Below are 56,448 nucleotides of genomic sequence, written 5' to 3'. Positions count from 1 at the left end.
GGTAGGTATAGATTGAAGCTCTTTGTCAGGTGCTTCGTATCTTCGATAGTTGCTGGGGATTTCCCTTCATTAGTGGATTATATTACACGCCAGAATTTATATGTTCTGGGGCTCCCCGCAAAGTATCTGAATCAACTTCGAAGCAAGACCCCACTTTGTGGGGATATTTTAGGTATTCCCAGCGATGCAGAGATGAGATAGTTTCCAACGCGTGCTAAGTGCTGGGCGGGTTCCTGGTGGATTACGGCTTTGCATGGCAGGCTGGCGAACTTCACCACAATTATCAGGAAAAAGTCATGCTAATTTCCCCCAAAATAGCGTTCCAAGCCTTATAGCTGGAATTTCTCATGCTAATTCTACGTAATTTGGCTGATATCATCCCTATCACCTCTATTAGCAGGAGTTTTTCCAGTTAGATTGATTTCAAACGATATTCAGGCTGGATTAACGGGAGGATTTCCATCTATTGCCCTTCTTTCATATGGCAGCCGCCCCAAAATCCTAGTCTCTTCTGGATGAAAGCAACCCTGCCTCGTAGCCTGCTTCTGCAAGGGAGGCCGGAATAAGTGACAGTATCCTCGAACGGTTCAAAAAGCGTTGTACCACTGACCAGACCAAACCAAACGAATATGCACTTTACCAGTGTTTCGTTTCTCTGGCAAGCGCATCTCCGGATTGACTTAAAGCAATTAATCGTCGGACATCAGTTCTTGCAGGTAGAGGAAAACAATGCCTTTTATTAAGTTCTCTTTTGGAGAGTAAAGGGGTTGCCCCTAGTAACTGAAGCTATTTTTGGAGCCAACCCTTTGTTATCCCCCGAATGAATCACGGAATGCTTTGGCGAGCAGCAGCGGGTCTACAGACCACAATTCTGCGATCTCGGGGCACACGTTCTCATCCCACCAGTCTGCTAGCAGCTTGCGGTTGCTGCCATTTTCCACAATCCAGAGCAAATTAAGCGCAACCTTCTTGAAATAAAGCTCATCGGCTTTCTCGACTAACTCCGGGGAGATCCATTTATTGATTTTTTTGCGAGCCCGGTACAGCTCACGACTGCAGGAACGCCTGATTTTGCGTGCGGTAGGTAATTCCTGCTTATGCTTCATACTATTGCCCGTAGGATTCATGGTATAGTTCGACTCCTTCCATACCTTTATGGTATGCGGGAGAGGCGCCCGATGAAACTGTCTTCGCCTGCAAAAGAATAACCCCGGGCGCAGTTGCTAGCGGCGGGGTTTAATGGATTTTGGAAGCAAGCAGGGCGCTTATGACTTTAAACATGGCTCGTATGTATTAAGCATCTACAACAATATAGCCAACCATGGGACCGTTATGTGCAATATCCGGGTGGGTCAGACAAATGATGCGATACGTGCCTGGCTTGTCAGCTTTGAAGGAAACTACAGTTTCTTTCCCTTTCTTTACCTCGCCTTTAATGCTCAGACCATCGATGATAAAAGGGTGGTTCGTACCGTTCACACCAAAGATACTGAGGTTGATAAGCTCGCCTTGCTTGACATGAATGGTGCCGGGATCCCAGCGATAAGCTTCAATAGGTTTACCGTCTGCTCCTGTTGTTTTGAATTCACCTGTAACAATATTTATGGTCCGGCCTTGTCCACTTTCATTTACGGATAAACCAGCTTGCTTGACAGTCCCGTTCATGCCGCTCACGGCTTTAGTTGTCTCATTTACTTTTGCCTCATTCACTTTGCTGGTAGGCTTGGAAGTTTCACTGTAATTGCTTCCTCCTCCGCTGTGACCCCAATACCATGCGGCTCCAATCGCGCCCACTGCCATGAATGTAATAATAGCCCAGTTGCGAATTTGCTTTTTGCTGATTATCACTACCTTGGTCACCCGCCATCCCCACCTTTACCTGTTTGTACTAATGTATGCTCCGGCTTGTCTCTTAATGCTTGTACGCTGGTTGGAATGAATGAATATATGATAGAATAAGAATGGTTAAAGAGCAGGGTCTTTGTCCCCGAAAAGAGAGGAAGATAGTAGCTAAATATGTTACATGATTTGGTTCGCAGCGCACTTTTATTTATTGAGGGCTTAGGTGTTTGGGGGATTCTACTTGGTCTCATGCTGGAAGTGATTCCAAGTGAGCTGGTGCTGTCCTATGGTGGTTATCTGGTCTCACAAGGCAATATTACTTTTATTGGAGCCATTATTTTCGGAACTGTTGGTTGTGTCCTGCAGCAAATTATTTTGTACTGGATCGGTAGGTATGGCGGAAGACCTTTCGTGGAAAAATACGGGAAATATTTGGGAGTGAAAAAGAAGTTCCTGGATATAGCCGAAGGCTGGTTTAACAAATACGGACCTATCATGGTGTTCGCGGCGAGATTCGTTCCTGTAGTGAGACAAGCTATTTCCATTCCAGCAGGTATGGCCAAAATGCCTATGCTTCAATTCCTTTTCTACACTACACTCGGAACGATTCCTTGGGCCATTTTATTTGTGTATATGGGGGAAAAGCTTGGTTCGAACTGGGAGCAGATCGATGAAATGGCAGCTCCTTTAATGAAGTACTTTGTCATTGGGGCTATAGTCATCATTGTACTTTATGTAGTGATCAAGCTGCTTCAGCGTAATAAACGCAAAGCGTAAGTAATTGCGTAAGTAATGTGGAGGCAGGGAGCACGCAAATGAAGCGAATCTTGAACCCTTATAATGACCTATATATGCGGAGGGTGCTGGAGTCTGCTTATCAAGGAGACAGGAAGGCCAAGAAACTGCTGAATACTTTGAATGAACCGTTTGCGGTTGCTCCTGATTACTCTGCATTGATTGTTGTGGTTGAGGATCGTCCTGTTCTATACCCGGATGGAAAAAGCCAACCTGATGAGGAGGGTAGCGGAGACAAGCAAAGAGCGGAAATATATGAGTGCAGAGAGGGCTACACGGGTAGTGAAAGCTGTGTATCTTCTTGGACCTACATTCCTATTCCAATCCGTTTCACTGTGCGGGAAGTCAAGTATGAGGCTGGGACTTTTTGTTTTGTTTCCGTAGACGGCAATACTGTGGCAGGCACACTGGAGCAAATTCGCAGAACGATGAAGCAGGTAGTGTCTTACTCCAATACGGCGACTGAAGAGGAGATAGAGATTAGCTTCCGGTCCATCCATTCCACTGGTGTATAAGGTAAAACCAAAGCTGAACCGGTTCCCCCACAGGATACACTGATGCAACAGGATACTGATGCAGCTTAAGTTTTCATCTAATACCTATTTTAGGCAACAATCGTCGCTCTGGGGGAGGAACGTTTCCGTAATGCGGGGCAGGTCGGTAGCGAGTGGATGAACTGGAATTTCTCAGACTTTCTAAACAGTCTGAGGTTTTACCGCTAAACAAGTAAGAGTCCAAGGCTGTTGGCTTTCGGCAAATAATCCCACAATAAACACAGGAATGAGCGTGGGGTTCGACCGACCACCATGCAACGCCACAACGCGCTCGGGACCCGCGCGCGTTGGAAATAAATTTTCACGGGCTTGCTTTCGTCGGACAGACTCCTTGCATTGCTTAGAGTCTGTTTTTTCTATACAATACAAGATATACCCAATTATAAGGAGGCCATTATTCAATGAGTACAAACTTGTCCGCTAAGCTTCGCACTGGCTTAAAGCCGCAGCAGTTTATTGACGGTATGACCAAGAACCAGGAGAAATTCGTGGAATGGTATGACGCTTTTGCATGGGAGAACGAGGATGACAAGGAATTTTTTGATTCCTTGAACAACCGTGATGATTTGCGCTGCTTGATTCTGATGGCCGACTGGTGCGGAGATGTAGTACGCAATGTGCCTGCAGTATTTCGTGCGCTTGAGAATTCCGGCATTCCGGTTGAAGTTTTGATTAAGGAAGAGCATCCGGACGTTATGGCTCAATTCCTGACTGGTGGCGGAGAAGCGATTCCAATTGTTATTTTCACTGATTTCAGCGGTCATGTTCTGGGACATTGGGGACCTCGTCCAGCGAATGTTCAGGCGGTAATGAATCAGTTCAAAAAGGAAAACCCGGACCGTCAGGCTCCGGACTATAATGAGAAGATTCAGGTGGCGCGCCAGGAGATGGGACGCCAATACGGAGAAGGTACTGGCTACCAAACCGTCATCGTGAAAGAGCTTCGCGACCTGTTGTCCTCTTTCTAAAAGGCGGATGAAGCATGAGCTTGGAAGGAATTAAGATAGAATCATTCTCATTAGGACCCTTGCAGACCAATGCCTATTTGCTGTCGAGACCCGATGAGAACAAAGGAATCATCATTGATCCGGGTATGAACCCGAAGCCGCTGCTGAAGCGAATTGACGACATGGAGATTGAAGCGATTCTGCTGACACATGCCCACTTCGACCACATCGGAGGCGTTGGTGAAATCCGTAAGCTGAAGAGCTGTCCGGTTTATCTGCATGACGCGGAAGCAGATTGGCTGACCAACCCGAATCGTAACGGCTCAACGAAGTGGCCGGAGCTTGGTGGCCCTATCGTTACTGATCCAGCGGAGTATGCTTTGGATCAGGGACAGGTGCTCAAGCTGCTGGGTCTTGAGATCAAGGTGTTCCATACGCCGGGTCACTCTCCTGGCAGCGTCAGCTTCCTGGTTGGCCCGCATTTGTTCGGCGGCGACGTGCTGTTCCGGCTCTCCGTCGGGCGTACGGATCTGCCGGGCGGCAGAAATGAGGAGCTGATGGACTCCATTCATGGCACGTTGTTCAAGCTGCCGAATGAGACCATTGTTTACCCCGGTCACGGGGGAAAGACGACAATTGGCTACGAACGGGAGAATAACCCGTACGTATAGAGGTAAAGCCAAAGACTCCTATGTTATTGCCATCCGGCAGTAACGTAGGAGTCTTTGTATTTTACCTTATGAGGCTGGTGAGCATGGGTAAGGCAGAGGGGGCACTTATTTCTTGATGCAATAAAGCCGGCTCGTTGCCTCCCAAATTTCTCCTGATTCGAGGCCGATTAAGCCGATCTCCTCTGCAGGAAGCGGCACGCTTGGTGCATTAACGAGATTGACCTGCGGCTCCGGGCAAAAGAACCCTTCCGTTGCATTGTTGTTCCAAATCATCCACTGCTTGTAGGCAGTGCCGGCGTCATACACCAGTGTTACCTGGTTGCGGGTATCGGTCAATTCCATACGGTTGCGCCCGTTTTGCGGCGCTGCTGTATAATGATTGTCCATCGGCTCGAAAAACGGCGAAAGGCCGCCTGCTTTCATTTTCTCCTCGTTTGCTGTGAGAGGCTGAAATTTGCCTGTCGGCAGCATTCTATCGTTAAGCTCCCAGCGCTGTCCTGTCGTTAATTTAAATTCATAATCAGATGCGATGCTGTTAGGAGCAAAAGGTGCGTTAATGGCCGTGTGAAAAGCTAACAGGCAAGGCATTGTATCCACTCCGTCGTTTTGCACAATGACATGCTGCAGCAGTCCCGATGCGCTTAAAGTATACTTAAGCTTAATGGTGAAGGAATGGGGGATATAGGTGTAGACGGAATGGCCCTCGCGAACCTTTAATGACAAGGTTACGCGGCTCTCCGTTTCATCTGCTCCATAATGCTCAACCTCCCAAGGGATATTATGTACGAATCCATGGAGATGGTTGCCGGTAGCCGCTTCATTTACAGGGAATTGGTAGGACTTGCCGTCCCACGGGAACTTACCATCCTCATAACGGTTGGGTGGGAATAATACGGGAATTCCATGAGCATAAGGTCTTTTCTTGAAGTCTTCCATTTCTTCTGCAGAAGGCTCATGCAAAAACCGATACTCGTTCAATGTATCGCGAAATGCAATGAGATTAGCGCCAACGGCAGGCAGAACAGCTGCCTCGTAGGGGCCAGCTTTAAGCCAAATCGCTTGCTCCTGATGATATAACCCTTCATAGCTTTTGTTAGTAGTAACCATGATTCCTCCTTAATGATAGCGGAAAGATAGAGTTTAACTGTAATTAGAATACCACAAGAAGAACGGATATAGGGGCCAGATTTATTTGTAATTTACCAATATATCGATCGGATAACGTCCGGCGTTACGGCCGTACAGACATAGCCCGCCCGATTCCTCAGGCAATCCTGCCGGCACCTCCAGCTTTAATCGGAAGGAGCCTCTCTCTATGATGCCCGGCATCATCCTGCTAGGGATGCGGATGCGCTGCAGATAGCCGTAGGATCCGGCTTCATCCAGTTTGCGGTCATCCTGCTGATAGTGCCAGGACAGCACTCCGCGGCTGTCCGCAGGATCATCCGGCAGCTGCAGCAGCTCCACGGGTTGGCCGTCAATGTACACTTGCACGGTGCTGAAGTGCTTCTTGGCATCGGTCATGTAATAGGAGTTCAAGTTCATTCCTGGATCGGCCTTTCTCCCATGCATGTACGAGATATCGACGGTTGGATCGTCGATCAGCTGCTGGTCTTTGGCAAGCAGCACCTTGGCCGCGGCTTCCAAATAAATATCGATATCACCAAAGCTAAAGCTATTGAAGCGTGTTAAAGATGAAATATCGATATCGTATTCGAAAAATCCCCCATTACGATTGTCGTTCCTATTGCTGCCATTCACCTTATGGTCATTCAAAGCCTGCCATGTGTAATCCCACTGTTTGTTTAGCGAGTCAGTCGGCGCAATCTGAAGCCACTGGCCCTCCAGGGCGTACAGTCCTGCAGCAGCACCGCTTCGCACATCGAAGGTGATGAAGTTGCGGGCGACAGCTGAACGGACAGCTGGATCCACGGGGTCCTTCAATTCGATTGCCAGTATGGCTACTGCATCCGTACGCGGCATTTGCACTTGCAGCTGCGGCAGCTGGGTTACTCCGTAAGTGTTCCAGCTTATGTCTTCAATACCGTGATCGGCAATGGTTTTGCAACCCAAGCTGTCATACCACAGCTCCCATGACAGCTGCATAGGTTTTCCGTGATGGGTATCAGCAAAGCTGGAAACCGCAAGCGATACGCTGACCGTTTGACCACTGTTAACCGTAGTGCAGGGAGGAGCATCTATGACTACAAAATCGGGCCGATGCAAATCGTACAAGCTCATACCCTCTATAAAACCCTCGTAGCCGAAGTCTTTATCTGAATCGTCAATCCGGTAATAGCCGTTGAACTCATTGGTTACATCCTTAAATTCGGTGAAAACGAAGCCGCATATTTTATCATGGCGCCGGAATTCGTTCAACATATACCTGTACTGCCACGCTAGATCACTATCTCCCGCACTGCCTTCAATACCCCATACTGCCCCACATTCGCTGTTCATCAGCGGCGCATCGGATTGCTGATGCCCATCTATATAGTTCCAATTGGAGCCGGGACGGGTGCTTTGAACTGCATGTTCGATATGGTCCCGGACAAGCTGGTAGCCATTCAGGTAAAAATGCCATGTGTTCAAGTCGCTCTCCACATGATCGTAGCGGCAGGGGGAATTATCCTCAACGAGACGGGTAGAGTCTATTGATTTAGCCCATTCGTATATTTCTTTAACCCACTGCTGGGTTTCTGGCATATAGGTTTTCACGGTCCCGGATTCGTCTTCCGATTCATGCAGAAGGCCCCAAGTTTCGTTAAACATTACCCATGAATAAATGGAGGGATGATTCCAATCGCGGTAAATCGTTTCCAATGCTTCCGGTTCATAAGCGGATTTGGCTTGGTCATCAGGCGTTCCCCAGAAGCAGGGCATATCCTCCATAACGAGCATCCCTAATTTATCTGCCCAATACAGCTTGCGAGGTTCTTCCGGTTTGATGTGAATGCGTACCATATTCAATCCGATTCGCTTCAGACGATATATTTCATCCCGCATTTCTTCATCCGTCGGGTAGGTGAAGAAACCGGTTGGATGGAAGGACTGATCCAAAGTACCGTTCAGGAAAATAGGCTTATCGTTCAACGTAATCCAACGTGATTCCATACCCTCATGTTTAATCGTCCCGATCGTACGGATTCCGAAATAGGTAGCGATGTTGTCGATGAGACTTTTGCTGTTCTTTGTCGAGCTATTATCGCCAGGCTCTTCGCTGCTGCTCTCGAGTGTAATCATCCCTTCATACAAATGAGGTGTCTCAGGGCTCCATAGACGAGGTTTGGTCACTTGGAATGAGGTGTGAAAATGCTGGACTCCTGGCTCTAAGCTGAGCTCTAGAGAATGATTAATCTGCCCCTCATCAAAAGAAAACGACAGTACGGCATCTCCTCCCGCGGAGGCATGAATAATACCTTGCACTTCAATGGTTCCATCAAGCTGGGTAGTGAACTGTACCCGCTGCACATAATTGTCGGGGCGGGCTTCCAGCCATACGGTTTGCCATATGCCTCTTATCTCTCCGTAGCCTTGTTTGCCACGTGCTTGGTAAGGCTCGTCATTATCTTTCACGCGAACAACGAGGGAATTATCCCCGGTGTGCTTCCATGCTTCCGTCACATCAAATTCAAATGTGCCATAGCCGCCGCTATGCCTTCCGACATGAATTTGATTGACCCATACATCGCAATGGTAATCTACGGCACCGAAGCGGAGAAATATACGGTCTCTTTGTTGGGCTGGAGCCCATTTTATGGCTCGGCTGTACCAGCCGATTCCAAGGACATTCTCTCCAATACCCGATAGTGGGGAAACCCATGAGAACGGTACCATAATTTGTTGCGGCAATTCGTGAGCCGATCCGTTAAACCAATGTTCAGCAATACCTCTGTTGTCGGGATCAAACCCAAATGACCAGCTTCCATTTAGGTTCAACCAATCTGTTCGCTGCCAATCTGGTCTAGGGAATTCAGGACGCGGAATAGATGTTTGAGTATGTATCATAATTGCACAACCTCTCCTTGCTTATTTAATATATAAATAATACAATCTATATTATATTAACACAATAATAATATTTAAAATATGTGATTTATATTGTGATATTGCAATATTGATTGAAGGGAGCGGCAATACTTATGGCGGAACCAACTGATACAATGAGGCGAATTCCCGCGCATCAAATTCAAGAGGTAGCGAAAGCGCTGGCGGGAGATTTGCGTTTACGTATACTGGAAGCATTAGGGGAAAGGCCCAAAAGCATTACCCAGCTGGTCGAGGAGCTGGGTGTTGCCCAGCCAACGGTCTCGATCAATGTGCAGGCTTTGGAGCAGGCAGGGCTGTTAACCTCCTCACAAGGAAGCGGGCGTGAGAAAATTTGTGCGCGCACATTGGATAAGCTGCTATTTGAGCTGCCGATGCGACCGGGAGAAGGATTACATGAGGTAGAAGAGTTATCCATGCCGGTAGGACTTTATACCGATTGCGAGATCGGCCCGCCTTGCGGATTGTATGGCTTGGAAGGCAAGATCGGCTGCCCGGACGATCCGCGGGCATTTTATATGCCGGAACGGGTACAGGCTAATATGCTGTGGTTTAGTGAGGCGGGTTATGTCGAATATTCGTTTGCCAACCCCCTGCCCAAAGGAATTCCCTTGCAGCAGCTGATGTTAAGCGCAGAGCTTTGCTCGGAAGCGGAAGGCTATAATCAGGAGTGGCCATCTGATATCTCCCTCAGCATCAATGGTAAATCGATAGGGACATGGACATGCCAAGGTGATTTTGGCGACAGAAAAGGGAAGCTGTCCTCCAATATTCCATTAGGGAGCTCACAGTACGGGCTGCTGACAGAGTGGAGCATCAGTGATGAAGGAAGTTGCATTAATGGGGAGAAATCGGCGGAAACCGTACTAAGTGACTTGAACCTGCATTACAACCGTCCGATTAAGGTTAGGTTGGAGGTGCATAAAGATGCGAAGAACTGCAGGGGATTGAACCTGTTCGGATCCGGCTATGGCGACCACCCTCAGGATATCAAGCTTCGTTTTGTGCGAAAAGCAGATTAAGCAATTATAAGGAGAGACAGGCGGCTAGTCCGATTCTGTCTTTTTTTGCATAGGGGTGGAGGAGCTATGGCCTCCGTGCAGGTCGTGGCCTCCGGTCTGGTCATGACCCCCGTGCTGGCGTGGCTCCCGTGCAGGTCGTGACCTCCGATCTGGCATCACCACCGTTGATTGCTCGGCTATAAAACCTGCCTTGCTGCTCCTGTTCCTACCGCTGCAAGCCGGCTATTCGAAGGCTTAGCCCTTTCAAAAGCGGTCGGAACTCCATACCGAATCCCCCCACCATACACCTGGATGCGCCAAAGACACCGCATGGCGCTTTTCTTAGTCGAAAGTGTAAGTTTTTATAGATGGGCTTGCTCAATCTTGAAAAACAGAGAAAGGTTTATTTCACTTAAATGAATGTTGAACTTTCTGCTCGTAAGATAGGTGCTGCTACAGCACGAATACATCTTCGATGGGTGGTACCGAATGGTTAACTGGAATTTCTGGCGCTAATTCTTCCTATCAGATGCTTGGTGGGGAACTTAACTGGAAAAGCTCCTTCTAATATAGATAATTTTAGGAAAAATACTTCAAAACATGGAATTTACATGGAGGATTTCCAGTTATTTGCGAGAAAATCTCTCATTTACCGGAATTAACGGGAGGATTCTCCGCTAATTATGGGGAGATGCCCCCGATTACGGTTTTGGCGTTGCATGAGAGTCTAGTTGTTTATTTTCGCCAAGTTTTTGATTTTTAAAGTAAGATGTGTTCCTATCGTGGTAAGTATGATTATCAAAGAAACACGAAATCAACATTGGCCGAAGCTCCACACTCCATTTTCTCTTCATGCACCAGCGTCTGGTTCGCACCCAAAAGGTGGTCATGATTTTCCTGAAGGTTTTTCTTACGAGATAAGGAAGTATAAGTTTGAAACGGAGGTTCATCTTCTTCGCAAGAAATCCTACAAATGAATCGCGGCCGCTCATCTTCGAAAAGTCTCGATAAAGGTTTTATTCTTTATAAATTTTCAGCAGAGCTGAGCAAGTCTGTTATTACAAGAAAAGCTACCGCTTAGTCACGAATGTATCTTCATAGAGAAGGCTTCGAATAGAAGCTTTTCCTATTGCCCGTATAAGGTCTGGGTAAGAGTCTATTTTTTCCGCTATGGGTGAATACCGTGTTCCCCATGGGTGATTCACCATAGACTGTTGATGTGTTCATCAGGAACATATGCCTTACTATTATACGGAGGTGTCCAACATAATGGAGAAATACAAACCGATGCAAATGCCTATGCACCATGTACCAATGCCTGCGCCAAACATGCCAGCACCAAACATGCAAATGCCTGTAATGCAAATGCCAGCCCAGGCACCGATGCCAGTCCATCACTACAGCGCACCCATCAATCTTCACGCCAGCTATGAGGAAATCAATATTTACGAGCCGAAAAAAGAGCACCATCATGGTCATGGTCATTGGCATAAGCCGGCAGTAGGATGGACAACAACGGGAACGATCCTGGTACTGTACATTCTCCTTGTTATCGTTCTTCGCGGCACATGCAAATAACCGTCCAGTAGACACAATGCTGTATTAGAGCAAGTCTGCTGCCATGATGGGAAGGCTCCTTACTTTTATTCGGGTGGGGGTAGGGAGCCTTTCGCGGGTGGCTTACATAGGCAAGAATGAGTTTACAAACGGATGGCTGTTTCGACTTCTACCGCGGCGCGTGAATCCCAGGGAGTTGCGGCATTTCCTGGCAGTCGGTCGAACCCCACGCGGAACTGAATTGGTTTATAGAGAGGCTTGATTAAATTACTTCTTGATTAGTCATTTTATTGATCCGGAGATCATAAGTTACCGCATAGGCTGTATAGCTGATTGGGGTTTTTTCAAATTGAAAAAGTTATAATTGACAGCACATTGTATTAACGTTAATATATGTTTATAAGGTTTGTGTTAACGTTAATACTGGGATGAAGTTGAAGTGAATGATTTGGCCCTCTAGACCGGCCAGCCAGTGAAGATGACATCGCAAAGAAAATGGGCTTATCAAATTCATACAGTCTCATTGAGCCTTACAGGATAGTGATCGAATTAAACTAGGCGCTTGTATAAAGGTTCAAAAGGTGGCAAAGGGTTTTAACTTCATATCGATTTCATAGCTCGTTTGTTTGATTCAGAACGAATTAAATGTAATCGGTTGCATTTCTCCTGAAAATTACGAACAAAACTATTTTCACAAAGGCTGCAGCATGATGCCTGATGATGACGAATAATGATGCGCAATATAAAGCGTTTGCCATGGATAATATATGAGCTCATTAAGCGGATGGATTTTTTTCCAAAAAATTTTTGTGGGGAAAACAGCTAAAGACTAGATCAAGCCGAACGCTCATCATTGGATTGTAAGCGCTGTTATACAAACAGAGAAGATACAATAAAACGGGGTTTATTATTAGAATGCCCTGAAACTAGGAGTGGATAAAATGAAAAAAATCATCGTTGGCATTATAGGAAGTGGATTTTCCGCTTCACTGCATGCAGAGGCTTTTCAAAAGGTGTATGGAGTTGAGGTCGTTATCAAAGCGGTTGCCGGGAACAGTATGGAGAAAGCGGAAGCTTTTGCCCATAAGCATCACATCCCGATTGTTTATTCGACCTATCGCGAGCTGCTGGAGGACAAAGAAATTGATGTTGTGGACTTATGCGTTCCCAATGTGATGCATGCTCAAATAGCTATTGAAGCGGCACAGGCGGGGAAGCATATCATTTGTGAAAAACCGATTACCGGATTTTTCGGTTCTCGTGAAGGTACGGAGGAGCAGAAGAAGCAATATTCGAGAGTTGCTTTAGAAGAGGCATTGGCATCAACGGATGCTATTCTTGAGGCGGTCAAACAAAATAAAGTCAAATTCATGTACGCGGAGAATTGGATTTATGCTCCATCGGTAATAAAAGCTAAGCGGCTGCTGGAAGCGGGAAGCGGGACTATCCTTGACATTCGTGCAGAGGAAAGCCATAGCGGCTCCCATGCCAAAGCTTCGAAAAGGCTGGAAACCGCTGGAGGCGGGTCGCTGCTCATTCTGGGCTCCCATCCGATAGCTGCTGCGATCCATCTTAAGAACTTTGAAGGAAGGATCAAAGGAGGGGAACCGATCAGGGTTCAGTCAGTTGTGGCAGATACCTCTCCCATTACTGAAACCCCCTCGTTCCAGGCGGAAGACAAACATTGGGTAGTTACGGATTGGGTCAATGTTGAAACCTGGGCAAGTATTATTATGACTTTTACGGATGGAACGAAGGCGGTTATTTTTGCTTCCTTTGCAGTGCTGGGCGGAATCAGGAATGTGCTGGATATTTACACCTCCAATTCCGTTATCAAATGCAATATGACGCCTAACGACGGCTGTATGATATATGCTCCTCATCCCGATATTTTCGAACAGGAATATATAGCCGAGAAGCTTGAAACGAAAGCGGGGTGGAATTATACGACACCGGATGAGGATTGGATCAGGGGGTATCCGCAGGAAATGCAGGATTTCATGGAATCTATCGCAGAGGATAGAGAGCCTGTCTCAGATGGACAGCTCGCGAGGGACGTCATCGAGGTTATTTATTCGGCTTATGTATCTGCAGAAACAGGTACAAGGGTGGAGCTTGCTGCACAGTAGACAAGAGAGGCTATCTTGAAAAGAGGGGGTTTTTCCGGTGATAACAAGCCGACCATTAAAATCGAATGCGACAGCCGCCAATAGGGTGAAGAAGAGCTATATAGTATCGAATTTCAAGAAATATCATATGCTGTACCTCATGTCCATACCCGGGATGCTGTACTTCATTGTTCTCAAGTATGTGCCCCTTATAGGTTCAATCATAGCGTTTAAGCAATACAACATTTTCAAAGGGATATTCGGCAGTCCGTGGGTCGGACTCAAGCATTTTCAAGATATGTTCAGCAATCAGGACGCTTTCAAAATTATTGCCAACACCTTCATCATCAGCATGTACGATCTGCTTATCGCCTTTCCGGCACCATTAATTGTCGCCTTATTGCTGAATGAGCTGCGGCTGGTCATTTATAAGCGCATCCTGCAAACCGTCATTTATATGCCTCACTTTTTATCATGGGTAATCATCAGCGGTATTTTCATCGGCATTTTATCGCCGACCACGGGAATAGTGAACGCTTTTATCAAATGGCTGGGTTATGAACCGATTTATTTCATGGGACTGGAATCCTTTATTCGACCGATTCTTATATCAACCGGTTTGTGGCAGGGGGTCGGCTGGGGAACGATTATTTATTTGGCAGTGCTGGCCGGGATTAACCCGGAGCTGTACGAAGCGGCCAAGGTGGATGGCGCCAATCGTTGGCAGCAGACGCTTTCCATTACATTGCCGAGCTTGCTTCCAACGTTTACTATCTTGTTCCTGCTTCATATCGGACATTTCCTGGATTTCGGCTTTGAAAGGGTTTATGTGTTTTTGAATCCTCTCAATCACGTGCCTGGAGATATTATTGATACTTACATTTATGAAGTCGGTTTGCAAAAATCGCAGTACAGCTTCACTACAGCCATAGGACTTTTCAAATCGATTGTAGGGCTTGTTCTGTTGTTAATAGCTAATCTGCTCAGCAAAAAGGCTACGGGAAATAGCCTATATTAAGGTGGTGTGCATATGGAAATCCGAAACAGCTTCAGCAGGAATGTTTTTAATGTTTGCAATGTGACCTTATTAACCGTTTTATCGCTCAGCATGTTGCTTCCCTTTTTACATGTAATAGCCAAATCCTTCAGCAGCTCCAACGCCATTATAAAAGGGGATGTCATCTTCTGGCCTGTAGATGTTACCTTCAATAACTATCAATATGTTTTCAGTGATGTATCCATATGGAAGGCCTTCGGAGTATCGGTTTTTATTACTACGGTAGGAACGCTTATCAACCTGATTGCCACGGCGACCTTCGCGTATCCGTTGTCCAGACCTGAATATATGGGACGTAAATATATGCTGATGATGGTGCTGTTCACGATGATTTTTTCCGCACCGTTGATTCCTACTTACCTGGTTATTAAGTCGCTGCATTTGGTCGATACGATCTGGGTTATGATTATTCCAGGTTTGATCAGTGCCTTCAATTTCTTCGTCATGAGGTCGTTTTTCGCTGACATTCCTGGTGCCTTGATCGATTCCGCCAGAATCGACGGCTGCTCTGAAGGCGGCATACTCGTGAAGATAGTGCTTCCCTTATCCAAACCGGCGATTGCGACTATGGCGATATTTTACGGGGTAAGCCATTGGAATAGCTATCAAACCGCCTTGTATTATTTGAACGATCGTACCCTTTATCCGCTTCAGCTCAAGCTTCGACAAATGATCGTCAATCAGGAGTTGTCCAATGCTGCGAATTCGTCCTTTTCCGATATGATCGTCCAGTCACCGGAAGGCATACAGATGGCAACCGTCATCGTGGCTACTGTGCCGATTTTACTTATCTACCCCTTGCTGCAGCGTCATTTTACAAAGGGCATGATGATCGGTTCGTTAAAGGAATAGGATTCTATTAAAAAAAAGGTGGGAACGAAATGAGAGTTCAATTGGTGAAAAAAGGATTGCCGATCACGCTGAGTACGATGCTGGCCTTTACAGTAGTTGCAGGTTGCAGTGATAATGCTGCTCCGCCAGGAAAAGCGCCTGCTCAAGGAACGACCGCCCCCAAAGCTTCGAATGAAGTAGTGCCTATTTCGATGGCTTTGCGTGTGTATGCGACGTATGTCGAGAAGATTCCGAGCCTTAAGGACGACCCTTATTTCAAGAAATTAGAAGAGCTGACGCATACCAAGCTGGATATCAAATATTTGGCGAAAGAAACAGGAGCATATGGCACAAAGCTGGACTTGATGTTTGCTGCCGGGGATATACCTGACGTCGTGCAAACCTCGGGCGGAGGCTATACGAACGAGAACGGACAGACGCTTGTACAAGCTATTGAGGCAGGCACGTTTTTACCTTTGAATGATCTGATCGATAAATATGGACCTAATCTCAAAAAGAAAATTCCGGAAGCAGCATGGGAAGAACAGAAATTCAGCGATGGCAAAGTGTATTCTCTGCCTGAGTTTCTCTCCAATCCAAGCAGAAAGGCTGCGATCATCCGTAAGGATTTGTTGGATAAAGCGAAGCTGCCTGTCCCTAAAACAGTCGAGGAATATTTAAACGTCCTAAGGGAATTTAAGAAAATGGGGTTATCGCAGCCTTTTGTAGGAAGGGAGAAATTTAATTTTTCCGATATGTTCCTCGGAGCCTACGATGTCATGCCGACTCAATGGACTTTAGGTCCAAACGGCGAGCCTGTTCCCAAATTTTTCAATGTAGCTAACATGGAAAAGGCGATTAACACCTACAAAACGATGTACGATGAAGGCTTAATGACCAAGGATTTCGCTACCCAGCAGTTTGCCGATTACAAGCGGGCGATCATTACAGGCCAAGGCGGTTTATTTACAGCAAATGCGGCGGATGTTTTGAGCTATGATGTGCAATTGAAACAAAATGTGCCTGACGGCAAGCTGGAAATTGTCCCTTCACCTACAGGTACCGATGGCAAGGGCGGCAGTACGCTAAGCGGCACGGTCATTCGGGGTTATATGATCAATAAAAAGGCAAAAAACCCTGAGCGCATTATTCAATTTTTCGACTGGATGTTGTCGGACGAAGCCGATAACTTCTTCTCCTACGGAATTGAAGGAACCGATTACACCAAGGATAACGGAAAAATAAACTACAAGCTGCCTGTTACCACAGATGAAGCCGGCAGAGAAGATTGGCGTAAAAATGACTTCTGGCTGCTCCATGATGCCACTTACAATAAAAAGCTGCTTGAGCTGACTCCGGATGGTCAAGCGGTATTGGGTAAATTCGATAGCGTGATGTCCAAGGAAGGCCGTGACGGTATACGCTGGAAGGAAGAACCAAAGGCTCTATCTACGACTCCTGACCTGCAAATGAGCTCTATTCCTAAGCTGCTCAACGAGCACATGGCTAAAATGATCATCGGTCAAGAGCCGCTGGGCTGGCAGAAGGTTGTAGACGAATGGAAGAGCAAGGGCGGCGATAAAGCGCTGAAGGAAGTTGCCGAGACTTATAAACGCGGTGAATTTATAAAACCAAGACGGTAGTACGTAACTTTCATATAAATCATAACGAATACTAGGAGGCAGAGAAAATGATTACTGAATTGAACCATGTTGGTATTGTAGCTGGAGATGCCGAAGAAAATATTAAATTTTATGTGGATATTCTAGGCGGGAAGATTGTTAACGAGAGCTATATTCCAGGCAATAACACCAAATGTATATATGTACAGCTGGGCAGCGGTATGATTGAGCTCTTATGCCGGCAAAATGAAGCGGACCGTGTTAATCTGGGGCTGAATCACGTTTGCTTCCTTACGGACGATTTGGATGGCGATTACGAAAAGCTGCTTGCAGACGGCTTTGAATTTCAATTCGCACCAAAGGTAGCCGGATCAGGAGACGGCAGGCTGACCTTCTTGACGGATTCCATCGGGACTCGCGTTGAGCTTATTCAAAGAGATAATACGTATCGCGTTGCTGATGTTGGGGGCCGGGTGCTAGGATTTGACCATATTTCCTTATCGGCTCACGATCTTGAGGCAGCAGAGCAATTTTACTCCGAGAAAATGGGCATGAAAGAGCTTATCCGCATGAAGGTGGAGGCGACTGACTTAACGATGGTGTACCTGAACTATGGCTATGATGTAATTGAATTGCTAAATCGTCCTAATCAACAGCCGGTATCTCCTCCGATTGGACATATCGCTTTGAGAGTGGATAATGTTGACGAGCTGAGTGAATATTTCGTTTCACAGGGATTGGAAATACTTCCGGGCTTCCCGAAAACAGCGGGTACAGGGATTGGCAGAATTACAATGGTTAAAGACCCGAATGGTGCAAAAATTGAGTTCGTAGACCGTAAGGATCTGAGAGAACTATAAGTTGAGCTCCGAGCAGTTTTGTAGCATGGTGAAGGTTGCAAGAAATTGTGTGAGATCATAAACAATAAGTTACTGTAAAAATATACACAGTCGTGCAGCTATAACCATAAGGTTATAGCTGCATTTCAACATAAGGGGAAGGAGCCCTATACGTTATGGCTAAATATAAAGTGGTTATTACGGATTACGAATATAAAAGTCTTCAAATCGAGCAAGATGTTCTGGCACAGCTGGACGTTGAGTTTGTTACATCAGCACAGTGCCGGACGGAAGAAGAGGTTATTGAGCTTGCAAGGGATGCAGACGCGATCCTGAATCAATATGCACCTATAAGTGCAAGGGTCATTCAAAATTTGAACAATTGCAAGGTGATCTCCCGCTACGGCGTAGGTGTAAATACGATCGATCTGGATGCGGCAACTCATAAAGGAATCGTTGTTGCCAATTGTACCGACTATTGTATCGACGAGGTCGCTGATCATGCGCTTGCGCTGCTCTTGGCATCCGCTCGCAAGGTTTCTTTGCTTGACGCCTACGTTAAACAGGGTGTGTGGGAATACAAAAAGGCGATTCCGATTTACCGTTTGAGAGAAAAAGTATTAGGTTTGGTGGGCTTCGGCAAAATTCCTCAAAATTTATGTCTTAAAGCGAAGGCGCTCGGCTTACGAGTCCAAGCCTATGACCCGTTCATTACAAGTGAGATTGCTTCCCAATACGAGATTGAATTAGTTGATTTGGATACTTTATGTCAATCATCGGATTTTATCTCTGTTCACGTCCCGCTAAACCCACGAACTCAAGGGCTTATAAGTACGAAACAATTCAGCCTGATGAAGCGGGAGGCCATAATCATTAATACGTCCAGAGGGCCTTTGATCAATGAGCAAGCAATGATCACAGCGCTTCAAAACTCTCATATTGCGGGTGCTGCTCTGGATGTGCTTGAGTATGAACCGATTAGACCGGATAATCCGCTTTTACAAATGGAACAGGTAATATTGAATCCTCACGTTGCCTGGTATTCTGAAGAATCGGAACGGGAATTGAAAGGCAAAGTAGCTCAAAATATTGTAGATGTCCTTTCAGGTTTTTATCCACAGTATTTGGCTAATGCCCAAGTCAAAAATAGCGCAGCCCTGAAAGAGCGGAGCGCCAGATTATGATACAAAAGGTGAAAGAGGGCATCTACAAACAGAATGTTAGGTGATTATCTATGAACAGACGAGTGAGGCAGCAAGATATAGCAAGGAAATTAGGCGTGTCTATTAATACGGTTTCCTTAGCCTTAAAGGACAGTGGCCGCATTAATGAAGATACTAAATTAAAGGTTCAAGAAGTCGCCAAGGCGCTCAACTATATTCCTAATTCAATCGCCCGTTCCCTCGTACAAAAAAGAACCTTTGTCATTGGATTTATATTGCCTAGCATTACGAACCCTATTCAAATCGAAACAGCCCAGAATATCGAAAGAAAGCTGTTAGCTAACGGCTATAACATGATGCTGATGACCAGTGATTACGATAAAAATTACGAAACCAAAGCGCTGGATATTATGCTGTCACGCCAAGTTGATGGAATCTTCATGTTTCCAACCGATATACAGAACCAGAAGAAAAGTCAGGAAAAAATTAAGGCTATAAGAGAGGCGAATTATCCTATTATCCTGTTATCCGGCGGGAACTTTAATCTGCCAAGTGATTCCGTGTATATGAACCAATATCTTGGCGCTTATAAGGCAACCAGGCATTTGACAAGCTTGGGCCATAAAGAAATAGCGATTATATATGGAGGGGCAAGAAATACGGAAAAACACCAGGGCTATATCGCTGCTCTGAAGGATAGCGGGCTTGAATACAACCCGAATCAGGTGGCTACAGTAGAAAATTCCAGCTATGAACAGGGCTATCGTGCCGCATCCAAAATTTTGAGAAATGGGTCAGCTACGGCAATTCTTGCATCGGGCGATTATTTGGCACTCGGTGCACTCCGTTGGTGTCGTGAGCAAGGTTTAAGGGTACCTGAGGACGTAGCCATTATAGGCTTTGATGATTTGGAGGCTTCCCGATTTGCAGAAATTCCGCTAACGACTATAACTTATAAAGTTGAAGAACTAACTACCCGGGCTACAGAGCTTCTATTCTCGTTAATATCAGATCAGGAAACATCCACATGGCTAAAGCCAAAAAGAGTTGAAATCGAGCCCACTTTAGTAATCAGACAATCATGCGGATTTAAAAAAAGGAGCGGAGGACTTTTCAACGGAAAGTTAGATTAATCGGGGTCAGGGAAACCCAATTAAGGAAGCTGGAAGAGCCGTGAGAAATTCAAAATCATTGGATTTTTTTCCCTAAGGTGCTATCACTTGAGATATAATGAGAATGATGAATGCATTTCTATCCATACCAGCGGATGAGCTCGAAGTGGCCGCCGCATATTCCAAAAATATTGCATAGAGGAGATAAAAAAATGAAGTTATCGTTTACTACGTTAGGTTGTCCCGGTTGGTCGCTTGACAAGATTGTACGGAATGCTGTGGAGTACGGCTTTGATGCTATCGATTTCCGTGGTTTGCAAGGTGAAATGAATGTATGGAAGCTTCCGGAGCTATCGACGAATGTGAAAGAGTCACTGGCTCTCATTAAGGACGCCGGATTGAAGGTATCCTGTTTTTCCAGTTCCGTGCAAGCGGTGTCAGCAGAAAAAATCGAGCAAAATCTCGAAGAAGTCAAGGAATATGCACGGCTATGCGAAGCTTTCGGGACTCCCTACATACGGGTTTTCGGCGGTAAAATAGGGGATCTCGACCGTACGGAAGCTACGCGTTTAATCGTGAAGCATCTGAAGGAAATGGCCCAAATCGCCGCCGCTTCCGGAGCCAAAGTATTGGTGGAAACGCATGATGATTGGACCGATTGCCGTTATATGCAGCCGGTGATGGAGCAGGTGAATCATGAAGGAGCCGGCGTCCTCTGGGATTTGCATCATCCGTACCGCACAATCGGCGAGAAGCCAGAAGATACATGGAATGCTTTGGGCCAGTGGATTGAATATACCCATGTCAAAGATTCGGTCAAGGTGGACGGAACAGGCCGCAGACACCCTCATAGATACGTACTTACCGGTCAAGGCGATATCCCTTTGAAGGGTATGTTTCAACTGCTTAAGGACAAGGGTTATGAAGGTTATTACGTGTATGAATGGGAAAAGGCTTGGTACCTTGAGGAATTGGAAGAACCGGAAGTGGCTTTCCCTCAATATGCGCAGTATATGAGGAGTGCAGCGGAGGAGTTGCGATGAGTAGAATAAGAGTAGCTATTATCGGCCAAGGCCGCAGTGGATTAAACATTCATACGAACTCGTTAAGCAGTATGAAAGAGCAATATGAAATTGTGGCTATAGCCGATGCGGCACCGGAAAGATTGGAAAGAGCTAAGCGGGATTATGGATGCGATGTTGTAGCGGATTACAACGAATTGCTTGGTCGGACTGACATAGACTTAATCGTCAATGCCGCTCCTAGTCAGCTGCATGTTCCGGTTACCCGCTTATTTCTTGAAAATGGGTTCAATGTAGTCTGCGAGAAGCCTGTTGCCCGAACCGTTGCCGAGCTGGATATGCTGGAAGAAGCAGCCAAGAGGTCAGGCAAGCTGCTGGTTGCCTTTCATCAAAAACGATACACTCCCGGATTTGTGAAAGTGAAGGAAATTATAGATTCGGGAATAATCGGCAGGGTGGTGCATGTCAGCATTGTGGATAGCAATTTCTCCCGCAGGTGGGATTGGCAGACGCTTCAGGCGAACAACGGCGGCAATCTGCTGAACAACGGTCCGCACTCAGTTGATCAGGCTTTGCAAATTTTCGGCACGGACTTGATGCCCAATGTCACCTGTTTTATGGATAGAGCCAATACTTCCGGTGATGCGGAAGATTATGTGAAGGTAATTTTACATGGCAAAGGCCGGCCTGTTATTGATATAGAGGTTTCCTCCTGCAACAGCTATCCAAACTGTACGTACCACATTCAAGGTACCAATGGCGGGATTAAAGGGACAACGACCCATTTGGATTGGAAATATTTCAAGCCGGAGGAAGCGCAAGAGCATGAGCTGGATACGCAGCCTATTGCCAATGAGCAAGGCGAGCCTGCATACTGCCGGGAGCAGCTGAAGTGGTATGAAGAGAGCTGGGATTACGAGGGAGACCCGAGCAATAAAAAATTGATGAACGCTATGACGGAAACCTTTTATAACATGCTGTATCAAACCATAATTCATAAGGCTCCTTTGGAAGTTACCCTCGATCAAGTCCGCCAGCGTGTCGCGGTTATTGAGGAATGTCATCGGCAAAATCACATGGACTAACATTCGTATTAACGATAATATTTACGAATGCCAACATTTTAGATGAGGTGCAAACATATGATAGGGCTTAGCTGCCATTCAAGAAACTATGGGCCGGGAACCCCGGATGAAACCTTTTCATTCATTAAAAAATTAGGGTTTGATTACATCGATGTAGATGGCGTTGAGACTATAAAGCAAGCGGATGTTTTGGAGAACCCGGATCAACAAGCCCAAATTACGAAAGAGCTCTCCCAAAAATATAACATTAAATTGGCTGAATATTTTATGGGCAATATGCAGTTGAATGGACAAAGCTATAGCCCCAGTGAGCTTGAAGTTCATCAAAGAGATTCCTTGTATGGGAATTTTGATAAAATCTGCAGGTTTGCCAGCCAGTCCGGTTTTTCAAGTATTGTTGGATCGGCGGGCTTGCTTAGAAAAGATATGGGCTATGAACGTTCCTTTGAATACGCGGCAGAGGTTCTAAGAAAACTGGTTAGCATTGCCGCCGATCATGGCGTTCAGTTCCATGTGGAACCCAGCATGCATTCGCTGTTGAAGCTCCCGGCTAAAGCGCTGGAAATGGTACAGCAAGTGCAAGGCTTGAAGTTTACATTAGACTTCTTGCATTTTCAAGCAAAGGGAATCGATCAGGATGAGTCTATGCAGCTGCTTGAACATATGGGTCACATGCATGCTCGGCAGTCAGCGGTTGGTTGGGCGAAATGTCCTTATGAGTTCGGGGAGATTGATTATGACCGGATTATGAAAAGACTGCGCGGGCTCAAATGGAAAGGGATTATAGCCATGGAATTTTCTAATGGTCCTGCTGAAGAGGCTGCCGGCATGAGTCCTGTCGAACAGACAATATTGATGAGATATGAATTGAAGCGCCTTATTAAAAAATACTTCTAAGCAGAGCGTTATTAGCAATCCTGAAACAAAGCAGGAGTTAGTACTAAACGAGCTTGAGCAGGCTAGTTCTTAATGCTTTTAACAATGGGAGGAAGTATAGCATGATCGTAGGATTAGGGGAATGGGGCTTACAGTACCGTTCGATAGAAGAGCATTGCAGGATAGCAAGAAATTTCGATCTTCGTTATTTGGAGCTTGGAATAGGGGGTGATTTTCCCGGACGGATTCAAAGGGATATCGGCCAAAAGGGTATAGACGATCTTTTAACTTGTATGAAGGATTACGGTATCAAAGCTCCGTTCGTGGCATTGGACAACGATTTTACAATAGCAGGACAGGAGCAATTAAGCAAGATGAAGGAGCGGGTAGCTCATGACATACGGCTTGCTTCCCGCCTGAATGCCACCCATGTTCGATTGTTCACAGGATTCGAGCTTGCTGCTGAGATGACGGAGGAACGCCGGGCATGGATGCTGCAGGCATTTGTCGAGATGAATGATCTTTGCTCGGAATTTGGCATGGTGATCTCTATAGAGACACATGGGCGTAATACTCCAATGAACAATGGATTCATCCATGAACATACGACATCCACGGAGTGGAACTCTTTGCAGCGGCTGCTTAAAGAATTGCCGTTCAATGTCGGCTTCAACTTCGATCCCGGTAATCTAAAAGCCGTTGATCCATCGAGGCCATTGGCGGATTACGCTAAACTGCTGGGAGGAAGGATCAATTACTGTCACTTGAAGGATTGGAAACAGACTGATAATTATTGGGTAGCATGCGCGCCTGGTGACGATGATCTGAATTATGATGAGCTGCTGAAGGATGTGTCCTTTCAAGGTGTCTATCTGATCGAATATGAACAGGTGGACGATGTGGTAGAAGGAATAGGCAGAAGCCTGAATTATTTACGTTCTATTCGTCCCGATCTTAGAATAGACTGATAATATAATTTTGTTGACAATATATGGGTTAACAGGTATGATGTGATCAAGTTAATAATTGTGACGGAGATTAAGAGATTCACATAGATTGCATGTTAAATAAGACATGTTAATTTATGTTTTTTTTTATTCTCTTATTATTCACATACTTCTCTGAAAGGGGCGAAATCGGAAAAATGATGGATCGACCCAGAGATGAAGAGAAAGCGCTTTACCTTCAATAAGAATGCAACTCATAAGAAAGGGGTATGCCGAATGCCAAATAATGAAAGCGCTTTAAACTTAAGGGCGGATGTAAGGGTTCGAACGAAGAAAAAGAATGGGGGGGAGAATGTTTTAGCTTATTTATTTTTAGCTCCTTCCCTGATCTTGTTTGTTACGTTTCTTTTTTATCCAATGGCCAAATCAATCTACTTAAGTATGACGCTTACGGACCCGAGAGGAAGGGTCGTTGAATTTGTTGGTCTCGAAAATTTTATGGATTTACTTGGATCCGGACAGTTTTATTCGAATTTAAAAGTGACGTTGCTATTCATCCTGCTAACTGTACCCACTTCGATCATATGGTCTCTATTTTTGGCGGCCATCACACATAATAAATTACGGGGCATGAAAATATTTCAATTCATTTTTTCCCTGCCAATCGTCATATCGGTGGGTACAGGGTCCATCATCTGGTTCCTGCTGTTCCATCCGACTGCCGGGATGCTGAATTACTTTTTAAGTCTGGCGCATATCGATCAGATCCCCTGGTTAACGAGTCCTTCATGGGCACTGGTGTCAATCTCTCTTATGACGATATGGATGAATATGGGGTTTTTGTTTATCGTCCTGTCCAGCGGTCTACAAGGGGTTCCGGAAGAAATTTATGAAAGCGCTAAAGTGGATGGTTCCGGTCCTGTACGAACCTTTGTCCAAATCGTCCTCCCGCTTTTATCGCCTACCATTTTCTTTGCCTTGATCGTGTCTGTGATTAGTGCTTTTCAGGCTTTCGGCCAAATTCACATTTTAACAAAAGGCGGTCCAATGAATACAACGAATGTAATCGTATATTCCATCTACCAGGACGCTTTCGTCAATTTCCGTTTTGGGATTGGAAGTGCACAGGCTTTGATTCTTTTCGCGATTATTATGATCTTGACCGTAGTGCAGTTTAAAGTTCTGGAAAAGAAGGTGCATTATCAATGATAGCGAGAAGAATCGCGCCGACTCTGAATTACTTATTGCTGATGGTGCTGGCTCTAGTGGTTTTGTATCCGCTTATATTTACTGTATTCTCATCGTTCATGACAGATAAGGAAGTCTCGAACTTCCCGCCCCCCTTATTTCCTTCTCAGCTGTATATGGAAAATTTCAAGAACGCCATTGTCGGCTTTCCAATCATCCGTTTTATTCTTAACAGTGTTATTGTCTCTTCGGGGATCACTGTGAGCCAGATTATTACGTCAAGCCTGGCAGCTTATGCCTTTTCATTTCTGAATTTTAAGGGGAAAAATATTCTGTTTGTCGTCTTTCTTTCGACCATGATGATTCCTTGGGAAGTCACCATCATTCCGAATTATTTGACTATTAAGGATTGGGGATGGATGGACAGCTACCAGGGACTGATCGTTCCCTTTATGGCCGGTGCCTTCGGGGTGTTCTTACTTCGCCAGTTTTTCCTGCAGCTGCCTAATGAGCTGTTTGATGCGGCCAAAATCGACGGATGCGGTCATCTCAGAAATTTTTTCTCGATTGTGCTTCCGCTTTCGCGTCCTGCTCTGGCCACTTTGGCGGTGTATGTTTTCCTTACGCATTGGAACCACTATTTATGGCCCCTTCTGATTACGAACCGGGCTTCCATGAGAACAGTGCAAATTGGAGTTGCTATGCTGCAGCATGCCGAAGTCATGTCGTGGAATCTGATTTTGGCAGGGGTTACGTTGGTTCTGCTTCCTTCATTTCTTTTATTGGCCTTTGGAGTGAAACAACTGGTACGTGGAATTACCTCAGGCGCATTGAAAGGTTAAACTAGCGTTGATCCGTCTGTTTACCTAACAGGCTAATCATATATTTTCATTCATTTTGAGCGAGGAGATGTATAGACAATGGGGAAAAAAGGGTTTACGAGCTTAGTTTTGGCAGCCACCATGATGTTTCTTTCGGCATGTAGTGTAAATATGGGGGAAAGCACGGACAGTAAAAAACCGGAGCCAGCCAAACCAGGAGCAACTGCAGCAAGCGGACCTAAGAAAGTGGTCTTCTGGCATGCGATGGGTGGAGCGAATACTAAAGTCGTTGAGCAAATGGCGGCCGATTATAACGCTTCCCAGGATAAAATAAAAGTAGAAGCGGTTTATCAAGGAAGTTACGATGACCTGCTCAGCAAACTGAAGGCATCGATGGGTACAAGCGAAGGCCCTTCAGTCGTACAGATGTACGAGATCGGCAGTCGCTTCATGATCGATTCCAAAGCGATTACTCCGATGCAAAATTTCATTGATGCAGATAAGTGGGATGCGTCGCAGCTGGAACCGAATATTGCTGGTTACTATACCCTGAGCGGCAAACTATACTCTATGCCGTTTAATACATCTAATCCGATTCTCTACTACAACAAAGATTTGTTTAAAGCAGCCGGTCTTGATCCTGCGAAACCTCCGAAAACTTTCGAGGAATTGAAGACTGCGGCAGATGCCATCACCAAGTCCGGTAAAGCTACTGGAGCAAACTTTGCGATTTACGGCTGGTTCATAGAGCAGTTATTTGCCAACCAAGGTGCGGAATTCATAAACAACGGGAACGGTCGGACTTCGATGGCAACCGAATCACTGGTGAACTCGGATGCGGGCGTGAAAGTGTTGACCTGGTGGAAGGACTTGGTGGACACGAAGGCTGCAAACAATCTGGGCCGCAAGACAGATGATTCCAAGAAGGCATTTTCCGCTGGACAGGTAGGGATGATCCTGGAGTCCACGGCAGCACTTAAAGGGCTTGTTGATAGCGCCGGCGGCAAATTCGAAGTGGGCACAGGCTTCCTCCCGAAACCAGCAGATGCGAAAGAGGGCGGCGTCGTTGTCGGTGGAGCCAGCTTGTGGATGATGAACAATCGTCCCGATGATGAGCAAAAAGCAGCTTGGGACTTCATCAAATTTTTGACTTCACCTAAAGAGCAGGCATACTGGCACGTGAATACCGGATACTTCCCGATCACCAAAAAAGCTTATGACGAAGAGATTGTAAAGACTAACCTAAAACAGTTCCCTCAGTTCCAGACTGCGATTGACCAACTTCACCAAACGAAGCTGAACACAGCAACACAGGGCGCGGTCATGGGTGTATTCCCGGAAGCAAGACAAATTGTTGAAGGTGCGATCGAAGAAGTGCTCAACAGCAAGAAGTCTCCGAAGGAAGCTTTGGATGCAGCAGCAAAAGAAATAACTTCCAAGATTCAGCTGTACAACAAAACAGTGAAATAGTTAAAGCTTGTTCATGTGTACGTTCTTGTGCTTGGCTAGTTTCAAGCAGCAAATGTTAACATGGTATAGACTAGCCCTCGCGTTGAAAATGACGCGGGGCTTTTTTTGTTTTGTATAGTTTTAGGGAGGGAGCTTAGCGAGAGCGAAGCTTGACCCTTAGGCTAGATAGATGTAGGGACATGCTATCTTCTCCCCCAAATACCTAAGAAAATATCAACCATTTAGGTAGCATAGTTCTTTAGAGCGCCAAAGTATGAAGCAGGGTACCCTTTCTAAGTTCTTAACATAAATGAATTCTTACTATTTTTTTCGTATTCAATCATCATCGAGCGAGCTCCTTTTTATAAGCGGGGAGTAGTTATGTGTTTTAAAGGTCTTTAACGGAACTTGAAATTCCGTTATTTAGTCTGGAGCATCCAATTTAGGATGATAGCGGAAGTCAGAATTCCGCTATGTGGGGCGAATGATGAGAAATATGTACAAAACAGAGCGATAGCGGAAGCAACTGTTCCGTTATCGCTCTGTTTTTGTGTGCTTTCTAAGCCATAACGGAACAATTACTTCCGCTAATTCTTCGACTAACAAAGAAAAGCACTTGGCAGCTATAAATGCCGCATCGAAGACTGGTTAAGAGTAAGAAAGCACGCACAGTAAATAGTAGAACAAAGAGAACATCGGTGTGGGAGGGGGAGGAGTGATAATGAATGTATCTTCATCAAACGGGCTTCGAATAGAAGCCTTTCTTTCAGCAACTTAATATAATCTTAAACTGTAGTTTACAATCGGTTGACAATCCGGGGGCCAATTTATATTAGGATATTATATGAACATACATTAATTTATCTGGGGGGACTTTGTTTTGAACAAACTTACTAAAGGATTACTCGCTACCAGCTTGCTTCTATCTATAATGCCAATTCCACTATCCAGTGCTGCGGATGAAGTTAAAACTACAGATTCATCGAAACCAACAGAAGCAACAAAGCCAGCAGCACCAGCAACAGCATCCAAAAACCTTATTGTTTTAATTGGTGATGGAATGGGCCCAGCACAGGTTACAGCTGCTCGTTATTTTTCCAAAGCTGCGCTGGGTAAAGACAAATTGAATTTAGACGGCTATTATGTTGGCCAAGCTACTACATATGCAGATCCAGGTGAAGATGGCGGAGTATTCGTTTCCGGAGCGGTAACGGATTCGGCTTCAGCCGGAACAGCTTTTGCAACGGGTAACAAAACATACAACGCGGGTATCAGTATTTCGAATGAAGATGTTTCCAAACCGTTTGCATCCATTATTGAAGCTGCGGAAGTAAAAGGCAAAGCAACAGGTTTGGTTACTACAGCCAGAATTACCCATGCTACTCCGGCTGTTTATGCCTCCCATGTTCGCTCCCGTGATAATGAAAATGCTATCGCATCCCAATACTTGGATAGTGGCGTAGACGTACTCTTTGGCGGCGGTAAAGATTTCTTCGTAGGCAAAGAAGAGAAAGGTAAGCGTACAGATAAAGGAATCATTGGCGATTTTGAAGCAAAAGGCTATAAAGTCGTTGAAAATACAGACAGCTTAAAATCCTTGACTGCTAAAAACGAAAAGGCTCTAGGATTGTTCGGTAGATCCCATGTAGCTTATACGCCTGACCGTGACAATACGATCCCAAGCCTTGGTGCTATGACGGAGAAGGCGATTGAAATTTTGTCTGCTCAAAAAAATGGTTTCGTTATGATGATCGAGGGCGGACGTATTGACCATGCTTCCCATGCAAATGACTTCCCAACTGCAGTACAAGAAGCTTTGGATTTCGATGCAGCTGTGAAGGTTGCTATGGATTTTGCTAAGAAAGATGGCAACACATCCGTTGTTATTACAGCTGACCATGAAACAGGCGGACTGTCTTTGTCCCGTGACAACATCTACGAGCTGAATATTGATTTGTGGGGCAAGCAAAAGAAATCATCCGAGTTTATCAACGCCGCTCTAGCTAAAGCCAAAACGGTTGAAGAAGTTCGCGCTATTGTTGCTGAAAATACTTGGATCACTGATTTAAGCGATGAGGAAGCTGAGTTTATCATTAAAGGTGACGGTTCCTCTTATAAGCAAGAAGGTGCGTATAACGCAGTCGTGTCCAAACGATTGTTAGTTGGTTGGGCTGGCCATGGTCACTCCGCGGTTGATGTTGGCGTATGGGCTTATGGTCCGATAGCTGATATGGTAAAAGGCAACATTGATAACACACAAATCGCATTCGCAGGGGCAAAAGTTGTAGGTTTGGATCTTGCAGCCACTTCTGCTGAAATGCAAGCTAAATACTTGTACCCTAAGTTTAAAATTACCCGCGAAGGCGCTGTACTTTATCCGGTAAAAGCTTTAGCTGACAAATTGGGTGCAACAGTAGCTTGGGACGAAGCTTCCCACAGTGTAAAAGTTACTAAGGGCGCGCAAACCTTGACAGTTAACGTAGAGAACAACAGCGTAACACTGAACGGAAAAGAATCTTCACTTGCAGCTAACCTGGATAATGGAACGCTTTACTTGTCTCTTGATGCATTCAACCAACTGACTGGCATGAGCATGAAATGGGATGCTTTATCCGAGCGTCTAATTTTAAAGTAATTCGATAACGGCTTACTATACTATACCGAAGCAGGAGAACTTTTTAGAGTTCTCCTGTTTTACTCTTGAGGTGAAATAAGTGATCATTATGGACCGTGTTGTCAAAACCTTTTTGTTGAATGGCAAAAGCCTGCCAATACTTGATGTGCCGCATTGGGAAATAGAGCGGGGACAAAGAGTTGCTATTATAGGGCCAAGCGGTAGCGGTAAAAGTACGTTGCTGCATTTGTTAAGCGGTATTCTTAAACCGGATAGTGGAAGCATAAGCGTCGATCTTAAGCCGTTGCATGAATTGTCTGAAGCTGCCAGGGATCAATACAGAGCCGAGAAAATCGGTTATATATTTCAGGATTTCCATTTAATTCCATCTTTGAGCGCAGAGCAAAATATTGAGCTTGTGCTCCCATCGCATATAGCAAAAGCAGACAGAAAAAAGAAAGTTCATGAATGGTTACAGAAAGTAGCCATGCTCGATAGAAAAGATCATAGACCTGCTCAATTATCTCGCGGCCAACAGCAGCGTATAGCTATCGTAAGAGCGCTTATCAACAAGCCGTCTCTTATTTTAGCCGATGAGCCTACGGGAAGTCTTGATTTTGAAACAGCCCGCCAGATTATGTCTCTGTTAATCGATCTATGCGATGCAGAAGGAAGCACTTTAGTTGCTGTCACTCATGACTTGCATTTATCTGAGCTTTTTCAAAAAACCATTCACATCAATGAAATCAATTCGCTTGTAAAGCGTGATATATCGAAGAACATAACCAATGAAATAAAGGTAGGCTAACCATGTTGAATCTTATATGGAGAAACATTGTGTATCGCAAGACGCTGTCTCTTTTGACTATCATTTCCGTAGCGCTGACGGTTGCGCTAGTAGTTATTCTTATGCTCGCCAAAGCGGGAATTGAAGAAGGAGCAGCGAAGGGCTACGGTCCTTTTGAGCTGACTGTCGGTGCCAAGGGGAGCGAATCTCAGCTTGTTTTAAATTCACTGTATCATGTGGGCACACCAACAGGTAATATCCCTCATTCTATTTTGGAAAAGCTGCAGAGCAATAAAGAGGTGGATAAAGCTTTTGCTATGACTACGGGCGATAATTATAACGGGTACCCTATTGTCGGTATCGGGCCCGCCTATTTTCCGGTAAGATATGGTGAACGAAGTTTGGCAAAAGGAAGGCTGTACAATCAGCTCGGAGAGGTTGTTATAGGCTCGCATGTCGCGAAGATGGCAAGCTTGAAAGTGGGAGATACATTTAAAGGCGGACATGGTCTTGTTGAACATCATGAAGCGGAAGAGATGGAGCATTCGGATCACGATGCAGAGGAGGAAGAAGCGCACAGCCAATTTATTTATACGGTAGTGGGTATACTCCCCACTCTGAATAGTGCGGATGATCGGGCGCTTTTTACAACCCTCGACTATGCTTGGAAGGTTCATCACAATGAGAAGGCCGAGCAGCAGGAAATAACAGCTATTTTGGTCAAACCGAAGTCTCTGGGTGGTACTCAAGCGATTAAGCTGGAATATGACAAGCTGAATAATATCCAGGCGGTTTATACAAGTAAAGTCGTTGCGGATGTAGTCAATATGGTTGACAGAGGAACTGAATTAATTACAGTCGTAACCGTATTATGTATTTTGCTTGCCACCATTTCTATTGCGCTGTCTCTGGTCGCCGCTATTCATGAGAAGCAAAAGGATGTTGGTTTATTGAGATTGATCGGCAAATCGGCATCTTTTATATGGGTTACATTAATTGGTGAAGGGCTGCTTATCACAACCATCGGTCTGGTATTAGGTGTTTTTATAGGCCACCTGGGATGCTATCTGGGCAGTAATATGATGTTTGAATTCTCGGGTATTCATATTAATGCGTTTGCTATAGAAGCTACCGAGCTTTACTTAGTAACAGGTACTATCGTGCTAGGTATTCTAGCCTCCGTTGGTCCAGCCTATCGGGTGTACAAGGTTGAAACTCTTCAATTATTTAGAAGCTAAGCAGGAGGTGAACATCATGAAGTGGATAAGTTTAATTGTAGGGCTTGGTATTCTCCTATCCGCGTGTGGAAATAAAGGTTCCGAGCAGCAGGTTCATACGTTTTCTGAAGCAATGCCGTTAGTGCAGCCGCAAAAGTCAGCTTCTGCGAGCCCGGTCGTCACCGAAGATAAGAAGCCAGCAGCAGAGAAACCGGAATTGAAAAAAGCTGAACCAGCTGCTTCAGTCGATGCTCCCGTAGTTCCAGTATTGAATAATAGCGTCACTTCTCCCCCAGTTGATCCCCCGAAGGAACAGGAGCAAGTGAAGGTAAAACAAACGGACCAACCCGTTAAACAACCGGAACAGCCGGTTAAGCAAGCTATAGAGACGGCAGCAGCTGTAAAAGTCGAACCACAGGTTGATACTGCCGCTGAGGAAAAGAAAAACACCGAGAAAGAGAAACAAGAAGCAGCACCTGCAAAGAAGCCGGCGGCAAGCGCTAATCAATCAGAGATTAAATGGGCGGAGTTTTTCGACAACGATAAGCAGACAACTCCCTCGGATAAGTTTTGGGATTTAAGCGGGAAACAGGTGGAAATCAAAGGATATATGGGTGAAGTGCTGTCGATGGAAAAAAACTGGTTCCTGCTTATTCCTCAGCCTGGAGCCGAATGTCCCTTTGACAACGGAGATGAAACCTATTGGAACCAGATCATGATCGTCTATTTACCCAAAGGGGATAAGCTTCGGTTTACTACAGGTCCTCTAAAAATCACCGGCAGACTGGATGTCGGGATTAAGGTTGACGAGTCCGGTTATAAGACTATGTTCAGGATGTATGATGCAAAGTTTGAAAAGATAAAGGAATAGCAATAAATAGGGAAGTCCTGATCCGTAAAGTAAGCGGTGACCCCAAAGATGTGGCGCTTTAAGCATAAGCCAATCTTTGAGGTTACCGTTTATTTCAGTTCGAGGCTTAGCTTGCTTTCGGTAATCGAATCCTAAATAATGGGTAATATAGGACAGTATCATACGAAGTGAAGGCGGGATGAAGGGAAATGAATGAGGTTATCGATTTATTAAAGAAACACACATCCATGCGCAAATTTACAGAGCAGCCTGTCACCGACGAACAGCTTCGCACCATTGTAACCTCGGCACAGAGTGCCTCGACCTCCAGTAATGTCCAGGCGTACAGCATCATAAGGGTTTCGGACCAAGGAATGAAGCAGCAGTTGTCCGTTCTATCCGCCAATTATTCTTATATCGTGGAGTGTCCATTGTTCCTCGTGTGGTGCGCTGATCTGCACAGGCTGCATAAGGCATACGGCAAGCATGAAGATGATGAGCCTGTTTATATAGGCACAATGGAGAATTTGATTGTAGCCACAGTCGATGCTTCATTGGCCGCGCAAAATGCTGCGATTGCGGCGGAGTCGATGGGGCTCGGTATTGTCTACATCGGCGGCATTCGCAACCATATCGCGGAGGTATCCAAGCTGCTTAAGCTGCCGCAACACGTGTATCCGGTATTCGGCATGTGCATCGGATACCCGGATCAGCAGTCGGGCCCGCGTCCTCGTTTGCCGCTGGATGCGGTGCTGCATGAGAATACATACGACTCCGACCGTATGACGAAGTCTGTCGAGGACTATGACCGTACGATGAAGGAATATATCACCCTCCGTACAGGCGGCAAAAGAACCTCGACTTGGACCGAGGATATGGCCAATAAGCTTAAAACTCCAGCGCGGCTTCATATGAAGAGCTATCTGGAGGAGCAGGGGTTTGGCAGAGATTAAGTGATCAGCAGAAAAAAGGTCTGACTGGCGAGGGTCAGGTCTTTTTTCTATGAAATGAATGCCATAGCCCATATTACAGCAGGGATCAATCCGATCGATATTTTTACTTTCAGACTTTTGGTGTTGAAGGCTTCAATGAGATAGATGAGCGGAGCCGTGCTCCATCTTCAAAACTATTAAACTTAATAAAGGTTATATAGTATAAACGATCTATTTATAGTAAAATAAACAGGAAAATCATAAAAATAAGGGGAGACATTCGTTGAAAAGCCTTCACCTGCGAATTATGCTGGTTTTTTCCATTATTATTTTATTGTCAGGTTCCTTATTAAGCTACGTGATTTATACATCGTCGGTCAGTCTGATCACACGTTCGCTGGGAGAGCAAGCAAGAAGTATTGCACAATACGCTTCGAAGCAGATTGATCTTGAGAAATACCGTGATATCAATCCTGAGAAAGGGGAAAACGCTTACTACAAGGAGCTCCGTTTAAAGCTGAATGATATTCGAGAGGCCAATAATTTGAAGTACTTATATACAATGGCCGAACGGAAAAAAGGGGATGCCGCGGAATATTATTATATTGTTGACGGGATGCCTCTTGATGCTAAAGGAGAAGATTTTTCCCCGTTGGGTAAAGTGGAGACCAGCATGGGAGTGGTCCAGAAAAAGGCGTTTACGGATCGTGAAATTCAGGTTGGCGAGCTGACGGAGATTGAGCCTTACGGAGCCCTTGTTTCAGCGTATGTTCCGATTAAGTCCTCTACAGGCGAACTGCTGGGAGTACTCGGAGCTGATTTTGACGCTTCAACCGTATATGAGCTGCTTCGTGAGAATAAAAGAAATACGATGATCATTGCCGGGACTATTTTGCTAGTTTCAATTATTATTATTTACATATTTTCTCGAATGATCGTTTCGCCTGTGCTGCGGTTAACCCGCGAAATGCAGAAGGTACAAAGCGGGGATTTGACAGCAAAAACGGAAGTGAAGGGCAAGGATGAAATTGGCCGTCTTTCTGATGCATTCCAAAAAATGATTTTTGTACTGAGGGATATGATTCAAGAAATTCAAAACAGCGTTCATAATATGAAGCAGTCCAGTCAAGTTCTGGCGGAGAGCGCGGGAGAGACTAGTGCCTCCAGTGAACAGATAACCGGATATTTGTCGGATGCTGTGGAGGTTGCCAAGACACAGGAGCAGCGAAGCGGTGAAACAGCAAGGGCTGTGGATGAGGTAGGGGCAGGCGTTCAACGTATTGCCGACTCCTTATCCGTAGTTGCTGAGGCCTCCAAGGAAGCTACAGATGCAGCTAGAATCGGCAATGATTTTGTGCTCCAGGCATTGAAGCAGATGGAATCGATACAAGCATCATCCCATTTAATGGCTAAGGATATTGAGCAGCTGGCCGAGCGGTCGGATCATGTTGGCCAAATTGTCGATGTAATTAAAGACATATCTGCTCAAACGAACCTGTTGGCGCTGAATGCTGCAATTGAAGCGGCAAGAGCCGGTGAGCATGGAAAAGGCTTCGCCGTCGTAGCCGACCAAGTCCGCAAGCTGTCGGTTCAATCGGAGGAATCAGCAGCCAGAATCGGCGAATTGATTGGTTATATTTTGGAAGATACGGCCAAGGTTGTAAAAGGGGTTAACATGGATACGAATGAAGTGGAGTCGGGTCTTGTTATTGTAAGGAATGCCGGCAATGCTTTTGGACGTATTCAGTCTGAGGTGGAAAGGGTTGCGAAGCAGGTTCAAGAGGTTTCGGCTGTCTCTGAAGAGATAGCCGCGGGAGCCGAGCAAGTCACGGCATCCGCTGATGAGATGGACAAGCTGTCCAGAGATACCTCAGAGCATTTTCAAGGTATAGCCAGAGCAGCCGAGGTTCAGATGGAAGCTATGCAGCAAATATCGGTTTCTTCTGAAAAGCTCGAAGAAATGTCAGAGCGCCTGGAACTGCTGATCCAAAGGTTTAAGCTATAGTACAAATATAAAAGAGCTCCAACCGCGATGTTTGGTTGAAGCTCTTTTTGTCATTTAAACCTTTTTCATAGTGTGGACGCGATGTATTATTTGTCGGCTCCATCGTAGCTGTCTCGCCAGCGCAGCAATCGCTCCTCAAGCTTGCGTACAAGAGAATCCGTCAGCTTGCCAACTAAAGCAAATATTACAATACCGACAAATACGACATCGGTTTGGGCAAATTGTCTCGCGTCGGATATCATATAGCCAACACCCGAATTGGCTCCCATCAATTCAGCAACGATGAGGCTCAGCCACGCCATACCAAGTGATAGGCGAAGACCGAGCAGGATATTAGGCATAGCGGAAGGTAGTATAAGCTTAGTTACTTGTTTAAACCGGCTGAACTCAAGCACGCGTGAAACCTCGAATAGCTTGGAGTCAATCCCGCGAATACCGAGAAAGGTGTTTAGGTAGAGCGGGAAAAAGGCTCCTTTAGCGATCAGCAGTACTTTCGAAAACTCACCGAACCCGAACCATAAAATAAATAGCGGCATGATGGCTAAATGCGGTACGGTTCTAATCATTTGCAAGGTAGGATCCAAGGTATATTCCGTCTTCCGAAAAAAACCGACCAATAATCCTGATATTAAACCAAGTCCGCCTCCGATAACAAAGCCGACGACAGCACGATAAATACTAACGGAAAGGTTGTCCAGTAGTACACCGTCACCGATCAAGGTTATAAAAGCTTCAAAAATCTGAATCGGTGTAGGTAGCAATTGAGGAGGAACCAGATGCAGCGATCCGACCAATTGCCAAATGGTCAATATAATGGCAGGCAATATGATTCCGTACATATATTTCTTATAATGTTCGCGAGTTTTCATAGAAAGCCCTCTTCAATGGTAGTCTAATTTTATTCATCTTTAAGTTGATTTTGAAGATATTGAATAACAGATTCATGTACGGTAATGACGCCTGAGTTGAGCTGCTCACGATATCGCTGCTCGGATGCTTGACCTGGATACGTAATGGAATGGTCTGGGTCTACAGTGGGTACAGCGTTGATCTCTCCTAGAAAGCCGGTTACTTGCTCGCGGAAAGATTCTACCGTATGACCAAATATGGTAGGATCGATTAACTGAATGAGCGCACCTCTGCTTTTTCCTGGCCCTTTGGAGCCGATAGGAACATTGACCAAAGCGCCTCCAAGCATTTCGAACGCAAGTGCTAATCCGAATCCCTTATAACCACCGACAGGTGATAAATACTTCACTTCAGCAGGGTTGGTCGTAGGTTGTCCTTGTTGATCCACTCCCCATGTGTTTGGAATGGCTTCCTGATTATATTTGGCCAGAGTCACATGACCCCAGGCACGCTCAGATGTTGCCATATCGAGGACAAACAACGGATCAGTGTGCGGGATGGCAATCCCAAGCGGTGTGTTGTTAACCGCTGCTGCCATGCCCCCAGGGGGAGTCATAACGCTTGTCCCGCCATAAGCGAATACCAGCGTTACTGCACCTTGCTCAGCGCCGTATCTTGCAATAATTCCTGAACAGTTGAACCTTGTAATGTCAGTTAAGCCTATGGATATCATCTTGCGGTCAGGCAAGAATGGAATGGCAAGGTCAATAGCTTCGCGAGCTACGATATGTCCTAAGTCGCTGTTGCCGGTAATATGCATATAGGATCCGTCGAATGGGCCTACCTGGTATACCCCTTTGTCAGTGAAAGCCTCTACGGCATTTCTGAAGTAAGTAAAGCCGTGAGAGAAACGGCCTCTTAGATCAGCATCCAAATAATCTTCTGTTACGATTTCGGCTTCACGCTTGGTTGCTCCATGCTTGAGCAAAACTTGTTTGCCCAGTTCTCTTAGCTCTTGAATAGGAAGAGTTACATTACTCATAATAGATTCACCTCGAGGTGTTATTTATTGTTTTTGATGTCTTCTAATGCTTTATTAATGAAAGTATTGTCAACGACCTTGGATGGATCAACCAGCTTGTTAATGGCTTTCTCATTGAGAAGAAATTGTGCTAGCTCTTGTTGGCCCTTCACAAATGGGTCGGATACTGGAAGCGTAGCAAAGCTAACATTTTTGATTACGGATTTGACAACATCTGCATTCAGCTTGGTTCCTTCGGAGTAAATCTTAACAGCTTCATCAAGATTTTGATTTTGCCAAATCAAGGTTTTCTCCAAAACTTTTAAGTAGGCTGTTACAAGCTCAGGATGTTCCTCAGCGAATTTGGTTCGGGCAATATGGAAAGCCGGGCTTATATAATTGATATTGGATCCGTCCGCCAATACAGTAGCTCCATCATTAACCACGGTAGTGGATAAGTAAGGCTCGCCTATGCTCCAAGCGTCAACGGAACCTCCGATGAAAGCAGCCTTCGCTTCGTCTGCGGATAGTTGAATAATCTGAACATCCGTTGCTTTTAAGCCTGCTTTATCTATCAAGCGGAACAACATATCATAGCCGCTAGTCGCTTTGGCGACGGCGATTTTTTTACCTTTTAACTGCTCAACGCCTTTAATCGCACTGCCTTTTGGTACTAGTAGAGCATTATTCTTCGAGCCTGTGCTGCCAACGGCGATTTCTTTGAACGGTATGTCCGCTATTTGTGCAGTGATTACTGGAGTATTGCCAGTGACAGCTAGATCAAGACGATTAGTGAGGATGGCGTCAAATTGGGGAGGGCCACCTTGTACTTCGAGCCAGTTGACCTTCGCGTTATATTTAGCAAATTCTTCTTCGAACCATTTCTTTTGCTGTGCCAATACAAGAGGGGCCACTGCGTGTTGAACGCCAATGTTCACGACAACTTCTTTTTGCGGTTGAGATGAGCTTGGAGCGGCGCTGTTTGATTTAGTATCGCTTGTTTTACTGCCGCATGCTGCTAGAATAAGTATAAGACTTAGGAATAATACTAAAGTGGATACTTGTGATTTTTTCATAATAAATCTCCTTTTCGCATCTTAAAGTATCTAAACTTTACTATATCCGAGTAAACAAGTATAGTAACTATGTGTTATACTTATATAACTGAAGGTTATGGATTAAAGGGGTTATGATATGAATATAGAGCAACTAGAATATATTGTTAATATTGCGAGAACGGGCTCTATCTCTACAACGGCTGAAATCATGCATGTATCTCAGGCAGGGATAAGCAAAGCTCTGGCGAGGCTGGAAGCTGAAATTGGTTTTGAATTGTTCGAGCGCACTCGGATGGGAACCGTCCCTACAGATCGTGGAAGAATTATTATTGATAAAGCGAATGAGGCACTCATCAAAATTCAGGATGTCAGAGATGCCGTACTTATGCAAAATGACCATATTGAAGGGGAAGTTCGTCTATCGGTAAGCCCTAATTTCATGGCGATTCTTCCCAAATCAATTGTGTCATTTAAAAATCATTATCCATATGTTCGATTAGAGATAACGGAGAAGGATTCAACTGAAATTATCGAGGATATTAAACAAAACAAGACGGATATGGGTTTGATTTATTTAAATCATGAACCTGGTGTAACGGAAGAGCTGTGGTTAACGAAGATGATTGAATCCCGTGTGGTTGTTTGTGTAAGCAGACATTCATGGCTAGCCACCAAAACGAGTGTTACTCGAAAGGATCTAATCAATCAACCCTTTGTTAGTATTAACGGCAGCTTTTCAAATCGCTATATGAGGCAATTCAAGGAAAAGTATGGACCTATCAACATTATTTTTACATCCAACAATCAAGAGGTACTAAAAAGAACCATAGCTGAGGGAGCCGCGATAGGTATATTTATAGAGTTCAGCATTAAGAAGGATCCTCTAATTACCAGTGGGGAAATTGTGGCGATTCCACTTGTGAACGATGATAGCAACGTTGTGACCTTCGGGTGTGCGCGCTCCAAAAAACAGCATTTTCCTAGGACGCACCAAGTGTTTTTGAAGTATTTAATGAGGGAGATTCACCTGTTGGAAAAGTAAACAAAAAATCCGGCCTACCGCAGGGGCAAACCGGATGGAAATGACGCTTATAATAGCGGTTTAGTATTCGTTTAAATGGAATAGGCAGGTTCATGATCCTCATAGCCGCTTAGAGCCCATAAAACGCGTTTGCGATATTCCATAAATGATGTGGAGACGCGGGCACGCGGATGAGGCAAGTCGATGGATATAATCTCCTTAACGGTTCCAGGCTTGGCTTCCATAACGACAATTCGATCGGCCAAGAAGATAGCTTCGTCAATATCATGAGTTACAAGCAGCATGGTCATACGGTTATCACGCCAAATGTCCAGCAGCGCTTCTTGCATATGGTTTCTTGTAAAGGCATCGAGCGCTCCAAAGGGCTCATCGAGAAGAAGTAACTGAGGCTGACGCATAAGTGCGCGAGCGATTGCTACGCGTTGGGACATCCCGCCTGAAAGTTGTTTGGGGAAAGCTTTCTCAAAGCCGGTCAGCTTTACCAATTCAATAACTTCGTTCACCTTTTGGCGGACGGCAGGATCTTTTAAAGACAAATCCGCTGCGATATTTTTTTCAACCGTTAGCCATGGAAACAACCGATGCTCTTGGAAAATAAATCCCTTTTCAATGCTTGGTTTTGTAACCGACTGCTCGTCTAGAAGAACAGAACCTTGATAGCTTGTGTCCAGTCCGGCAGCTATTTTTAACAGCGTACTTTTTCCGCAGCCGCTTGGTCCGATGATCGCAACAAATTCATCCTGCTTTAGTTCTAAATTGACATTACGGAGTGCTTGGACAGTACTTTCCTTGGAAACAAATGTTTTGTTCACATTCATAAATTTCACGGTCGCCATGCTTACTTCACCTCATGTGTAGGAGATTAAACTTGTCATTCTTAAAAGCTAAAGAGGAGACGGCAGTTTGGGTATTATCGATGATAGTTCATATGACAAGAAATCTTAATTTAAGTTTTAGAGAAAGTCAAGGTAAATTTGAGTGATAAGCAATAGAAATGTGATGGATCCTATTATTTACAATCTGCAGTCTGGGTTTGCTTCTATAAGATAAAATCAGGATTGATTTGTGGAATTCTGGCTCCCACTTCTTCACGCCAATCGGTCAGTTTTTCTTTCATATACTTTACCTGCTCGGGCAGAATGGCAGCCAAATTATGCTCTTCGGAAATATCATCCTTAAGATTATATAGCTCCAATCGGCCGTCTTCAAAAAACTCAATCAGTTTGAATTCCCCTATGCGGATGGATGAGCCAGGCGTACCTCCTTGATTGCCATAATGCGGGTAATGCCAGAAAATGGCTTCCCGATCTAACCGGGTCTCCCCCTTTAGAAGTGGTACCAGACTGCAGCCATCCTTATGCTGTTCGGGACTAAGAGCAAGTCCAGCCATTTCGAGAAGAGTCGGGTAAAAATCAGTGCTTATAACAGGCACCTCAGAAACGGATCCCGGCCCCGGCCATTTCACGATTAAGGGTTCTCTTACTCCTCCTTCGTACATCCAACCCTTTCCTTCACTGAGCGGACTGTTGCAGGTTGGAGAGCCCTCTGCGGTGGCAAGACCTCCATTATCAGATGTGAAAATGATAGTGGTGTTGTCCCATTGCCCGGTTTCTTTTAGTGCGTCAAGTAATCTTCCAATGTTTAAGTCCAAATTATACACCATGCCGGCGTAGACAGGATCGGATTGTATAACTCTTCGTTCTACATTCAAATGCTTCTTATGTTCGCATGGGAACTGCTCTCCTTGGACAATAGCATGGGCATGATCAAGTCCTAGCCGCTTTGCTTTGGCAGCGAACTGTTCTGTAAACTCGGAGTTGACTTGGATAGGGGTATGAACCGCATAATGCCACAAGTTGAGAAAGAATGGACGGCCGTCATTTTGTTTAATCAGCTTGATGGCTTCGTCGGTCAGCCTATCGGTTAAATATTCTCCATCCGGCCCATCCTCCAGTGTCTCGATTCCATATGGACTGAAGTAGCCTTGTTTCGGCATTCCCCAATCACAACCGCCAATGTTGATGTCAAAACCGTGCCGATTCGGATAATAAGGCCGATCGCCGAGATGCCATTTGCCCACATGCCAAGTGCGATATCCGCCTTCCTTCAGCGCCGCTGCAAGGCTTTTTTCCTCCAAAGGTAAGTGATCGATATAAGGAGCGTCAATTAAACGCCCTTGTGTATGTCCGCCGATCCAATTAGTGACGCCAAGGGTAGCCGGATATTTCCCGCTCATAATGCTTGCCCGGGTAGGAGAGCATACCGGACAAGCAGCATAGGCTTCGGTAAATCGTATTCCCTCGTCCGCTAAACGGTCTAAATGAGGTGTTTCATAAAACGTGCTGCCGTAGCAGCTGAGATCCTTCCAACCCATGTCATCTATTAAGATGAAAATAATATTCGGTTTATTTGAGTTTTTTTCCATAACTAAACCTCCATATGTAGATACAAAAGGGAACCCGCTGTAAAGAAATATTCGGAAAGGGGAGGTTAATGCCTACCCCTTGGAGGAATATTTTCAAAACAGCGGGCTCTTTGCCAATTGATTAATAAGGGCAGTCACCCGTTATAGCAACACGTTCCGCAACGCGGCGGTTCGGGAAATAGTCGGAGACTGCATAATGCTGTGTAGCTCGATTATCCCAGAAAGCTATCGAATTGTTTTCCCAACGAAAACGAACCTGATATTCTGGAATATGCGCTTGCTTGAATAAATACTGCAGGAGCTGTTCGCCTTCGTCCGGCTCCAGACCGACAATACGCGATGTGAAATTAGGATTCACATATAAGGTTTGACGGCCCGTCTCGGGATGGATGCGAACTATTGGATGTTCAGCCGCAGGAAATTCCGCTTGTTTGGCCGCCAATTCATCCGGCGATAATCTGACGCCAAACGCATGGGTAAAATCATGAATGGCGGTAAGCCCGTCAATTCGTTCCTTGATTTCATCAGGCAGGTTATCATAAGCCGCCGCCATGTCAGCCCAGAGCGTATCACCTCCAGCAGGCGGTACTTCGACAAGACGAAGTATGGCTCCAAGCGCAGGCTCTAGTCTCCAGGACACGTCGGAATGCCAGCTGTTCTCTTTACCTTCCGTTTTATCATTTTTGGCGAACCGGACCACTTCGTCTGAATCCCCTTGCGGAAGGAAAGGGTGAGTTTCAAGCTCACCCCATAATTGGGCAAATGCTTGCTGCTGCTGGCTTGTAATGTGCTGATCACGGAAGAAAATGACCTTCCACTCCAGCAGTGCCCGGTTTAATTCTTGCTGCAGCTCTGGGGAAACCGGGTTGCGCAGATCGATACCGGTGATTTCGGCCCCGATGAGCGGACCTAACGGGTTGACGCCGAACAACGTATAAGGTTTCTCTTCAACCCCTTTCGCTAAACGATTAAGAATACGTGCTCCTGTCTGGATACCGCGATCAGGTAACTTTAATGGACGCTCTGGATTGGTTAAGACTTCGGACATAGGACATTCTCCTCTCGAATATGTAAAATGGAATTACTTTTTCTTAAGCTCGTCGTTAGCATCCTTCAAAATTTTGTCGCCTCCGGCTTGTCGCCATTTTTGCCCTAGCTCGGCGATACCTTTATCAACATCGAGTTTTCCGTTTAACAAACTAACGAAATATTGATTGTATACTTCATTGACTGCTTTACCGAATTCAATTTCCGAGCCTGTTTTCTTATTTACCAGATTCGGCACGATATACTTGGAGGCCACATTAACGGAATCAAGCGCCCGTTCAATTCTAGGCTCGGTTTGCGGCAAATAGTTCTCGTCGATTGGCCAGGTCACATTACCCCACGCCAATGGGTGGGACCAGCCGTTGGGTGAAAAGCCGTCTTTGGCGCGTTCTTCTTCATTGTAGTTAATTTTATCGCCCTGCTTGGTGTAATGAACGCCTTCAATACCTAATTGGAGCAGGTCGCGTCCCTCTTTGGATAATAAGAAATCGATAAATTGCGCCGCCTTTTGCGGATTTTTTGCTTGCTTGGTAACCGAAGTATAGAAAGCATTTTTCCCTTTGAAAGCCATTCCCTGCTTACCTTCAGGACCGGCAGGAGGCGGTGCATAGCCTAATTTTCCCGCAGGATTCACCTGCTGCAAGCTGCCCTCAATGCGGCTTACGTGCCGGAACAGGGGACCGTCCATGAAGCCCGCTTTGCTTTGGAAAAACTTTTGCTCCTTCAGCGGCCGGTCGTATACGATAAATTCGGGATCGATCAGCTTCTCCGAATACCATTTTCTTAGCTCTGTCAGTCCCTTCTTGAAGGCGGGATGCTCAAATTTAGGGATCACATTGCCTTTCTCATCCTGAGCCCAATCTCCGTAAGGCAAGCCATAAGCATAAAAGACAAAGTCAAAGGCTGTCAGAGCATCGCCTGCTATAGGCTTGTTAGTAATAAAACCATAGGTATCGGCCTTGCCGTTCCCGTCGGGATCTTTTTCTACGACTGCTTTAAGCGTGCTATAAAATTCCTCAATCGTTTTGGGAGGCTGTAAGCCGAGCTTCTCGAGCCAATCCTGTCTAAATTGAATCGTATAATTGGACTTTTCCTGCTGGCTGATGAACGGGTAGCCGTAATATTTTCCGTCCACTGCGGTCCACTTCAGGCCGTTTTCCAGCTTGGCTTTTAGGGAGGGCGTATCCTTTAAATAATCATTCAGAGGGATAATAATGCCTTCTTTTACCCATTGAGATACCGTTTCTGAAGGGTATTGGGTTGTCACGACATCAGGCAAATCGCCGCTGGCAAAAGCTACATTAATTTTGTCAAAAGCATTTTCAGGTACGATTTTGACATTAAGCTTAATGTTTAATCGTTTATTAATTTCCGCGATAATGCGGTCGTTGGGCTGTAAAGGCTTCGCGCCTTGGTCTCCGGTTGTCAGATAGGTCAGCTCATAAGGCTCATTTGAGCTTGAGCTCGGTTTTCCACCGCTAACTGCAGTGTTCGCCGTACTAGCTGGCGTATTTGAGCATCCAACGGCAGTCAGTAAAGCCAATGCATTTGCACCGATAAACCATTTTTTAACTGTGTGTGGTTTCCATTTCATCTTCTGATCCTCCATCGGAATGTTTTCTATAAGTAAGCTGGCAGTAGTCCTAAATCATTCTTTGACCCCGCCGACCATAACGCCATTCACAAAATATTTTTGGAAAAAAGGATACACGAGCATAACAGGGATCGTTGCGGCCATCACCGTTGCCATTTTTATAGAGGGGCCCAGCAAGAAGACATTATCTCCGCCGCCTGAATAGGACGATTCGTTCTCAAACAGCATACTTCTCAAAAAGAGCTGAAGCGGCCAAAGATTTTTATCACTTATAAAAAAGATGGCATTAAAAAATTCATTCCAGCGGGATACTGCATAAAACAAGGTAATGGTTGAAATAGCCGGCATGGAAAGTGGAATGACAATTTTAAAAAGCACACCCATATCATTGCTGCCGTCTATCCGTGCAGCATCCACAAGGCCTTCAGGCAGAGAGCCAAAGAAATTTCTCATAATAATCAAATTGTAAGTATTAATGGCACTTGGGATTATTAAAGCCCATAAGGTATTCATTAAGCCCAAATTTTTAACGATCAAATAGGTAGGGATGATCCCCCCGCTGAACATCATAGTAAACACAATAAGAAACATTATGACCCGGTGACCTTTGAGCTGCGGTTTGGAAAGCGCGTAAGCCGCCATAACGGTCAATATCATATTGATAGCCGTTCCTACAGTGGTGATAAATAACGTCGCACCGTAAGAAGTCCACAGCTCTTTCATGGAAAATAAATAGATGTAAGCATCGAACGTCAAGCTGGTCGGAAATACATGGATTGTTGAATTTAAATACTCATTCAGCGGGATGACGGACACGATCAAGGTATCCCAGAAAGGGTATATCGTTATGAGTGCCAAAAAGCTTAAGAATAGGAAGTTAAAGATGTCAAAAAACCTTCCTGCTGTTCCAATGCGGTTCATACCGCTTCCTCCCTCCTTAATAAACCCCTTGTTCTCCCATCATTCTTGCCAGCTTATTCGCCATGACCAGTAGAACAAAATTGATAAGGGATTTGAATAATCCTACTGCGGCAGCGAGGCTGAACCGCCCTTCAGTTAAACCGATCCGGTATACATAGGTGTCGATAATATCAGCTACGTTATAAACACCCGGATGATACAGAACGTAGATCTGCTCGAAACCGGCTTCCATAATCCCTCCGAGCCTCAGAATAAGTAGCAGTATGATCGTTCCCCGAATCAAAGGGAGGGTTAGATGCAGCAAACGTTGCCACCGATTGGCTCCGTCTATTACGGCAGCTTCATAAAGCTGCGGATTGATTCCAGCAAGGGCAGCCATATAAATAATCGTATTCCAACCAAATTCCTTCCAAATCATCGAAAATACGAGGGTACTTCGGAAGTAAGATTCTTCGCTCATGAAGCCAAAAGCAGTTCCCCCCAGTGCTTTAATGATGTTATTGATTACTCCATTATCTGTGGATAGCAGATTGATCATTAAACCGCCGAGAATTACCCACGAAATAAAATGAGGCAGATAGATTACAGTCTGCACGGTTTGTTTGAACAGCTTAATGCGCACTTCATTTAAAAGCAGGGCGACAAGGATAGGCGCTGGAAAGCCGAAGGTGAGCCGATACAAGCTAATAATGATTGTGTTCTCAATAACCTGCCAAAATTTATCTTGAGAAAACAAATAATTGAAGTGCTTCAGCCCGGCCCAGTCGCTACCGAGAATCCCTTTGGTAATGCTGAAGTCTTTGAAGGCAACGACAGCTCCGTACATCGGAACATAATGAAATACAAGGTAATAAAGGATCGCTGGAGCCAGCATTAAGTATAAATACCGATGAAACCAGAGGTAACGCCACAGCTTGGCTTTCTTGGGAACGGTATGGCTTGTATGACTAACCCTGTATTCCCCTTTTGCTAAAGTCACTCCCAGATTCCTCCTTTCTAAAATAAAAAAAGACACAACATGAGTAAGCCATGTTGTGTCTCCGGTTGACCAGTAGACATGATATGAGGGTTTATCTATTACCAAATCATTTAATTCCGATGAGAATAATATGAATACTTGATGAATGAATTCTACCATCGATCCCTATATTTGTAAACCCAAATCTTTTCAGTGAATTTTGTGATTCACTTAGTTTTCTTGCATAAAAGGTTGGGCCTTAGTTCAAAATAACCCTACAAATACCAATTTTACAAATAATAAGTTGACCAAAAACATCAAAGGAGGCTTTTATATGGCGGAACGGCGTAACGAACAGCCGCCTAGCGATTCTCGTCGCCAGTTTCTTAAATATTCGGGAACCGCTATTGGTGGGGCCGTTGTAGGTGGAGTAATTGGTGGAGCAATCGCCGGCGGATTTCGCAAAAATCCGGCCGTGCCAGCACCGGCACCAACTCCGGGGACGGCAGCGCAGACGGCAGATTTCAATCAGGCGCCTATGTACTTCAATCAGCTTCAGCTGCAAATAACGGAAGCGGCGGCTGAAAGAATTTATCCTAAGGATGATATTGGACCGGGAGCAGCAGAACTCGGGGTGGCTTTTTTCATTGACCATCAAATGGCTAGCCCTTGGGGGATAAATGCCCGTGAATATCGGATTGGCCCTTTTATTAAGGGAGAAGTTACTCAAGGAGATTACCAGATCATTCAACGCAATGAGCTGTTTACTATGGGGCTGCAAGCCATGGAAGAGGCGAGCAAGAAGAAATATACGAAATCGTTTGTCGACCTTTCCGACGAAGAGAAGGATGCGATCTTAACTTCTTTGGAGAAGGGTGAAATTCAGGTCATTAACGACGTTACAGGCAAAACCTTTTTTAATTTATTGCGCAGAGTGACCTTGGAAGGAGTATATTCTGACCCCGTGTACGGAGGAAACAAGAACATGATGGGCTGGAAAATGCGTAAATATCCCGGGAATCAGATGGTTTACACAGATATTATGGAAAAAACCGAGTTTGTTCACATGGAGCCGCGCAGTCTCCACGATCATTTTGCAACCCATTGATTTTGAAAAAACATAGCTGACAAACAAAACAGAAGAGAGGCATACATCATGGCTACTAAAATGCCGAAGGTTCCTGTCGTCGTAGTTGGGATGGGATTTCTAGGAGGTATAATTGCCGCTGAGTTAACCAAGCAGGGCGTCAAGGTTGTCGGATTGGAGAGAGGAAAGCCGCGCAGTACAGAAGATTATTACATGGTGCATGACGAGCTTCGCTATGCGCAAAGGTTGGATCTGATGCAGGATCTGGCCAAGGAAACGATAACTTTCCGCAATACGGAGAAGGTAGCAGCAGTGCCGATGCGGGAGCATGGCTCCTTTTTGCTCGGAGAGGGCTTAGGCGGAGCGAGTGTGCATTGGAACGGGCAAACCTTCCGGTTTCTTCCCTACGATTTTCAAATTTACAGCAAAACGGTTGAGCGCTATGGGAAAAGTAAAATACCTGACGGCATGATAATTCAAGATTGGGGCATTACCTACGATGAAATGGAGCCCTATTTTGAAAAATTTGAGAAAATGGCCGGAATTTCCGGTGATCCTGAACAAAATGAGATGGTCGGTAAGCGCGCCAATCCATTTCCAACGAAGGCGATGATTAGAACGCCGACTATTAAGATGTTCGAGGAGGCGACCAAGAAGCTTGGTTATCATCCTTATATGTGGCCTTCCGCTAATTTGTCTGAGCAGTATACGAATCCTGACGGCATTACTCGTGCAGCCTGTCAATATTGCGGATTTTGCGAGCGGTTTGGCTGTGAATACGGAGCGAAGGCCGACTCTGTTGTAACGGTACTGCCGGTCGCTCAAAAAACTGGAAATTTTGAGTTGAGGACCTACTCGAATGTTACCAAGGTTTTAAATGACGGCAAAAAGGCAACCGGAGTTGTTTATGTAAACACAATATCAGGCGAGGAGTACGAGCAGCCAGCCGATATTGTTATTCTAACCGGCTACGTGTTTAATAACGTCAGATTGCTGTTAACTTCGAAATTGGGTCAGCCTTATGATCCTGCATCGGGTAAAGGAGTTATCGGTAAGAACTATGCCTATCAAACGAATGGCGGAAGTGCGACTGGCTTTTTTGATGACAAGGAATTCAATTTGTATGCGGGAGCCGGTTCGTTAGGGATGGAAATTCCCGATTTCAATGGAGATAACTTTGATCATACGAATCTCAACTTTATCCATGGAGCCGGTATTCGTTTCGCACAGCCGGGACAGCGGCCGATTGCCAATAATTCGGTACCTGCGGGAACGCCTAGCTGGGGCAAAGAGTTTAAACAGAAATCAATCAAGTATGCGAACAGCGTCTTGAATGTGGGTGTGCAGGGCAGCAGTTTGCCATGGAAACACCACTACCTGGATTTGGATCCTACATACAAGGATGCTTATGGACTGCCGCTCATGCGAATTACCTTTGATTTTGAAGAGCAGGATCGGCAAATGATCAAGTTTGTGGCCGAGAAGGCAGCAGGGATCATGAAGGAAATGAATCCAACTACGATAGGTTCGAACAGCACGTTAGGGCCTTACAACATTGTCCCTTACCAATCTACGCATAACACGGGAGGCGCTATCATGGGTGCCGATCCTTCGACATCCGCAGTTAACAGCTATTTGCAGATGTGGGATGTTGAAAATGTGTTTGTCGTTGGGGCGTCTGCATTTCCTCACAACAGCGGCTATAACCCAACGGGAACGGTAGGAGCTCTTGCATATAGGGCGGCTGAAGGGGTTTCCAAATATATGAAGCAGGGCGGCATCGTCGTGTAACGGTGAGCATGGCTTCGAATGGGTGTGAGATGGAGCATGGAGCAAGAAGATTGGATTTTTCACTTGACGGAAGTACGTAAACGGCTGCTGCTCGTATTCGGGTGGTTTGTAGCAACTTTATGTATAGGCTTGTATGTTTCGCCTGGCATATTGCGATTTATTAAATCGCAGCCTGGAGCAGCAGGCATCGAATGGAATGTGTTTTCTTTCACGGATGGGCTGCTGATCTATATGAAGTGCGCTCTGCTGTTCGCTCTGCTGTTCACACTGCCAATCCTGCTGTACCAGCTGTGGGCATTCGTTCGTCCGGGCTTGACCGATAAGGAAGCGAAGGGCGCACTTTCTTATGTGCCGGCGTCATTCATGCTGTTTTTGATTGGGCTTGCGTTCAGCTATCTGGTCGTATTTCCGATGATGCTGCGCTTCATGAAAAATATGAACAGTACGATTGGAGCTGTAGAAACGTACGGCATTGACAAATACTTCTCGTTTCTGTTCGATGTGGTGCTCCCTATGTCAGCGGCTTTCGAGCTGCCTGTAGTCATGCTGTTTTTGACACGAATCGGCTTGCTTACGCCTGAACGATTAAAGACGGGGCGCAAATACGCCTATGTTGGGCTGGCTATCCTTGGCTCATGTATATCTCCGCCGGATATGCTGTCTCACTTATCGGTTACGATTCCTCTATTTATGCTCTTTGAAATTAGCGTCTTCGTTTCGGGCAGACAGTGGCGGATGACACAGGAAAGCCCAGCAAACGGTTGACAGTAACGTGAAAATATACAACGAAAGCCAGTGAATTGCATACGATACAGGTTTCGCTAAAGCGAAACCCATAGGAGGATAAGAGCTATGTTCAACAATATTGGTGTTTCCGGATTGGTGCTTATATTGGCCATCGCGTTAATTTTATTTGGGCCTTCGAAGCTGCCTCAGCTTGGAAGAGCTTTCGGCGATACACTACGTGAATTCCGCAATTCCACTCGCGGGATGGTAGAAGATGTCGAGCAGCCGGAACAGCCTGCAGCTAACGAAATCAAGAAGCTGACCTAAGGGAGGAGGGATGGACTTCAAGTCCACCTCATTCAGCTTCAAGTTTTATAGCATAGGATCTGCATACAAAAGCATTGACTATATGTCAGTGCTTTTTGGCTTGGTTGCAATTGTAAAAAGGAGAGGTCCATTTGTTTTCCCTCAATGTCTACGAAACGATGCCCTCTACATGTTAGAATGGAACAAAGCTATTCATTCGAGAAGTTTGCTTTTTTCGGCTTTTCCATCTTATGCGATTGTACAAGGGGAACGAAGATGATGCCTATGATGCCAAACGATATATTTACCCAGCTTAATGAGCTGATTATCCATGTGACAGACGTGGAGCTAACCGAGTGCTTGCCGCAATGGAGCTGCCAGCCCCAAATTATGCCGCTCTGCCAAATATGGCTCGTTCATAAGGGAACGGCGATATTTGAGCTCAATGGAGAAACCTTCCGGCTTGGAGCGGGGCATTTGTTATTTCTTTCGAAAGGGCAGAAGTTTCAAGCTGCATCGGATTCTGCAGTTCCTTTGATCTATTTTGCAGTAAGTTTTACCTATCAATCTCCATTGAGAAAAACAGACAAAGATTATGTCTATCGTGCCGAAGGTGACTTATTTCCGCTTAATGGAGAAGTGCCTGTACATCATCACCAGCCGCAGGTGCTTTATTTATTTGAGCAGCTATATAGCAGCAGGAGTGAGGGGGATGGAGGACGTCAGCAGTACCGTCAGAAGGGCTTGCTTCATGAGCTGCTGTATCTGGCCGCTTTGGAAATTCAGGGTGGCATCGATCAGCAGCGGAATGGTGTGGAACGGACGGTTGAATATATGCATCAGCATTACACGAAAAACCTGCCGCTTGAGGAATTGTCCGGGCTGGCGGGCTTTAGTCCCAGCTACTACTCCCGCCTATTCAAGAAACTGAAAGGGCTCAGTCCTAACGCTTATATGACGAAGCTGCGAATGAACCGGGCCAAGGAGCTGCTCGTTTATTCTCAAAACTCTTATTATGAAATAGCCCAGTATCTCGGTTATAAAGAGGAATCGTATTTTAGCCGGATGTTTAAGAAGGAGACTGGCTACTCCCCAACGGAATATGTCAAAATGAGCCGAACCATTGTCGTTACTATGAGACATTCCTTCAACGGCGATTTTCTGGCTTTAGGTATTAGACCGCATGCTGCTGTTATGGCAAGAGGAGCCGAAGCATTCCCTATTCACAGTCAGAATGAAGAGACGCCATCGCCGATACTCGTGGACAGCAAAACCTCCATAGAAGATTTGGTCCGGCTGAAGCCAACGCTAATCCTGTGTGATGAGGAATGGGCCAAGCTCCATAAGGAGCTGTCTCATGCAGCTCCTACGGTTACTATTCCGTATTGGGACATACCATGGCGCGAGCGCTTGTACCGAATTGCCGATCTTGTCGGGAGAAGGAAGGAAGCAAAGACATGGCTGCAAGATTATGAGCAAAAAGCAGAGCGGGCGAGCCAACTCATAAAAGCGAATATCGGGGAAGCAACCATACTTGTTCTTCGTATTGTCGGCGGCAAATTAAGAGTGTACGGCATGGACAGAAATATTGGCTGCACGCTGTACCAGGATTTGAAGCTTACGCCTCCACAGAACGTACGTGCTATCAAATGGAGGAAAACGATCACATTGGAAGAATTGCCGAACTTTGATGCCAATTATGTTCTGCTGATGGGATCGCCCCATAAGAAGGACCAAAAAATGAAGCGAAAATTAGTTGAGAGTGCTGAGTGGCAAGATTTGACCGCGGTTAAAAACAATCAATGTATACGTATCGCACTTTATCCTTGGATCGACTACTCCGCATCAAGTCATGAGTTGGTGATCGACGAGGCCGTTCGCTTATTTGTGCCTCAGGAAGCGAGATAGACAAAAATGTTCAAATAATTGAGCAAAAATCTTCATAGCTAAATGATTGCTCTTTCATATATACTGTTGAATGATCATTGAATGAGAATGATACTCATTGTTAATTGACAGAGAGAAATTATATATGGAGGGGGAAGTTTTAATGTTTACATTTAGAAAGCCGCTGCTTGTTGTGGGGGCAGGGTTATTATTGAGTTTATCTTTTCTGGCAGGATGCGGTTCCGCCAAGCCGGCAAGTGAAGGTACGTCGGCTGTTCCTGCTAAAGCGAGCGAAGGCTCCGCAGCCACAAGCGTAGGTACTGCAGCCTCGGAAGAAAAAACGATCAAGCATGTATGGGGAACAACCAAATTAAAAAAGACTCCGCAGAAAATAGTAGCGTTAGATTTTTCTTATATTGACATGCTTACGGCATTGGAAATCAATCCGGTCGCTTCTGTAGGTATCGGTGAATCGAGCTTCCCTGAGTACCTTAAGGATCGTTTCAATGCAAAGAACGTAGTTAATGTAGGGCAAGCCAAACAGCCGAATCTGGAAGTGCTCAAATCGGTTAAGCCTGATCTTATTATTGCAAGCCCGAACCGCCATGAAATGATCAAGGCCCAGCTGGCCGAAATTGCTCCGACGATTGCTTTGGATGATGGCAGCTATCAGGCAGTATTAAGCAATTTTACTAATCTTGCGGATGTTCTGGACAAGAAAGAGCAGGCAGATAAGGTGAAGAAAAGCATTGCAGACAAAATCTCATCAGCTCAGGAGAAAGTGAAAAACAAGCCCAGCGTATTGGTCGTAGGAGCATTCGAGGATGATTCTACCGTTTGGCTAAAATCGTCTTTTATCGGTTCCTTGATGACCGAGATGGGCACGCAGTATTTGTTTGAAGGCAAGAAGGATCTGTCTGCTGCAGAAAGCAAAACAGATATTGCCAAGCTTAGTTTGGAGCGTTTGGGCGAGTTTAATCCGGATTACGTGTTTATGTACGGCGATCCCGGCAAATGGTTGAATAATCCGCTGTATAAAAACTTGAAGGCGGTTAAAGAAAATAAAGCGGTAGAAGTCAACAGGGATCTTTGGTCTAAGGGACGGGGGCCGCTTGCCGCAGATATGATTGTGGATCAAGCTGTGAAATTTATGACAGGCGTAAAATAAGCTCGCGGGAGGTAGTGTGAACGGTGAATCGACTGCTGTCGGGCAGACAGGGGCAGACTTGGTCTGTTCCCTTTTTGAGTGTGGGCTTGACCGCAGTTCTCCTTGCTGCCATTCTTATTGGTCTTGTGGCGGGTGTTAAGGGCTTGGGCTGGAGTCAGGCAGGTGAATTGTTAAGCTTGGATACATCGAATTTGCTGGTGTACAAGGTATGGTATGTTCGGCTGCCGCGTGTCCTGTTGGCTATTATTGTAGGTTCGGGGCTCGCTATAGCCGGTTGCTTATTGCAAGGAATTACAAGGAACCCCTTGTCTGATCCCGAAATTATGGGCATTAATCAGGGGGCGTCCTTCTTTGTCGTTTTGTCATTGGTCATGTTCGGTATGAAGGACGTTACGGCTACAATTCTTATTGCAGGCTTCATCGGTGCGGCCGCAGGAGGAAGCATCGTTTATAGCTTATCCCGATTGGCGGGATACACGGTTATGCGTCTGGTGTTAGCTGGGGTCGCGGTTTCGATGTTTATGGCTTCTTTAACAACCGGATTTATTATTTTGTTTGATGACAAATTGTCGGAGATTTTATATTGGATGGCGGGAAAATTGTCAGGGGCGACATGGACGGATGTAAGCTTAAGTCTAGTCAGCTTCGTTCCTGCTGCGATAGGGAGCATGCTGCTGGCGAATCAGTTTAACATTTTTTCACTGGGAGAAGACGCTGCTCATGGGCTTGGGCAAAATGTTGTACGGGTTCGACGGATTGCTTTTCTTATCGTTATTGTCCTTGTCGGAGGATCGGTTGCTCTCACTGGACCGATTGGGTTCGTAGGGTTGATTGTTCCTCATATCGTAAGGTCCTGGGTAGGTACAGATTATCGAATTGTAATTCCCATCTCTGCGCTGACAGGCGCCACCTTGCTGCTGGTTTCAGATATTGGAAGTCAATGGGTGCTATATCCTACCGATACACCGGTCGGGATTCTTACTGCTTTATTGGGTACGCCTTTCTTTCTTTATTTGATGCGCAGGAGAATGGGGGGAGGTTAAATGCGAGATAAGAAGAGGCGGTTTCTCTTAACAATGATTACAGGTTGTGTCCTCCTGGCCATTTTTGCGGTGCTAAGCTTGCGGTTGGGTGCGGTTGAAACTCCCTTTGGCCAAATGCTGGAGGAGTTGGTTGCCCAGGATGGTGTGATTTACATGTACAGGCTTCCTCGCCTTGTTATTGCCATGCTGATAGGCATCAATATGTCGCTTTCGGGAGCGCTACTTCAGGGCGTGACACGAAATCCGCTTGCGGCGCCTGATTTAATGGGAATCACAGCCGGAGGCGGCTTGGTCACGGTTATTATGATTCTGGCAGTTCCTCAATATTCGGCAGTTATGCTTCCTGTATATGCTTTTGCCGGGGCTGTGGGCGCGAGTCTGTTAATATATATGCTGGCTTATCGGAATGGAGTGAAGCCGGAGAGACTCACGTTATGCGGGGTCGCGGTGACGGGAGGGCTGCATGCGATTATCACCTTGCTAATTGTGAAGTTCGCACCTACAGCGGCCCAAGCGCTCGTCTGGTTAAAGGGCAGCCTCTATGCTCGTTCTTGGGAGCATGTCGAGATGGTGTGGCCTTGGACGATTGTTGGAGCTGTATTGGCGCTGCTCAGCTGCCGGCACTTAAATACGCTTCTTCTGAATGAGGAGTCGGTGCGTGGTCTAGGGATGCGGATTGATCGCACGCGTCTTTTTTTGATAGCCGTTGCGGTTGGGCTTGCGGGAAGTGTTGTTGCAGTAGCAGGTGCAATCGGCTTCATCGGCTTGGTCATTCCACATCTTGCCAGACTGTTGGTTGGGGCGAACTTTCGTTATATCCTGCCGACTTCGGCCGTGCTGGGAGCGGTACTGGTGATCGCTGCCGATACGGCGGGACGGATTATTATGCCGCCCATTGAAATTCCAGTCGGGATTATGACTTCCCTCATCGGTGCTCCCTACTTTTTGTATTTGCTGCTGAGGAGGAAGCTGGGGTAATGCTCATGTGCCGTTAGGATGGCACATCCCTGCAAAAAATCTTATTCATGGGGCTGTCCCAAAAGACATTTTGAGACAACCCCTCCACCATTTTATCCTGAATAGATGGTAGCAAAAGAGCCCTCAATTCCACTTTAATAGTTGAAGGCTCTTTTGCACATTCTTGTGTATTCTTAGTGATGCATAAGATGAGTAGCTTTCCAACGCGTGCTAATCGTGGGTATCGGGTGCGTGGCTCGTGTTTAGTGGCAAGTGCCACGTGGCTTGTGACTTGTGGTTCATGGTTCGTGGCTCATGGTTCGTGGTTCGGTTACGGCATTGCATGGCAGTCTGGCGCATTCCGTGCAATTATCAGGAAAATGTCAAGTTAGTTACTCCGAAAATAGCGTTCCAAGTCTTATAGCTGGAATTCCTCCTGCTAATTCTACGTATTTTGGCTGATATCCACCATTTCACCTCTATTAGAGTTAGTTTTTCAGGCTGTCGAGAAAGTCTCGGCAGTCTTTTTTTCTTTAATATAATTCACCAATTCACCGCGTTAATTTGATATAATATAGTAAATAATTTGGAAAGTGGTGATGTCTATGTTTCGCTCTAATCAAAGAGAT

The 56,448-nt window shown here is 45.5% G+C and carries 49 protein-coding genes; 36 read left to right on the top strand and 13 right to left on the bottom strand.

The window, feature by feature from the left end:
- Positions 1 to 566 precede the first annotated feature (566 nt).
- Positions 567 to 743: a hypothetical protein gene (locus tag ACFQ0C_RS07180; RefSeq protein WP_379365352.1), complete on the top strand. Its 177-nt coding sequence runs from the start codon at positions 567 to 569 to the stop codon at positions 741 to 743.
- Between the two features lie 66 nt (positions 744 to 809).
- On the opposite strand, the gene ACFQ0C_RS07175 is transcribed toward ACFQ0C_RS07180, so the two are convergent.
- Both ACFQ0C_RS07175 and ACFQ0C_RS07170 read right to left on the bottom strand, forming a co-directional pair.
- On the bottom strand, positions 810 to 1,127 hold the full coding sequence (locus tag ACFQ0C_RS07175; protein WP_258216845.1) for a dehydrogenase: 318 nt from the start codon (positions 1,125 to 1,127) through the stop codon (positions 810 to 812).
- Between the two features lie 166 nt (positions 1,128 to 1,293).
- The gene (locus ACFQ0C_RS07170) at positions 1,294 to 1,860 is read right to left on the bottom strand and encodes a cupredoxin domain-containing protein (protein WP_379365349.1); all 567 of its coding nucleotides are present in this window, start codon (positions 1,858 to 1,860) and stop codon (positions 1,294 to 1,296) included.
- Positions 1,861 to 2,016: 156 nt separating this feature from the next.
- On the opposite strand from ACFQ0C_RS07170, the gene uptA reads away from it, so the two are divergent.
- The 4 genes from uptA (at position 2,017) to ACFQ0C_RS07150 (ending at position 4,809) form a co-directional block, all read left to right on the top strand.
- Positions 2,017 to 2,619: an undecaprenyl phosphate transporter UptA gene (uptA, locus tag ACFQ0C_RS07165; RefSeq protein WP_379365347.1), complete on the top strand. Its 603-nt coding sequence runs from the start codon at positions 2,017 to 2,019 to the stop codon at positions 2,617 to 2,619.
- Between the two features lie 38 nt (positions 2,620 to 2,657).
- A complete protein-coding gene (locus ACFQ0C_RS07160; protein WP_379365345.1) occupies positions 2,658 to 3,152 on the top strand; it encodes a hypothetical protein in 495 nt (164 codons plus the stop codon).
- 440 nt (positions 3,153 to 3,592) lie between these two features.
- Positions 3,593 to 4,159, top strand: coding sequence for a thioredoxin family protein (locus ACFQ0C_RS07155; protein ID WP_258216848.1), 567 nt, complete (start codon positions 3,593 to 3,595; stop codon positions 4,157 to 4,159).
- Between the two features lie 14 nt (positions 4,160 to 4,173).
- On the top strand, positions 4,174 to 4,809 hold the full coding sequence (locus tag ACFQ0C_RS07150; protein ID WP_379365343.1) for an MBL fold metallo-hydrolase: 636 nt from the start codon (positions 4,174 to 4,176) through the stop codon (positions 4,807 to 4,809).
- Positions 4,810 to 4,914: 105 nt separating this feature from the next.
- On the opposite strand, the gene ACFQ0C_RS07145 is transcribed toward ACFQ0C_RS07150, so the two are convergent.
- Positions 4,915 to 5,916 (bottom strand): aldose 1-epimerase, encoded by a 1,002-nt coding sequence (locus tag ACFQ0C_RS07145; RefSeq protein WP_379365341.1) that lies wholly within the window; start codon positions 5,914 to 5,916, stop codon positions 4,915 to 4,917.
- An 81-nt stretch (positions 5,917 to 5,997) separates the two neighbouring features.
- Positions 5,998 to 8,817 (bottom strand): glycoside hydrolase family 2 protein, encoded by a 2,820-nt coding sequence (locus tag ACFQ0C_RS07140; RefSeq protein ID WP_379365339.1) that lies wholly within the window; start codon positions 8,815 to 8,817, stop codon positions 5,998 to 6,000.
- A 134-nt stretch (positions 8,818 to 8,951) separates the two neighbouring features.
- On the opposite strand from ACFQ0C_RS07140, the gene ACFQ0C_RS07135 reads away from it, so the two are divergent.
- The 22 genes from ACFQ0C_RS07135 (at position 8,952) to ACFQ0C_RS07030 (ending at position 35,939) form a co-directional block, all read left to right on the top strand.
- Positions 8,952 to 9,878, top strand: coding sequence for an ArsR/SmtB family transcription factor (locus tag ACFQ0C_RS07135; protein WP_379365337.1), 927 nt, complete (start codon positions 8,952 to 8,954; stop codon positions 9,876 to 9,878).
- A gap of 1,266 nt (positions 9,879 to 11,144) precedes the next feature.
- Complete coding sequence (locus ACFQ0C_RS07130) at positions 11,145 to 11,435, top strand: hypothetical protein (RefSeq protein ID WP_379365335.1); 291 nt, start codon at positions 11,145 to 11,147, stop codon at positions 11,433 to 11,435.
- Positions 11,436 to 12,355: 920 nt separating this feature from the next.
- Entirely contained in the window at positions 12,356 to 13,543 is a 1,188-nt protein-coding gene (locus tag ACFQ0C_RS07125) for a Gfo/Idh/MocA family protein (RefSeq protein WP_379365333.1), read from the top strand.
- Between the two features lie 85 nt (positions 13,544 to 13,628).
- A complete protein-coding gene (locus ACFQ0C_RS07120) occupies positions 13,629 to 14,540 on the top strand; it encodes an ABC transporter permease (protein ID WP_258216880.1) in 912 nt (303 codons plus the stop codon).
- A gap of 12 nt (positions 14,541 to 14,552) precedes the next feature.
- Positions 14,553 to 15,431, top strand: a complete 879-nt coding sequence (locus ACFQ0C_RS07115; protein ID WP_379365330.1) for a carbohydrate ABC transporter permease — start codon at positions 14,553 to 14,555, stop codon at positions 15,429 to 15,431.
- 29 nt (positions 15,432 to 15,460) lie between these two features.
- A complete protein-coding gene (locus ACFQ0C_RS07110; protein ID WP_379365328.1) occupies positions 15,461 to 17,053 on the top strand; it encodes an extracellular solute-binding protein in 1,593 nt (530 codons plus the stop codon).
- A gap of 47 nt (positions 17,054 to 17,100) precedes the next feature.
- Positions 17,101 to 17,892: a VOC family protein gene (locus ACFQ0C_RS07105; protein WP_379365326.1), complete on the top strand. Its 792-nt coding sequence runs from the start codon at positions 17,101 to 17,103 to the stop codon at positions 17,890 to 17,892.
- Positions 17,893 to 18,047: 155 nt separating this feature from the next.
- Entirely contained in the window at positions 18,048 to 19,055 is a 1,008-nt protein-coding gene (locus ACFQ0C_RS07100; RefSeq protein ID WP_379365325.1) for a C-terminal binding protein, read from the top strand.
- Between the two features lie 50 nt (positions 19,056 to 19,105).
- The gene (locus ACFQ0C_RS07095) at positions 19,106 to 20,167 is read left to right on the top strand and encodes a LacI family DNA-binding transcriptional regulator (protein WP_379365323.1); all 1,062 of its coding nucleotides are present in this window, start codon (positions 19,106 to 19,108) and stop codon (positions 20,165 to 20,167) included.
- A 191-nt stretch (positions 20,168 to 20,358) separates the two neighbouring features.
- Positions 20,359 to 21,189, top strand: coding sequence for a sugar phosphate isomerase/epimerase family protein (locus tag ACFQ0C_RS07090; RefSeq protein ID WP_379365320.1), 831 nt, complete (start codon positions 20,359 to 20,361; stop codon positions 21,187 to 21,189).
- Entirely contained in the window at positions 21,186 to 22,253 is a 1,068-nt protein-coding gene (locus tag ACFQ0C_RS07085) for a Gfo/Idh/MocA family protein (protein WP_379365318.1), read from the top strand. The genes ACFQ0C_RS07090 and ACFQ0C_RS07085 overlap by 4 nt, the downstream gene beginning before the upstream one ends.
- 57 nt (positions 22,254 to 22,310) lie before the next feature.
- The gene (locus ACFQ0C_RS07080) at positions 22,311 to 23,150 is read left to right on the top strand and encodes a sugar phosphate isomerase/epimerase family protein (RefSeq protein WP_379365316.1); all 840 of its coding nucleotides are present in this window, start codon (positions 22,311 to 22,313) and stop codon (positions 23,148 to 23,150) included.
- Between the two features lie 101 nt (positions 23,151 to 23,251).
- The gene (locus ACFQ0C_RS07075) at positions 23,252 to 24,097 is read left to right on the top strand and encodes a sugar phosphate isomerase/epimerase family protein (protein WP_379365314.1); all 846 of its coding nucleotides are present in this window, start codon (positions 23,252 to 23,254) and stop codon (positions 24,095 to 24,097) included.
- A gap of 255 nt (positions 24,098 to 24,352) precedes the next feature.
- Positions 24,353 to 25,285, top strand: coding sequence for a carbohydrate ABC transporter permease (locus ACFQ0C_RS07070; protein ID WP_379365312.1), 933 nt, complete (start codon positions 24,353 to 24,355; stop codon positions 25,283 to 25,285).
- Positions 25,282 to 26,106, top strand: a complete 825-nt coding sequence (locus ACFQ0C_RS07065; RefSeq protein WP_379365310.1) for a carbohydrate ABC transporter permease — start codon at positions 25,282 to 25,284, stop codon at positions 26,104 to 26,106. Before ACFQ0C_RS07070 ends, ACFQ0C_RS07065 begins: the two co-directional genes overlap by 4 nt.
- Positions 26,107 to 26,184: 78 nt before the next feature.
- Positions 26,185 to 27,555 carry an ABC transporter substrate-binding protein gene (locus ACFQ0C_RS07060; RefSeq protein ID WP_379365308.1) on the top strand — a complete coding sequence of 457 codons (1,371 nt, stop codon included), beginning with the start codon at positions 26,185 to 26,187 and terminating at the stop codon, positions 27,553 to 27,555.
- A gap of 910 nt (positions 27,556 to 28,465) precedes the next feature.
- Positions 28,466 to 30,169, top strand: a complete 1,704-nt coding sequence (locus ACFQ0C_RS07055; protein ID WP_379365356.1) for an alkaline phosphatase — start codon at positions 28,466 to 28,468, stop codon at positions 30,167 to 30,169.
- A gap of 88 nt (positions 30,170 to 30,257) precedes the next feature.
- Complete coding sequence (locus ACFQ0C_RS07050) at positions 30,258 to 30,956, top strand: ABC transporter ATP-binding protein (protein WP_379365354.1); 699 nt, start codon at positions 30,258 to 30,260, stop codon at positions 30,954 to 30,956.
- Positions 30,957 to 30,985: 29 nt separating this feature from the next.
- Positions 30,986 to 32,173: an ABC transporter permease gene (locus ACFQ0C_RS07045; RefSeq protein ID WP_379365306.1), complete on the top strand. Its 1,188-nt coding sequence runs from the start codon at positions 30,986 to 30,988 to the stop codon at positions 32,171 to 32,173.
- Between the two features lie 16 nt (positions 32,174 to 32,189).
- A complete protein-coding gene (locus ACFQ0C_RS07040; protein ID WP_379365304.1) occupies positions 32,190 to 33,023 on the top strand; it encodes a hypothetical protein in 834 nt (277 codons plus the stop codon).
- A 188-nt stretch (positions 33,024 to 33,211) separates the two neighbouring features.
- A complete protein-coding gene (nfsA, locus tag ACFQ0C_RS07035) occupies positions 33,212 to 33,955 on the top strand; it encodes an oxygen-insensitive NADPH nitroreductase (protein ID WP_379365302.1) in 744 nt (247 codons plus the stop codon).
- Between the two features lie 262 nt (positions 33,956 to 34,217).
- Positions 34,218 to 35,939: a methyl-accepting chemotaxis protein gene (locus ACFQ0C_RS07030; protein ID WP_379365300.1), complete on the top strand. Its 1,722-nt coding sequence runs from the start codon at positions 34,218 to 34,220 to the stop codon at positions 35,937 to 35,939.
- 86 nt (positions 35,940 to 36,025) lie between these two features.
- On the opposite strand, the gene ACFQ0C_RS07025 is transcribed toward ACFQ0C_RS07030, so the two are convergent.
- Genes ACFQ0C_RS07025 through ACFQ0C_RS07015 form a run of 3 tightly spaced genes read right to left on the bottom strand, consistent with a single transcriptional unit; the run spans position 36,026 to position 38,885 of the window.
- Positions 36,026 to 36,808, bottom strand: a complete 783-nt coding sequence (locus ACFQ0C_RS07025; RefSeq protein ID WP_379365298.1) for an ABC transporter permease — start codon at positions 36,806 to 36,808, stop codon at positions 36,026 to 36,028.
- A 29-nt stretch (positions 36,809 to 36,837) separates the two neighbouring features.
- Entirely contained in the window at positions 36,838 to 37,830 is a 993-nt protein-coding gene (locus ACFQ0C_RS07020) for an Ldh family oxidoreductase (protein ID WP_379365296.1), read from the bottom strand.
- A gap of 20 nt (positions 37,831 to 37,850) precedes the next feature.
- Positions 37,851 to 38,885: an aliphatic sulfonate ABC transporter substrate-binding protein gene (locus ACFQ0C_RS07015; protein ID WP_379365294.1), complete on the bottom strand. Its 1,035-nt coding sequence runs from the start codon at positions 38,883 to 38,885 to the stop codon at positions 37,851 to 37,853.
- Positions 38,886 to 39,003: 118 nt separating this feature from the next.
- On the opposite strand from ACFQ0C_RS07015, the gene ACFQ0C_RS07010 reads away from it, so the two are divergent.
- A complete protein-coding gene (locus ACFQ0C_RS07010) occupies positions 39,004 to 39,909 on the top strand; it encodes a LysR family transcriptional regulator (protein ID WP_379365292.1) in 906 nt (301 codons plus the stop codon).
- 71 nt (positions 39,910 to 39,980) lie between these two features.
- Here the strand turns inward: ACFQ0C_RS07010 and ACFQ0C_RS07005 are convergent, their stop codons facing one another.
- From ACFQ0C_RS07005 to ACFQ0C_RS06980, 6 genes are all read right to left on the bottom strand, one after another.
- Positions 39,981 to 40,745 (bottom strand): ABC transporter ATP-binding protein, encoded by a 765-nt coding sequence (locus tag ACFQ0C_RS07005; RefSeq protein ID WP_379365290.1) that lies wholly within the window; start codon positions 40,743 to 40,745, stop codon positions 39,981 to 39,983.
- A gap of 203 nt (positions 40,746 to 40,948) precedes the next feature.
- A complete protein-coding gene (locus ACFQ0C_RS07000) occupies positions 40,949 to 42,334 on the bottom strand; it encodes a sulfatase (protein WP_379365288.1) in 1,386 nt (461 codons plus the stop codon).
- Between the two features lie 121 nt (positions 42,335 to 42,455).
- Entirely contained in the window at positions 42,456 to 43,382 is a 927-nt protein-coding gene (locus ACFQ0C_RS06995; RefSeq protein WP_379365286.1) for a TauD/TfdA dioxygenase family protein, read from the bottom strand.
- Positions 43,383 to 43,415: 33 nt separating this feature from the next.
- A complete protein-coding gene (locus tag ACFQ0C_RS06990; protein ID WP_379365284.1) occupies positions 43,416 to 44,975 on the bottom strand; it encodes an extracellular solute-binding protein in 1,560 nt (519 codons plus the stop codon).
- A 54-nt stretch (positions 44,976 to 45,029) separates the two neighbouring features.
- Entirely contained in the window at positions 45,030 to 45,896 is an 867-nt protein-coding gene (locus ACFQ0C_RS06985) for a carbohydrate ABC transporter permease (protein WP_258217347.1), read from the bottom strand.
- Positions 45,897 to 45,912: 16 nt separating this feature from the next.
- Positions 45,913 to 46,875, bottom strand: coding sequence for an ABC transporter permease (locus ACFQ0C_RS06980; RefSeq protein ID WP_379365281.1), 963 nt, complete (start codon positions 46,873 to 46,875; stop codon positions 45,913 to 45,915).
- A 313-nt stretch (positions 46,876 to 47,188) separates the two neighbouring features.
- Here ACFQ0C_RS06980 and ACFQ0C_RS06975 point away from each other — a divergent pair, with 313 nt between their 5' ends.
- The 8 genes from ACFQ0C_RS06975 (at position 47,189) to ACFQ0C_RS06940 (ending at position 55,840) form a co-directional block, all read left to right on the top strand.
- Entirely contained in the window at positions 47,189 to 47,962 is a 774-nt protein-coding gene (locus ACFQ0C_RS06975; RefSeq protein WP_379365279.1) for a gluconate 2-dehydrogenase subunit 3 family protein, read from the top strand.
- A 48-nt stretch (positions 47,963 to 48,010) separates the two neighbouring features.
- Positions 48,011 to 49,732 carry a GMC family oxidoreductase gene (locus tag ACFQ0C_RS06970; protein ID WP_258217350.1) on the top strand — a complete coding sequence of 574 codons (1,722 nt, stop codon included), beginning with the start codon at positions 48,011 to 48,013 and terminating at the stop codon, positions 49,730 to 49,732.
- 36 nt (positions 49,733 to 49,768) lie between these two features.
- Positions 49,769 to 50,497, top strand: coding sequence for a twin-arginine translocase subunit TatC (tatC, locus tag ACFQ0C_RS06965; protein ID WP_379365276.1), 729 nt, complete (start codon positions 49,769 to 49,771; stop codon positions 50,495 to 50,497).
- A gap of 87 nt (positions 50,498 to 50,584) precedes the next feature.
- Positions 50,585 to 50,785, top strand: coding sequence for a twin-arginine translocase TatA/TatE family subunit (locus ACFQ0C_RS06960; protein ID WP_258217352.1), 201 nt, complete (start codon positions 50,585 to 50,587; stop codon positions 50,783 to 50,785).
- A 255-nt stretch (positions 50,786 to 51,040) separates the two neighbouring features.
- Positions 51,041 to 52,672, top strand: a complete 1,632-nt coding sequence (locus ACFQ0C_RS06955; RefSeq protein WP_379365274.1) for an AraC family transcriptional regulator — start codon at positions 51,041 to 51,043, stop codon at positions 52,670 to 52,672.
- Between the two features lie 142 nt (positions 52,673 to 52,814).
- The gene (locus ACFQ0C_RS06950; protein WP_379365272.1) at positions 52,815 to 53,819 is read left to right on the top strand and encodes an ABC transporter substrate-binding protein; all 1,005 of its coding nucleotides are present in this window, start codon (positions 52,815 to 52,817) and stop codon (positions 53,817 to 53,819) included.
- A gap of 23 nt (positions 53,820 to 53,842) precedes the next feature.
- Complete coding sequence (locus ACFQ0C_RS06945) at positions 53,843 to 54,862, top strand: FecCD family ABC transporter permease (protein ID WP_379365270.1); 1,020 nt, start codon at positions 53,843 to 53,845, stop codon at positions 54,860 to 54,862.
- Positions 54,863 to 55,840: a FecCD family ABC transporter permease gene (locus ACFQ0C_RS06940; protein ID WP_379365268.1), complete on the top strand. Its 978-nt coding sequence runs from the start codon at positions 54,863 to 54,865 to the stop codon at positions 55,838 to 55,840.
- Positions 55,841 to 56,448 lie beyond the last annotated feature (608 nt).

The sequence above is a fragment of the Paenibacillus sp. GCM10027630 genome (genome assembly GCF_042676305.1).
GTDB lineage: Bacteria > Bacillota > Bacilli > Paenibacillales > NBRC-103111 > Paenibacillus_S.
This window is presented reverse-complemented; position numbering and strand designations above follow the sequence as displayed.

Coding starts and splice junctions, on each gene's coding strand:
- ACFQ0C_RS07175 (WP_258216845.1), bottom strand. CDS start 1,127: ATGAATCCTACGGGCAATAGTATGAAGCATAAGCAGGAATTACCTACC.
- uptA (WP_379365347.1), top strand. CDS start 2,017: ATGTTACATGATTTGGTTCGCAGCGCACTTTTATTTATTGAGGGCTTA.
- ACFQ0C_RS07160 (WP_379365345.1), top strand. CDS start 2,658: ATGAAGCGAATCTTGAACCCTTATAATGACCTATATATGCGGAGGGTG.
- ACFQ0C_RS07155 (WP_258216848.1), top strand. CDS start 3,593: ATGAGTACAAACTTGTCCGCTAAGCTTCGCACTGGCTTAAAGCCGCAG.
- ACFQ0C_RS07150 (WP_379365343.1), top strand. CDS start 4,174: ATGAGCTTGGAAGGAATTAAGATAGAATCATTCTCATTAGGACCCTTG.
- ACFQ0C_RS07145 (WP_379365341.1), bottom strand. CDS start 5,916: ATGGTTACTACTAACAAAAGCTATGAAGGGTTATATCATCAGGAGCAA.
- ACFQ0C_RS07140 (WP_379365339.1), bottom strand. CDS start 8,817: ATGATACATACTCAAACATCTATTCCGCGTCCTGAATTCCCTAGACCA.
- ACFQ0C_RS07135 (WP_379365337.1), top strand. CDS start 8,952: ATGGCGGAACCAACTGATACAATGAGGCGAATTCCCGCGCATCAAATT.
- ACFQ0C_RS07130 (WP_379365335.1), top strand. CDS start 11,145: ATGCAAATGCCTATGCACCATGTACCAATGCCTGCGCCAAACATGCCA.
- ACFQ0C_RS07125 (WP_379365333.1), top strand. CDS start 12,356: ATGAAAAAAATCATCGTTGGCATTATAGGAAGTGGATTTTCCGCTTCA.
- ACFQ0C_RS07115 (WP_379365330.1), top strand. CDS start 14,553: ATGGAAATCCGAAACAGCTTCAGCAGGAATGTTTTTAATGTTTGCAAT.
- ACFQ0C_RS07110 (WP_379365328.1), top strand. CDS start 15,461: ATGAGAGTTCAATTGGTGAAAAAAGGATTGCCGATCACGCTGAGTACG.
- ACFQ0C_RS07105 (WP_379365326.1), top strand. CDS start 17,101: ATGATTACTGAATTGAACCATGTTGGTATTGTAGCTGGAGATGCCGAA.
- ACFQ0C_RS07100 (WP_379365325.1), top strand. CDS start 18,048: ATGGCTAAATATAAAGTGGTTATTACGGATTACGAATATAAAAGTCTT.
- ACFQ0C_RS07095 (WP_379365323.1), top strand. CDS start 19,106: ATGAACAGACGAGTGAGGCAGCAAGATATAGCAAGGAAATTAGGCGTG.
- ACFQ0C_RS07090 (WP_379365320.1), top strand. CDS start 20,359: ATGAAGTTATCGTTTACTACGTTAGGTTGTCCCGGTTGGTCGCTTGAC.
- ACFQ0C_RS07085 (WP_379365318.1), top strand. CDS start 21,186: ATGAGTAGAATAAGAGTAGCTATTATCGGCCAAGGCCGCAGTGGATTA.
- ACFQ0C_RS07080 (WP_379365316.1), top strand. CDS start 22,311: ATGATAGGGCTTAGCTGCCATTCAAGAAACTATGGGCCGGGAACCCCG.
- ACFQ0C_RS07075 (WP_379365314.1), top strand. CDS start 23,252: ATGATCGTAGGATTAGGGGAATGGGGCTTACAGTACCGTTCGATAGAA.
- ACFQ0C_RS07070 (WP_379365312.1), top strand. CDS start 24,353: ATGCCAAATAATGAAAGCGCTTTAAACTTAAGGGCGGATGTAAGGGTT.
- ACFQ0C_RS07065 (WP_379365310.1), top strand. CDS start 25,282: ATGATAGCGAGAAGAATCGCGCCGACTCTGAATTACTTATTGCTGATG.
- ACFQ0C_RS07060 (WP_379365308.1), top strand. CDS start 26,185: ATGGGGAAAAAAGGGTTTACGAGCTTAGTTTTGGCAGCCACCATGATG.
- ACFQ0C_RS07055 (WP_379365356.1), top strand. CDS start 28,466: ATGCCAATTCCACTATCCAGTGCTGCGGATGAAGTTAAAACTACAGAT.
- ACFQ0C_RS07050 (WP_379365354.1), top strand. CDS start 30,258: ATGGACCGTGTTGTCAAAACCTTTTTGTTGAATGGCAAAAGCCTGCCA.
- ACFQ0C_RS07040 (WP_379365304.1), top strand. CDS start 32,190: ATGAAGTGGATAAGTTTAATTGTAGGGCTTGGTATTCTCCTATCCGCG.
- nfsA (WP_379365302.1), top strand. CDS start 33,212: ATGAATGAGGTTATCGATTTATTAAAGAAACACACATCCATGCGCAAA.
- ACFQ0C_RS07025 (WP_379365298.1), bottom strand. CDS start 36,808: ATGAAAACTCGCGAACATTATAAGAAATATATGTACGGAATCATATTG.
- ACFQ0C_RS07020 (WP_379365296.1), bottom strand. CDS start 37,830: ATGAGTAATGTAACTCTTCCTATTCAAGAGCTAAGAGAACTGGGCAAA.
- ACFQ0C_RS07015 (WP_379365294.1), bottom strand. CDS start 38,885: ATGAAAAAATCACAAGTATCCACTTTAGTATTATTCCTAAGTCTTATA.
- ACFQ0C_RS07010 (WP_379365292.1), top strand. CDS start 39,004: ATGAATATAGAGCAACTAGAATATATTGTTAATATTGCGAGAACGGGC.
- ACFQ0C_RS07005 (WP_379365290.1), bottom strand. CDS start 40,745: ATGGCGACCGTGAAATTTATGAATGTGAACAAAACATTTGTTTCCAAG.
- ACFQ0C_RS07000 (WP_379365288.1), bottom strand. CDS start 42,334: ATGGAAAAAAACTCAAATAAACCGAATATTATTTTCATCTTAATAGAT.
- ACFQ0C_RS06995 (WP_379365286.1), bottom strand. CDS start 43,382: ATGTCCGAAGTCTTAACCAATCCAGAGCGTCCATTAAAGTTACCTGAT.
- ACFQ0C_RS06990 (WP_379365284.1), bottom strand. CDS start 44,975: ATGAAATGGAAACCACACACAGTTAAAAAATGGTTTATCGGTGCAAAT.
- ACFQ0C_RS06985 (WP_258217347.1), bottom strand. CDS start 45,896: ATGAACCGCATTGGAACAGCAGGAAGGTTTTTTGACATCTTTAACTTC.
- ACFQ0C_RS06975 (WP_379365279.1), top strand. CDS start 47,189: ATGGCGGAACGGCGTAACGAACAGCCGCCTAGCGATTCTCGTCGCCAG.
- ACFQ0C_RS06970 (WP_258217350.1), top strand. CDS start 48,011: ATGGCTACTAAAATGCCGAAGGTTCCTGTCGTCGTAGTTGGGATGGGA.
- tatC (WP_379365276.1), top strand. CDS start 49,769: ATGGAGCAAGAAGATTGGATTTTTCACTTGACGGAAGTACGTAAACGG.
- ACFQ0C_RS06960 (WP_258217352.1), top strand. CDS start 50,585: ATGTTCAACAATATTGGTGTTTCCGGATTGGTGCTTATATTGGCCATC.
- ACFQ0C_RS06955 (WP_379365274.1), top strand. CDS start 51,041: ATGATGCCTATGATGCCAAACGATATATTTACCCAGCTTAATGAGCTG.
- ACFQ0C_RS06950 (WP_379365272.1), top strand. CDS start 52,815: ATGTTTACATTTAGAAAGCCGCTGCTTGTTGTGGGGGCAGGGTTATTA.
- ACFQ0C_RS06940 (WP_379365268.1), top strand. CDS start 54,863: ATGCGAGATAAGAAGAGGCGGTTTCTCTTAACAATGATTACAGGTTGT.